Source organism: Clostridium tetanomorphum, from assembly GCF_017873215.1.
In the GTDB taxonomy this organism is placed as follows: Bacteria; Bacillota; Clostridia; order Clostridiales; family Clostridiaceae; genus Clostridium_AO; species Clostridium_AO tetanomorphum.
This window is the reverse complement of sequence record NZ_JAGGKA010000016.1, coordinates 57672-115342: the sequence shown is the minus strand read 5'-3', so window position 1 is coordinate 115342 and position 57671 is coordinate 57672. Positions and strand designations below refer to the sequence as shown.

Sequence of the window (57671 nt, the reverse complement as noted above, 5' to 3'; positions counted from 1 at the left end):
TATTTGAGGTTGCTTTAATATATCAATAGCACAGCGTGCCATAACTGTTGCTGCTGCTGTCATTCCACCATGAGCTATTTTAGATTTTCCCTGTGCAACTACAAGCCATGAATGTGCAGGTGTCCCTAGTGCAAAACAAGCACCACTGAACCACGTAGTTGGTACATTCCAGCTAACATCTCCTACATCGGTAGAACCCATTTTTTGTGGATTAGGAGGAAATACTGCATCTGCCATGGCACCTTTAAAAAGACCTTCTCCTCTTTCACCATAAAGTCTTTTAGCCATTTCTTGATACATAAGGCATTCTTCTTTATTGCCAATATCATGAAAAACTTTTGCATATTCAAGCTCTTCATCTGTATATTTTATAGGATAAATTTCATTTATATGTTTAAATGCAAGCTGGTCAAGAGTTCTATTTTGCACCACATCAGCATATGCACTGACGATTTGAATGTTAACCTTTGTTCCAGTCATCATTGCAGCCCCTTGTGCTACAGCGTTTACACGATCCAACAACTCATACACTTGTTCATTTTTTGGTGCTCTTATTGAATATAATACCTGTGCCTTTGCCTGCACAACATTTGGAGCATTACCTCCAGAGTTTGTCACAGCATAATGAATACGTGCTTCAGGAATAATATGTTCTCTTAAGTAGTTTACTCCCACATTCATAAGCTCCACAGCATCCAGTGCACTACGTCCCAAATGCGGAGATACCGCAGCATGTGAACTTATTCCTTGAAAATTGTAATATACACGTACATTTGCAAGACTAGAAATTGAACCTATTGTTACAGAATATGGATGCCATGCTAAACATACATCACAGTCATCAAAGCAGCCTTCTCGAACCATAAAGGCTTTTCCTGCCCCACCCTCTTCTGCTGGACATCCATAGTATATAACAGTTCCTGAAATGTAATTTTGTAAAAGATAATCCTTTATAGCTACACATGCCTGCATACATGCTGTACCTAAAATATGATGACCACAACCATGACCATATCCGCCTTCTAATAAAGGTTCTTTATATGTAACATCAGCTTTTTGTGACAATTCAGGCAATGCGTCAAACTCTCCTAAAAAAGCAATAACAGGTTTTCCACTGCCAAAACTGGCACGAAATGCAGTAGTTATACCTCCAATACCATTTTCAACAGTAAAGCCTTCATCACTCATTACTTGTCTTTGTAAGGCTGATGAATTTACTTCCTTATATCCAGACTCAGCATATTCCCAAATTTTATCGCTAATCTCTTCAAATTTTTTATGTTTTTGTTTAATCAATTCTTCTAATAATATATAATCCAAAATAGTTACCCCCTCTTATATAAATCATTTTAAATCTGATAACTATAGTATGTCTAATATGTTATATTTATACCGGCATAAATATAATAAATAGTTAGGCAAGAGCTTTCAAAAATCAAAAGCCTGTAATCACTTATAAATACAGGCTTTTAAATACTTCTCATAATTTCATTTAAAAATTAGCGAATAAAGTTTGTAAATACCTTATCTTCCATTTCCGGCTCTTTAACAGTTCCTTTTCCGTTTTCGACTAACTTCATAAGCCATGCCATATTTTTACCAAGAACTCTTATAATTTGTCTTCCCTCTTCATCTCCTATAACCTCTTCTGGTGCCGTTCCATGTATTACATTCCAATAGTTTGAAGTAGGCATAAGCATTTCACAATAATTGATATAATTGTTCAACTGTTCAAAAGTAGTCACTCCTCCTGAACGTCTAACAGCTACAACAGATGCTCCTACCTGTGTCTTAACATTCCACCTCCTGCAACATAAAATGCTCTATCCAAAAATGATTTCATAGTTCCAGCTATAGCTGAATAATGCATCGGAGAACCTAGTATTATCCCATCTGCCTCTTTCATTTTTTGTATCCATTCATTTACTTCATCATTATCAATTATACATTTCTCATTTCTATTTCTTGTACAAGCATTACATGCAAGACATCCTCTTATAGTCTTATTTCCTACATGTATAATTTCAACTTCTATACCTTTCCTCTCCAATTCCTCTGCCACCATTTTTATAGCATGATACGTGTTACCTTCTTTTTTAGGACTTCCATTAAATGCAACAACCTTCATATAATTTAACTCCTTCTTAAAATCTAAAATTAAATTTTTATCATCAATATATTATCTATTTAAAGTTTTACAATTATATTACCATCTGTCATAATGTATTCTTCCTTTTAAAGTTTTACAATTATATTACCATCTGTCATAATGTATTCTTCCTTTATTAAATCTATCTTCTGCTGCTTTCTTCTCATTTGGATAGCCCACAGGTATTATAGATAAAGGAATTACATTAGCTGGTAAATTTAAAACTTTTTTTATTTCATCAACCCTATCTGCTACTGGATAAACACCTAACCATACAGCACCTAATCCTTTATCTTCAGCAGCTATTAATATATTTTCTGTAGCAGCTGAACAATCCTGTACCCAAAAACCTTTAAACCTTTCCTTTGATTCATCTCCGCAAACTACAATTGCAACAGTTGTATCTAATAACATTTGTGAATATGGATGTACTTCAGTTATCTTTCTCATAACCTCCTTATCCCTCAAAACTATAAACTCCCAAGGCTGTTCATTTCCCGCAGAAGGTGCTGCCATAGCTGCTCTTAATAATTCTTCAACAATCTCATCACTTACATTTATGTCTTTATACTTTCTTATACTTTTTCTATTTAATATTGCATTCATTTATAAATTCCTCCTAATTGTTTTCTTTTATAATCTATGCTATTATTATAAGAATTAAGTTGCAAAATAACAAGTACACACTATTTTGTATGATAGTACCCAAAAGGATACCATTGAAAGGATGATAACTATGAGTTCCAGTTGTAATACTTTAGAATTTAAAAATAAAAATTATACATGCACTTTTGAAATTACCATAGATTTAATTGGTGGAAAGTGGAAACCTCTTATTATTTGGCACCTAGGCACAAAAGGAACGTTACGATTTAATGAATTAAAGAAACTAATTCCTAAAATAACTCAGAAAATGCTAACTCAACAACTAAGAGAGCTAGAATCAGATAATTTAGTTATTAGAAAAGTTTATCCTCAAGTTCCTCCAAAAGTTGAATACTCATTAAGTGATTTAAGTGAAAGTTTGATGCCTATACTTAGTATGATGTGCAAATGGGGAGATAACTATTATAAACTAAATCTTTAGATCAATGAAATAATTTGCTTTATGGGTTGTCATTTATATTTTTTATTTTATACAAAAAATAATATAATTACTAATTTCTTGTTAGCCTAAAAAGGATCTGTTCTTAACGATTTGAAAAATCACTATGAACAGATCCACTAATACTTTATTTATAGTTTCTAAAAGCTTTCCTTCTAGCCTATTTATCCTTCCTTATATTCCAATTTATTGCCTCTTCCTGCTCTCTTATCATCTCATAATAATGCCCCTTTTTATTTATTAATTCTTCGTGTGAACCCATTTCTTCTATTGTTCCTTCATCCATTACGATTATCTGATCAGAATTTTTTATAGTGTTTAATCTATGGGCAATTACAACTACGATTTTTCCCTCCATTAACTTGTCTAAAGCTTCATTTATTTTCATTTCATTATCTGATCAAGAGATGCGGTAGATTCATCCAAAATCAAAATTGGAGCATCTTTTAAAATGGCTCTAGCAATAGCTATTCTTTGTCTTTCTCCTCCAGATAGAGAACCGCCTCCTTCTGATATAAGTGTTTTATATCCCTTTTCCATTTCAATGATAAATTCATGAGCATGAGCAATCTTAGCTGCTTTAATTATTTCTTCCATGGTAGCTTCTGATTTTCCAATTCGTATGTTATTTTCTATAGTATCATTTAAAAGGGCATTATCTTGAAATACTTCACTCATATTTTCAAGAAGTGCTTCGGGCTTTATTTTCTTAATGTTTTCCCCTCCAAGAGTTATTTTTCCATTATGGGTATCCCAAAGTCTAGCAATTAAATTCATTACTGTGCTCTTTCCTGAACCTGATCTCCCTACAAGTGCTGTTTTCGTTCCATGCTTTATAGAAAAGGATATTCCATGTAAAACTTCTTTTCCCGTTTCATATTGGAATGTTACATTTTCAAATTTTATATCATTACTTTCAGGTTTGAATAACTCTTTTTCATAAGGTAATGGCTTTAATCTATAAACATGCTCAATATTATCAAGTGCAAGGCTCAAATCCATAAGCATCAAATAGTAATGCTCAAAAAAAATTAGGATGGCAGTAAGGGAAATACTCATAACTATTAAAATAATGTATCCATCAACTGAAAGAGTTTGTTTCTCTACAAATAACCCTCCTATAAACATAATCACAGGAGTTGAAATACTTACCATTACTGAATATAAAGAATTTGGAATAGTCAATGCTTTTTCCGCTGTTAACTGTATTTTTGTTTCACCTTTCAAGGATTCATACATCCTTTCAAATGATTGACCTATCATATTATGAGATTTAAACACTCTCATACCATCAATATATTCCATTACAATACTAATAACTCGATTCATAGATGTTCTTTTTTTATCTCCGTAAGTTCTGATAACCCTTTTATTGCGTTTTAAAAGTGGAATAGCCAAAAATACTATTAAAACTTGAATTAATCCTATTCTTATATCTTTTAGTAACATTGTAATAATTAATAAAACACCCACAACAAATGCTTTTATAGAAAAAGGAAGCGCATGAGATAAAATTCCTTCAAAGTTGGCCATATCCGTGGTCAATGTATTCAAAAGATATCCTGAATCTCTCTGATTGAAAAAACCCAAATTAAACATGGTTATATGATTGCCAAATTCTATTCTCACATCTTTAGCAATATCGAATCCAGTATCAAAACACAACAAATATCCATATCTATAAATAATAACTCTATAAACTACACAAGAAACTAATATACTAGTATATATCCACAATTTATCAGAAGTCAAATTTCCATGTATCACGTCTATTACAGAAAGAAACAAAACTATATAAATGCCTATAGAGCCTAAAGCATCCAAAGCTGTAAAAATCACTGGCTTAAATAAATCCTTCCATCGAGATCCCAATAAAGTTTTCAGTTGTCTAATCATCTAATCCACCCCTAATTTGCCTTTTTGTATATATTCCACATTCTTCTATATGATCCATGTGTTTGAATTAGCTCCTCATGTGTACCTGTTTCTAAAATTTTGCCATTCTCAAAAACAACAATGTTATCTGCATTTTTGATGGTATGAAGTCTGTGAGCTATCATTATAGTAATTTTGTCTTTTAAAAGAGACTCAAGAGCTTTTTGAATTTTTCTCTCATTCTCAATATCAGAAAATGAAGTTGCTTCATCCAGTACCACAATAGGAGCATCTTTTAAAATAGCACGTGCAATAGCAATTCTTTGCTTTTGACCACCAGATAATTTAACCCCTGAACTTCCTACTTTTGTATCATATTGTTTTGGAAGGCTCATAATAAAGTCATGAATATATGTAGCTTTAGCAGCTTTTTTTACTTCTTCCATGGTTGCACCACTTCCCATTGAAATATTCTCATATATACTGTCTTCAAGAAGAAAAACTTGTTGAAATACAAAAGCCGTTAAATCCTTTAGAGATTCTTCCTTTAAATTATTGATATTTACTCCATTGATTTTAATAGACCCTTTTGTTACTTTCCAAAATTTACCCAAAAGTTGGCCTGCCGTTGATTTTCCTGCACCACTTGTACCTACAAACGCTTTAATAGAATTGGGCTTTAATTGTATATTGATATTTTTCAACACCTCTTTTTTATCATAGGCAAAACTTACATTATTAAATCTTACTTCTTTTATATCATCTCTATAAATTATTTCATTTCCATCAATTAACGGTTTAATGTTTAATATCTCCTGCACATGAATCATTCCACTTGTAAGTTCCATAAAGCCCATTCGAATATTCATTAAACTGAAAAGTGCATTATAAAAGCAGATGGATAATAAGGCAAATAAAATAAATATTGAACTTGATATTTTACCATTTAATAACAGCAATCCGCCCACCGGAAGTATAAACAGAAATGAAGCATCCAACAAAACAACAGTAACGGCAATTGGTCCACAAGAAACTTTTGCCATACACTTTAAACAGTCATTATAGTTTTCTACTGAATCCGTATATCCTTTGAATTTTTTCGCTGTAATTTTAAACATTTTTAAAACCTTTATTGTAGATACCATTTCGGCTATAGAACTATTCAATTTTCCCAGAGTCATAGTAAATCGGTCAGTAAGTTCAGGAAATGCTTTCATTTTTCTCATTGGTAGTATAATGGCCAGCATTCCTGGAATTAAAAGTGCAATTGCCAAGATTGGTTGAATTATTAATAATAGTATAAAAAGCATAATGGGAACAAATATGGCATTAGTAAGCTCTAATATATTATGTGCCATAAAATTCTCAAGTCTTCCAATATCATCAAATAAAGCTGTTTTAATGTTCCCTTTGCCTTTATGATTGAAGAATCCCATATTCAATTTACTTATATGTGTAATTACTTTCATTCTAAGCTGCTGCATGGTTTTAAAAGCAGCCGTATGCATCATCAAGTTTGCAGCTGCTTCCAAAATCAGTTTAACAATAATTGCAACTATAGTTATAATTGAGATCCTTAAAATAACATTTGAATCAAGACCTCCTTCAATAATATGTTTAATTAAACTGTATATTGCCAAATAAGGAATAAATGACAAAAACGAACTTACTATTGTTAACATTATTCCTCCTATTACTTTTAGCTTATTCTTTTCCATAAGAGAAAATAATGATTTAAGTTTAAATTTATTATTCATATTTTTTCCTCCTTGTCTATGTCTATTTACATAGTTGCGGTTTAGATCAAGATAGATCAACCTTTTTAAACTTAATTTTATCTTCTTGCATATTCCCTTTATTTTCAAAGTTTTATAGCTAATTTAAAATTTTCATTTGCTTTTTTATGATTGTTTTTTGTTTTATTTTATCTTTTTTCTGTGATAATATATAAAATGTAAGGAGGGAGTTAGTTATGATCAGTAAAAGTATAATAGAATATTTCGCACAGGCTCCTACAGAGCTTAATTTTATCTATATTCCAGAATTCTCAACTGAATATGAAAAATATTATCGTATGAATCCTAACTATGGAGATGGTTTTTTTCGTATCATAAATTCAAATAATGAATTTATTGTGCTAATTGCAAGATATACTCCCAATTATGACTTTGAAAAAGTATCGGAAATTAAACAGGAATATATAGAAATAAGTAGATTTGATACAACTTCTAGCTCATATAAAGTAGGAAAACGAAATTTCAAGGAAGTAAATACAGGTATTTTATGTTATATAAATACAAATAAACTTGTTCATGTATTCTGCGAAAAAAATAATCCAATAGAATTTACAAAGGTAATCATTACCAGAGATTATTTTGATCGCTTTCTTAAAAATCGCTATGACGACAGTTATAAAAACTTCACAACTGCCTTTAAGTACCTTGCTAGAAATCCTGTATCACCGGAACTTAATTTTATTTTCAATCAAATCAAAATGTGTAAAGCTAAAGGAATATCACAAAAAATCTACTTAGAAAGTAAAGTTTTAGAAATATTGTCTCTTGTTACCCATGACAAGAATGAAAAGTGGGAAAAAGAACATATATCTGTAAGACTTACTAAAACTGATAAACGTCTTTTAAACAAAACAGAAAAATACCTGCAAAATAATATTGGAAGCTATCCAAGCCTCGGAGAACTTGCTAACATGTCCAAAATGAGTACATCTCGGTTTTTGTTGGCTTTTAAGGATTATTTCGGTACAACTCCATATCAATATCTTAAGGATTTGCGAATGAATGCAGCCCTATCACTTTTGTTAAATACAGAAGACAGCATTACCTCCATTGCGGAAGAATTAGGATACAAAAACAGCGGTCATTTCTCAGGACTTTTTAAAAGTTATTATGGTATAAGTCCAGGTGAATATAGGCGAGCTCATTATGTAAAATAGGAGTCCATTTTCTATAGACTCCTATTTTTTTATGATTTTATCTTGAGCATTGAATATCATAAATTGTAGGAATGCTATAAAATTTATATCCCTTCATTTTGTCTGATCTATACAAGGCTATCTGTTTTTTATAAGTAATAGGGATAAGACTTGCTGATTTCTCCACTGCTGTTAAAATCTTTTTATATTGATTTTGTATCTGTTTTTCATCAATCATATTATTAAGTTCTATTACCATTTTATCCCCGTTTTTAACTCCCACAAGCCCTTGTGCTACTAAATTATCCTTTATGATATGTCTATTTAGATTTGCAACTACTAAATAAGGATCATAGGGCATACCATAAGTGGTCTGAAGTGCAGCTCCATATTTCCCACTGCCTATAGTTTGATATAAGGTATTTCTTTCTAAGGCTTTTGGTAATAATTTCACTCATATTTTAGATAAATCCGATGAAATTTTTGAAGCCAATGTTTCTTCATCTGCAAGACCTGACATATAGAGCAAGTTCCCTTCTAACTTAATGCCATTCTTTTCTCTTATCCCATTAGAATTTTTTCTCCACCCTGCATTATCTAATATTTTTTCAGCTTCTTTCACATTATAATTGTAACCTTTCAAAGGAACATTACAATAAGGCAGATCTGGACTTAAAAAAGTGTTTGCAACATCCTCGAATCCATGAAAAATGTCTTTTGCTATAGAATTTTTATCAATTGCATGATTTATTGCCAAGCGCACTTCACAGTCATCAAATGGCTTAATAGATGCATTTAGTCCTAAAAATCTTGTAACGTCTTTCTTTTTGGAAATTACTCCATGAATTTTATCTTCCTTTTCAAATTTCTTATAGCTATCATAAGATATATTATTGGATCCTAAAATCATATGGATCTCTCCACTTTGTAGTGCTAACAGTTTTGGGTCATTATCAGGAATGGTCTTTACATTAAATGAAGAAAGTACTGGAACTTCTCCTGTATAATAAGGATTTAAAACAAAATAATAAGAATCCTTTTCTTTTTTACCTTTATACATATATGGTCCTGTACCAAAGGTTTTTGTTTTGGTTTCTTCACTCAAAGATCCATCTTCTTTATAGGCTGTAGGTGACATAATTCCAAAGGTATTAGTCATAATTAAATCATGAAGTGCTCCGTAATATGGAGACTTTAATATGATTTTCACTGTATCTTTATCTAATGCCTCTACTTTTTCTATTAACGTTGAAGTAATTCCATAGGCACCATTGTATTTTCCTAATAATTTTGGAGCATTCTCAATAGATTTTTTCACAGCTTCTGAATTTAACTCCCTTCCATCACTAAATTTTACTCCATTTTTTAGATGAAAGGTATATTCCCTACCATCCTTTGAAATTTCCCATTTTTGCGCCAATGAAGGAACTATTTTATTATCATCATACTTTACCAAAGTATCATAAAAATTAGATAGATAATTATAAGAACCATAATTAGCTGTTAAATTGGGAGATAACACTGTGAAAAAGCCTCCTTCAAAATCCCAGCTTTCACAAAACGTAGCAGTTTTCTCCTGTTGTTCTCCCGTTGTTCTAATTGCTCCATCACTTATATTTTCTGCCTCCATTTTTTCTTTACCACAAGCTGATAAAATACATATAATAATTAGACAATAAATAAGTAATAAACCCTTTTTCTTCATTCCACATTTCTCCATTCTTTTTTTATATATTCACTAAAAAGTGTTCTGCTATATTCTTCTTTTAAAGAATTCATATCTGTAATAAAATTCACTTCTTCAATTAATTTCCCTTCCTTCATAACTAATATGTGATCTGACATATAAAGAGCGACGTCAATGTCATGAGTTATCAATAACATAGTGCAGCTATTTTTACTTTGAATATTTTTAAGAACATCCATCAATTTCTTTCTGGTTATAGCATCTTGACCTGAAAGAGATTCATCAAATACAATTAGTTCTGGAGAAACCGTTAAAGCTCTAGCAATACAAACTCTCTGCTGTTCTCCTCCGCTTAGTTCATAGGGTCTCTTTTTTAAATATAATTTTGGTAATTCTAATTTATCCATTACATCATATAAGTGTTTCTTTATTAATTCACGAGAAAAATTCAAAATATTTTTCATAGGCTCCTCAATTAAATATTGAACACTTTTAGTAGGGTTAAGAGATGCTTTCCCATTTTGAAGCACAAGCTGAATATTTTTTCGCATATAAAGAATATCTTTGTATTTTAAATTGTTTAACACATTATCTTTAAATCGAACTTCACCTTTACTTGGCATCTCCATCATATTTATCATACGAGCAACAGTACTTTTACCGCTTCCACTTTCCCCTACCATAGAATAAATCTGTCCTTTCTTAAGCGTAAAGCTGACATTGTCAACTGCCATCACAGTTTCTTTGTTCTTTCTTTTATATTCCTTTGATACATTTACTAATTCTAATATATAAATCATCTCCTAATAAAATTTGCTTCGAGAAGTTGTTTGGTATATATTCCTTGTGGTTTTGAAAATATTTGGCCCGTTGTGTTGATTTCAACAATTTTTCCATTCTTCATTATGATAATCCTATCCGCAATTCTATAAAGTGTTTTGAAATCATGAGTAATGAATACAATTGTAGCTCCCAATTTTCTTAGCTCTTTTATGAGAGAAACCATATTGTTACGATTTTCTATATCAATGGAAGCTGTTATCTCATCCATAAAAACAACTTTACTTTTAATTATCATACATATGGCCATCATAATTCTCTGTAATTGCCCTCCGCTCAATTGAAAAGGAAGGGCATCAATATATCCTGTTCATTTTTCATATTCATCCTCTTTAAACTCTCTATGCTTATTTTCCTTGCTTCTGAAAAGTTTATATTCTTAACTGTTTTTATCGTTTCCACCATTTGTTTTCCAACAGATACTGTAGGATCAAAGGCTGTCATTGGATTTTGAAGAACTAAAGTCATTTCTTTCCCAAGAAGTTTTTCTCTGTTCTTCTTCGAAAAAGCTAAAATATCATTTCCCTTATAAAAAACATTTCCTGAAACTCGAAAAGTTTCACTATTCAGCAACCCCAAAATAGACAAGCTCAAAGTACTCTTTCCGCTTCCACTTTCACCAGCAATACCAATTATTTCATTATCAAAAACCTCAAAAGAAATATGATCTATAATCTTTTCTTCAGTTTTATTTAAAGACACTGTCAAATTTTTAACCAATAATATTTTCATTTCATACTCTCCTCGGTGCTATAATATCTCTTAATCCTTCTCCAAAAAGATTAAAAGCTGTTGCTGTAAAAAGAATGCAAATTCCTGGTAATATAATCATCTTTGGTGAAGAATAAAGATATGCTTTTCCATTACTAAGCATTGCTCCCCATTCAGGAATATTTGGGTCAAATCCTATACCTAAAAAAGCATACCCTGATATCATCAATATTAATGCTGCAATACTAGTGCTAAAATATACCAATAACATAGGTACAAGATTTGGTAGCAGATGGAATATAATAATTTTTAAATTACTGCAGCCCACAATCCTTGATGAAATAATATAATCCTTCTTCATCTCCACCTTTACATAGGATCTAATTACTCTTACAAACCATACCCACATAGATATTACTAGGGATAAAATAAGATTTTTAACACCTTGTCCTAGTACGTTGGATAAGGACAATACTACAGCAAATGGAGGAAATGCCATAAATACATTACATAATGCTGAAATTATAGAGTCATAAATTCCACCATAAAATACACTAGTTACTCCTATTAATATGCTTATTGCTACAAGTATTAAGAGAGTTACTAAAGAAATAGATATAGAATATGTTGCTCCTAACATCAACCTTGATAACACACACCTTCCAAGCTGATCCGTTCCAAGAGGATATTTGTTTCCATTAGATGCAAATTTATTTGTAATATCAACATCATAAGGATTATTAGGAATAATAAATGGAGCCAATACTGCTATAGTAACTATACAAAGAATCATTATGAATCCAATAACTATCTGTTTATTTTTAATAAATTTTCTCATTATTTCATTCCCTCCTAGCTATAATAGGATTAAGTTTTACACTTAAAGTATTACTTAACCAATTACAAAATAGAAATATTATAGCTATTGCCAAAACACATCCTGATATTGCAGGTAAATCTCTTTCTAAAATTGCTTTTACAAAGTATCCTCCAAATCCCGGCCATGAAAATACGCTTTCAATAATGGCACTACCTCCAATTAAAAATCCTACATTTTGAAAGAACATTGTGATTACAGGTGGTAAAGCATTCCTAATTACATGAGCAATAAGTTTTTTGCCTTTGATTCCTCTTGCTTTGGCATAAATATAATAGTCTTTACCAAATTCAGAAATAATATCACTTCTTAAAATTCTAATAAGTGATGATGCCACTGGTAACGCAAATGTAAAAGACGGTAAAATTAAACTCTTCATTGTTCCATAATCTACTACCTTAAAAATTGATAATTTAACTGACAGACATAAAAGCAATATATATCCAAACCAAAAATTAGGCACAGATATTCCTAGTATAGTAGGTTTCATTTTTGTTCCTATATCTTGTGAAACAAGGTTATTCGTTACTAAAGATGTTCCTAAATTTCCTTTCAAAACACCTTTGATGTACTTCCTATATTGTTTTATTAATTGAATATATTGTTTTATTATGGTACAATACATTCAATTATTTTGTATAAATGTTTTATAAAGGATATAACGGAAACTTTCATTGTTTTGAAATGAGATTCTTTTAATTTGGACAAACATCCTTGCGAAAAATGGGCAGAATAAGAATAAGTTATGAATTTACTTGTACTATATTATATAATTGTGTTATAAGCTAGCTAGAATGGCAGCATCTAAAATAAAATTATTGTAGCAACTGTAATAATTTAGATATATAAATTTGCGATTATCAATCATTGACAACTATTCTAGGATTAATAACTATCTATATTTAACTACTTACCTGCATATCTTTAATTACTTTACCATCAGTATGGCTTAATCTTTTTATATATACAATTAGTAGCAATGTTGTAATAAGATCAGCCATAGACTGAGCATATAAAATACCTCTAACATTAAAGAAATGCGAAGCTAAAAAAAGTACAGGAAGAAAAAATAGTCCTTGTCTACCAACACTAAATATAAATCCTGCTCTATTATGTTTTATACATAACAAGTATACTATTGCAATAGCTTGAAAACCATATGTAAAAAATAGAATGCTTCCAGCAAATAAAGCATGTATACCAATTGAAATTACTTTCTCATCAGCGGAAAATGCACAAACAATATATCTTGAAAATACAACTTGACATAACGAAACAACAATACCAAAAGAAATTCCCCATATATAAGATATTTTAGTTGCTTTCTTTACCCTGTCCATATTGTTAGCTCCATAATTAAAAGAAATAAATGTTTGGTATCCTCTTGAAAATCCTGTAATGGCAAAGGTTGTCATACCTACCACACGATTTACAATACCAATGGCTGCTATGGTATTATCTCCATATGAAGCCGCAGCTACATTAGTTGCACTTAAAGATATACTTTGAAAAAAATTTATAGCGAAAATAGGGAAGCCAACTTTAAAAATTGGACTAATAATCCATTTATTGAATCTTATATTTTTAAAAGATAACTTTAAGTAGCTTTTTTTACGAAGATAATATTGTATTAAAATAGCAAAAGCTATAAATTGAGAAATTGCAGTTGCAATAGCTGCACCTACAATACCCATATGAAATGTGAAAATTAACAACGGATCAAGAATAGTATTTATAATTGACCCTGCAAGTTGGGAAAATGTACTTAGCCATACTGCACCTTCTGCACGAACTAAGTTCATAAGACAAACAGAAGAAATATGAAATAAAAATGATATAATTAAAATCACCCCATACTGTCTTGCCATTGGAAGTACTATAGATGATGCACCCATTAAGATTAATAAAGGTTTTAGAAAAAGTAAAACAGTCTGTGAAAGAATACCTGTAAGAATGCAATAAAATAACGTTGATGATAGAACTATCTCAGCATTTTCCTTTTCACCTGATCCAAGCAGTTCAGATATATATGCTGCACCCCCATTACCAAAAAATAGACCAATTCCTGGAACAAGGGTAACTAATGGATAAACAATTGAAATTGCCCCCATAGCTTTAGTACCAAGTTGTGCAACAAAATAGCTATCTACAAAATTATAAAAGCCTGTCATTAATAATCCAACAATAGTTGGAAATCCCAGGACAATCAATGCTTTATTAATATTTCCTTCTCTCATAAGTTTAAGTTTTTCATTCATAACAACATCCTTTCTACAAACGTATACATACTATACGCTCGATTTAAAATAAACAGTACCTTCCGGTACTATTTTAAATTTTCCTCCATTTTTTTTAAAAATTGTTTAATAACCAGAACCTCTTGAGTACTGCAACCTTCTATTGCTGATATAACAAGTTTATCAATGTATTCATGGTATTCTTTATGTCCAAGATAAGCAATTTTCCCTTTTTCAGTTAAACGTACAAGAGTTCTTGACTTATTCTCTGAATCAAGAATCTTTTCTACATACCCCTTTTTTTCAAGTTTTTTAACCATTTGAGAAACTGCACCCTTAGTTATGCTTAAACCTCTTGCAATCTCAGAAACATATAGCCTTTCACTATCACCAATATACTGTATTAAGTGGATTTCTGAAAGATATAATACATTATCAGTCCCAAAATTTCTGGCTTTTTTATCACTAATATTAAATTGTTCAATAGTATCTAAAAACTGTCGTGGAAGTTCACTTATTACATCAATCTTATTCATATAACAATTGTATACCTGATAAACGCTTATGTCAATAAAAAATTCTTTTGCTATAAGGTACATTGTTTACCTAGAATAGGTTCTTTTAATTCAACTTGAACTTTATGCCTCATAGCAATATAACAATAATAACCTTTCGTAGCAGGGAGTAAAAAGTAGCTTCCTTTGCCATGCATAAAGCTACAATGTATTCTGCCCTGTTGAATGAAGTGCCATCAAAAAAAGCCAAAAAAGTATATTCGAATAGCAGCAATTCCTGCCTGCACTAATTCAGGCGTATTATTGGATAACTTTATAAACGTAACAGGGAAACAAATCACAAGCAGCCACACCTGTTAATGCTAAATCACCAATTTTTGGTATGTGACCGATATAAATACGGTCAACGATATTGTACAGTAAATTCAAAATTTGTACCAGAGTAATAGGAAGTGCAACATCTAAAATACTTTTTGTCACACTTCCAGAACCAAAATCAGTCTGATGTTCTTTCACTTTCAAGCCCTCCTTTTGAATGAAGAATCTTTTCAGGCAGTAAGTCCATCAAATGCTCAATCATATAATGATAGCTATCATCTGTGGATACTTCTGCTTGAAAATAATCAGCATACTCAAATGTAATAAGCACTTCTTAGCATACGGGCTAAATGGAAAGTTTCTTCATTGGATAAAGAATAATATTGCAATATCTGTTGGTAAATTACTCCAATAGATCGCTTCGTATCTTTTAATAGCTTTTCATTGGCAGGCGGTGATGTTAAAACAATTTGATACAACATAGGATTTGTTTTTGCGAAGTTTCGATAAGTGTCTGCAAACGCCATTAACGCATCTTTTCCACGTTTTTCGGTACTGGCTTTTTTCATAGCTACTTGCACAATTTTCTCCTTTGATAATCCTTGTCGTGGCATATATTTCATCCCCCTTTAATACTAAAATCCCAAAAGTTAATTTGATTAACTAACTCCCATTATAAGTTAATCAAATTAAGTTGTAAATATATGGTTTTTTAGTAGTTGTATATTGACTTTACATGAAAATTATAGAATAATGGAACTATAATATTTCCATCGGAAATTATAATGGTTAAGGGGGAAATCACGTGGAAATAAACAAAATGAGAAGTATGTCTACAAAAATTGCAAGTAAAATTTTATGCATCTCAATTATCCTAATATTGATAAGCGGCTTAGGAGCATCAGCATTACAAACCTCTTTTGGCAAAGTGGATATTATTAAATTTACTATTCCAACGGAAAATGGGCAATGGGTATCAGGGAATATTTTCAAACCAGTTAAAGCATCTTCAAAAAATAAAGTTCCTCTTGTCATAACCTGTCATGGGTATTTGAATAATAGCCAAATGCAAGACATAAATGCAATTGAACTTTCACGTAGAGGTATTGCTGTAATTGCTATGGATGCTTATTATCATGGAAAATCAAGTTCATCTAAAGAACCAGTTATGGATTCAGTTGTTAAAGAGGGAACAGGAATGATTCCTCTAGTTGAATTTGCTTATAATAATCTAGATTACGTAGATAATAGAAAAATTGGTGTTATGGGACATTCAATGGGAGGTATGAATGTCTGGATGACCTTGATGCACTATGGTTCTCAGTATTATTCGGTAATTAAAGAAGCTCAAAAGCCAGATTCAGAGGGTGGAACTATAATTACACCAAACGAACAAGCTAAAGCAGATATAGTAAATAAAGTACATTCTGCATTGGCAACTTCAAATGTGCGCTTGTCTACAGAGGATACTTTTAAATCAATACATGCCAATGTAGGAATAAACTACGCACAATATGATGAAGGTTGTTATGATCTTACTAATGGTAATGGAGATCTCTCAGGAAACTGCTATGAATCTCTTTCAGCAATAAATTCTATTTTACATGATGATAAAAAATAAAATCCGTAGAAATAAGTAAGTTCTATGGAGATGCAACTAATAAAACATTGAGAGTGGTGTATAATCCAAAGGAGATTCATATTTTACAACATTTTTCTTTCAAAAGTGCAGCATATACAGTAGACTTTTTTCAAAAAGCTTTTCAAATTGACAGCTCTATAAAGAGTGATAATCAAATTTGGTTCTTAAAAGAAATTCTTAATTTAATAGGCCTTATCGCCGCATTTATGGCCATAGTACCTATTGCTGTATTACTTATGGAAGTTCCAGTATTTAAAGGATTAAAAGGTACTGTTCCTAAACCAATAATAATTCTGAATACAAAAAAGAGTAAAGCTGTTTTTTTGTTTGGATGGATTATGAGCTGGGTTATTTCCTGGATATCATTTATGCCCATATCTAAGATGAATGTTTATTTTTTCCCAGGCCCAGCATCATTTAAATCATCTAAATGGTTCCCTCAACCTTCAACAAACTTTATTTTGCTTTGGGCTGTCTTCAATGGTATCGTAGGAATTATTCTTTTTTGGATTACCTATAATTCTGAAAAGAATAAAAGAGAAATTACTACTGATATGTTAGGAATAAAAATTACTTTATCGGAATTTTTAAAAACACTGGCTTTAGCAATTTGTGTATTTATTGGCTTTTATGGATTTGTTTTTGCTTCAGAATATTTTTTTAACACTGATTTTCGTATATGGATATTAGCTATATGTACATTTTCTTCAGATAAACTCAAACTAGCATTACAATACTGGCCTCTGTATTTTATTTTTTACTTCGCTATTTCTATTTCAAACAATATCATAAGCCGAGTAGAAAACCAAAAAGAATGGTTTAACTTACTAATTTGTGGTTTAGGAAATGCTTTAGGAATTATAATAATCAATGCTATTCAATACATTACAATTTTTACTACAGGGGTTTCACATTGGCAAGCAGATCGACTTTATCCAATAGTTATAATTCCACTTATTGTGTTACTTTTTGCATCCGCCTATATTGGGCGAAATCTATTTAAAGCAACCGGAAAGGTATGGCTAGGTGCTATGGTGAATTGTATGATTATAGTAATGATAGGCATTGCCAATACTGCTACTCTTTCATTATTTTAGATGATAAATTCCTAACTTACAGCTATATTGAATTTAAAATATCAATATGATATACTAACATAAGCAAACTTTTGGGGGAATTTACAAATGAAACTTGAATGGATAAGAAAGTATCGCAACTTTGTTGAAAAGATGATTAAATTTGGTAATTCTTATGCACAATCATATAAAACTGAATATAATTACAACACTCCAATAAAATTTTCAGCATCACAACTTCAGGTAATGGAATATATTTTAGAAAATGAAGAAAGATGCGAAAACATGGCAGAAATTGCTTGTCGGCTAGGTATTTCTTCCAGTGCTTTTTCAAAAAACGTCAACAAGATGGTAAAAAAAGGGTTGTTAGAAAAATTTCATGCAAGTGACAACCGTAAAGATGTAATTATAAAAGTATCTGATTTTGGAAAAGAGATATATAAATTATATTCAGAATATGCATATGAAACAGCCTTAAAAAAAATGTTTGAAATTCTAGACCAAATACCTAATGAATATATTACTAAATTTACTGAAATCTTAGAGTTGTCAGCTGAAATGACCCATTTAGACAAAGATCAATCTGAAGAAATTAAATTAATAAAGATAGAATAGTTACAATTACATTTCACCTTGTCTTTTTCATATAAAAAAGGCAAGGTGATTTTTATACAAAATTATAAATCCAATTTTATGCCATTGTCTCTATCCAGCTATTACTACATTGAAAAGTGAATGTTGCGAAATCAATGCCTTACCTTTTTCTCCACAATCTGCAATATCTAATTTCTTTTCAATATTATATCTTACCTTTACAGCTGTTCTAATATAAGATAATCATTTTGTATATCTACAGATACATGTGCTAGCATCAATACTTCAACAACTCCTGCAAACTTCTTATATGCTACTTCAAACTCTGCTCTTTTATCTTCTCGCTCTATTACTTTAGCTAATTCATCTATATTATTCTTATCCATAGTTATACTATAATAGTGCAAAAATAATTAAATAATTTTACAGTAAAAAAGTAAAAGAGCTGTGATCTCACAACCCTTCATATTATTGGTCTGGGTAACAAGACTTGAACTTGCGACCTCATGCACCCCATACATGCGCGCTACCATCTGCGCCATACCCAGATAATAAATTTATTATATCATAATTTTCTATAAAATCAATATAGTTAAATTACATTTTTTGTAAAACTTTATAAGGTACTTAAATAGACTCTGAGGTGATATCAGAGTCTATTATTATATAGTTTGAAATCATTAATAAACTCTTTATCAAATCACAAAATAATACAAATAAGTCCACCATTCCCCTCATTTATGATCTTTTGAAGAGTTTTTTGTATTTTATTTTGTACATCTTCTGGCATTCTATATAATTTATTTTGTAGACCTTCTTTTACTAATATTTCAAGAGATTTACCAAACATATTGCTCTGCCATATTTGTGATGGATCATTTTCAAATTGTTCTAAAAGAGATGTTACCATTTCTTCACTTTCTTTTTCTGTTCCCATTATTGGTGATATTTCTGTTTCTATATCTGCTTTTATAAAGTGCAGTGATGGAGCACTAGCTTTTAGTTTAACACCACATCTATTACCCTGTCTTACAATTTCAGGTTCCTCTAATCTCATTTCTGTTAGTTGAGGTGGTACTAATCCATAACCAGTTTCTTTAACATCCTTTAATGCTTGTGCTACTCTATCATATTCTATCTTTGCTGTATACATTTCTTCCATTATAGAAAGCAGCTCATTCTCTCCTTTAATCTCTCTGTTGCATACTTCCCCTAATATTTTATAGAATAATCCTTGCTTAGGCATAAAGGTTACCCTAGCAGTTCCTTCACCCATATTTACTTCATTTAAATCTGAGGCACCTAAAAATTCAAATTCTTTAAAGCCTTCTAATGTCTTTGTTATATCTCTTACTTTATATATATTTTTACACATTTCTCTTACTAAATTCATGAAGTTTATCTTTAGCCAATGGTCTCCATTTAATTTTTCTATCCATTCAGGCATATCAATATTTATTTCTTTTATTGGAAATTCTTTAAGTACTCTATTAAACACATGGGTTATGTCGTCTTCTTTCATATTAAGTACATCTATAGCCTGTACTGGTACATCATATTTTTCTTCTAATTCTTTTCTTAATTCAATGGTTTTTGGATCATAGGCATTTCTTGAGTTTAAAACCATTATAAAAGGTTTATTTATGGCCTTTAATTCATTTACTACTCTTTCTTCTGTTTCTAAATAGTCCTCTCTTGAAATGTCCGTAATAGAACCATCTGTAGTTATTAAAAGTCCTATGGTTGAGTGTTCATTTATAACTTTTTTAGTGCCAATTTCTGCTGCCTCTTCAAAGGGAATTTCATAATCATACCATGGAGTTGTAACCATTTTAGCTTTTTCTCCATCCATATATCCTGATGCACCTTTTACTATATATCCTACGCAATCTACCATCCTAACTTTAAATTTTGCACCTTCTTTTAAACTTATTTCTATAGCTTCATTAGGTACAAATTTAGGCTCTGTAGTATGAATAGATTTTCCTGAGGAACTCTGTGGTAATTCATCCTGCGCTCTTTTTTTCTTATAATCATTATCAATATTGGGAATTACCATAAGCTCCATAAATTTTTTAATAAATGTGGATTTACCTGTTCTAACCGGCCCAACAACTCCTACATAGATATCTCCCTGGGTTCTTTCTGCTATATCATTGTATATATCAAAATTTTCCAAGATATCATACCCTCCCGTAATCTAATATTAACACTATATATATATTTTTGAGTACTTTGAAATATTACTAATAAAAAAAATTAGCCAGGATGAATTATTAATATAATTTATCCTGGCTAATTTTTTAATATATCTCACTTTTTTTATCCCTAGTCATTAATTCATATACTCCATATTTAGGATCTTTTCCTTTAAAAAGTACATTATATAATACATCTGTTATAGGCATAGATACATTAAGTTTTTCCTTTAATTCATAAAATGCTTTACAAGCTTTTATTCCTTCTACCACCATACCAATTTCATTTATAGCTTCTTCTGTAGTCATTCCCTTACCTATTAAAATTCCAGCTCTTCTATTTCTACTATGCATACTGGTACAAGTAACTATTAAATCTCCCATTCCTGTAAGACCTGAGAAAGTTTCTTTTTTCCCACCTAAAGCTTCTCCAATTCTTATGATTTCACTCATGCCTCTAGTCATTAAAGCAGCCTTTGTATTATCTCCATATCCTATACCATCAGATATACCTGCTGCTAAGGCTATTATATTTTTAACAGCTCCTCCAATTTCAACACCAACTATATCTTCATTGGTATAAACCCTAAACTTATTTGTCATAAATAGTTCCTGTATAACTTCTGCATACCCCATTTCTTCTGAGGTTACCACTACCGTTGTAGGTATATCTTGTGCAACCTCTTCTGCATGGCTAGGACCTGATAATATTACTACTGGATTGTTAGGCAACTCTTCACTTATAACCTGAGATAGTCTTTTGCCACTTTCTCCTTCTATTCCCTTTGCAATACTTATTATAACAGTATCTTTGCTTACAAAGTTCTTGATATCCCTACTTATAGTTCTTACTGCATGAGATGGCACTGCAATAACTACATATTTATTATCTCCTATGGCTTCTTTATAATCATTAAATGCCATTACATTAGATGGAATAACTATATTAGGCAAATATTTTATATTTTCTTTTTTAATATTAAAATCATGAATTATTTCAGGCTTTCTATCCCATATTTTAACCTGTAATCCTTTTTTAGCTAACATTATCCCTAAAGCTGTTCCAAAACTTCCTCCACCAATAAAGGTAATGTTATTATCCATATTACTCCTTCCTTTCTCTAAATTCCATCTTGATACCTGTACCTGAGAAATCAAAGCTTTGTCTCAATTGGTTTTCCAAATATCTTTGATATGAAAAGTGTAGAGCCTGAGGATTATTTACAAAAAATACGAAAGTTGGTGGTTTAGTTCCTATTTGAGTTACATAATATATCTTAAGTCTTGTAATTCCTACTACTGGTGGTTCTTTCATCATTACAGCCTTACTTATAACATCATTTAATACCCCAGTTTTTATACGTTTATTGTAGTTGTCATAACACTCTTTAGCCATTTCTAATACTTTATGTACCCTTTGACCAGTTTTAGCTGATATAAATAAATATGGTGCATAGGACATAAATCCTAATTCCACCTGTAAATTCTTTTTAAATTGATTCATAGTGTTAGTTTCTTTTTCTATTAAATCCCACTTATTAACTATTACCATTATGGCCTTACTCATTTCGTGAGCATATCCTATAATCTTTTTATCTTGTTCTGAAATTCCTGATTCTGCATCTATAAGCAATATACATAAATCTGCTCTTTCTATAGCCGCATAAGTTCTAACAACACTGTATCTTTCTATTTCATCTTTTATCTTAGTTCTTCTTCTTATACCAGCTGTATCAACTAAAATAAACTTTCCCTCTTCTGTTTCTAAATAACTGTCTACTGCGTCTCTTGTAGTTCCTGGAATATCACTTACTATATTTCTATCTTCCCCTAATAATTTATTTACTAAAGAAGATTTTCCTACATTTGGCTTACCTACAAAAGCTATTCTAACATATTCATCATCTTCTTCACCTAACATAGCTTCATCAAAATGTTCCACAACTCTATCAAGCATATCTCCAAGTCCTAATCCTTGAGATGCTGATATAGTTATAGGTTCTCCTATGCCTAAATTATAGAATTCATATGCATTGTCTTCTTCTGATACTCTATCTACTTTATTAACTACTAAAACCACAGGTTTTTTACTCTTTCTAAGCATTAAAGCTACTTCATTATCTGCTGGTGTTATACCATCTTTACCATCAACTAAGAATATAATAACATCTGCAGTTTCTATAGCAATCTGTGCTTGCCTTCTCATTTGTGATACTATTATATCTTCACTTTCAGGCTCAATACCACCTGTATCTATCATAGTAAAATTATATTTTAGCCATTCTGCTTCTGCATATATTCTGTCTCTAGTTACTCCTGGTGTATCTTCTACTATAGAAATTCTTCTTCCTGCTAGTTTATTGAATAATGTAGATTTTCCTACATTTGGTCTTCCTACTATTGCTACTATGGGTTTTCCCATTTTTATTCCTCCTTACAATAATCATTTATTTTATCTATAAAATCTTCTCCTGTATATTCACAGACTATTACCTTTTTATTATAATACTTTTCTATATCCTGTACAGTTACATCATCTAAAAATATATCCTCTCCTGCCCTTAACATGTTTCTAGATATCATAATGTAATCCCCTACTACTTCTTCTTTAAGTCCAGCCATTATATCTTTTCCAGTTATTAAACCAGCTACAGTAATGGTATCTCCAAAAAAGTTATTTATAATTTTAACTACATCTATCTTTATTTTATTATTTACCATATGAATTTTTTTACACCCATTTGAAATTTCATTAAAAGCACTTTTACCAGTAACCACAGTAAAACTTCCTTTTTTATCTCTATTAACATTCTTTAAATTATCTTCTATATAATCTCTAAATATTCTTATCATTCCCACTCCATCTTCTAATTGATGAAAATTTTCATAAAATCCTTTTTCTGGCACGTCTTTTTCTGCTATTATATAGAATTCATCAGAAAGTCTTACAAAAGGTGTTCCTATTTCTTTCATGTATTTTTGCTGAAGTTTATTTATATTTTCTAATTCTCTTAGTGCACTTTCTTTATTAAATAATTTAAGATTATGAAGTCCTTCTCTATAGCGAGTAATTCCCACAGGAACTACAGCTACATTTTCCACGCTAGGATAAAGTTTATATAAGTCTTCTACAGTTCTTACAAGTTCTTCTTTATCATTTATATCTGGACATAAAACAATTTGACAATTGATTTTTATATCTGCTTTGCTTAATTTAACTAGTCTTTCATATATGTTGCCCGCAAATCTATTGTTTAGCATTTGCTTCCTTAATTCTGGATTAGTTGTGTGAACAGATACGTTAATAGGACTTATTCTATATTTAATTATTCTATCTATGTCTTCATCTTTCATATTAGTTAATGTAACAAAATTTCCTTGTAGAAAGGATAATCTAGAATCGTCATCTTTAAAATATAATGTCTCTCTCATTCCTTTAGGCAATTGATCTATGAAACAAAATATACATTTATTGTGACAACTTCTTGCTTCATCCATTATAGATTTTTTAAACTCTACTCCTAAATCTTCATCATAATCCTTCTCAATTTCAAGCTCCCAAATCTCTCCGTCTTTTTTCTCTATTTCTATATTTATATACTCATCCGCCATTAAAAATTTATAGTCTAAAATATCTTTGATTTCTTCTCCATTAACAGTAAGAAGTATATCCCCTACTTCTATTCCTACCTCTTCAGCTATGCCATCTGGTAGCACCTTGGATATTATATTTTTCATATGTTCAACTCCCGCCTTACATGGTTCAAAATTCACTAACAAATTCAATATCTGCCTTTAGTTATATTACATTAATCTTTTTATTTAGTCAAACAAAAAACACTCCTTTAATTAAGGAGATGTTTTTTAAAATAACTTTTCTATTGCAAAAATTATTATTGAAGCAATAAATGCACAAACTGGAATAGTTATAACCCAAGCTTGTACTATATTTTTTGCAACTATCCATCTTACCGAAGACATTCTCTTAGATGCAGCAACACCCATAATGGAAGTAGAAATAATATGAGTAGTACTAACAGGCGCATTAAACATAGTAGCCGTAAAAATAACCCCCGCTGCACCAGTTTCAGCAGCAAATCCATTTACTGGAGCAAGCTTAGCCATATTATGTCCCATAGTTTTTATTATTTTCTTTCCTCCTGACATAGTTCCTAATGCCATGGCTGCTGCACAGCTAATTTTTACCCAAGTAGGAATATAAAATTGAGAAATAAGACCACCACTTATTAAAGCCATTGATATAACTCCCATAGATTTTTGTGCATCATTTCCACCATGGTTCAATGCCATTAACATAGCTGAAAATATCTGAGCCTTTGCAAAAAACTTTGTAACAAAAGATGGTTTTGCATCCTTAAGTAAAAAATTTAGTATCTTCATAAATATGTATCCTGCCAAAAAACCTATTACTGGAGATAAAAATAACCATAATACCACTTTCCAAAAAAAATTAATCCAATTTATTATAGAAAAAGAGTGAGCCGAAACTACTGCAGCTCCTATTAATCCTCCAATAAGAGAATGAGATGAACTACTTGGAATTCCAAGGTACCAAGTTACCAAATTCCAAATTATAGCTCCTAAAAGCCCAGCAATAACTACATTTTGTGATATACTTCCTGGATCTATTAGTCCTTTACCAATAGTTTGAGCAACTTTTACATTCATAAAAGCTCCTATAAAATTTAATGTAGCAGACATAATTACTGCTTCTTTCATAGTAAGTACTCTTGTGGATACAGATGTAGCTATAGCATTGGCACTATCATGGAATCCATTAATAAAATCAAATATAAGAGCTAATAAGACTATTGTAACTGTCAATCCAATACTACCACTAAGCATTTTTCATAACTACTCCTTCAATAACATTTGCTACATCTTCACAAGCATCCAAAGTATCCTCTAAAAATTGATATATTTCTTTCCATTTAATTATTTCCAATACTTCCATTTCTCCAGAGAAAATCTGCCTTATAGCATTTCTAAATATTTTATCTCCTTCTTGTTCAATTCTATTTACTTCAATTATACTTTGAGAAAGCTTCTTATTTTCTTTCATATTTTTAAGTTCTTCCATTATCACAATAAGCTCTTCACAACATTTAACTATCATTTCAGTTAGCTTTAATGAATCTTCTGTGGAATAGTTTACATTTAACATAACAAACCTACTTGCCGTAGATTCTATGTAATCAATTATATCATCCATATATTTTGCTATCATATATATGTCTTCTCTATCAAAAGGTGTTAAAAATGTTTTGTTTAATTCTTCCAGTATCTCATGTTGAAGTTTATCTCCTTCATGCTCCAATTCCTTAATCTTTTCCAGCCTCTCTTGGCTACTTTCTAAATTGTGCAATAATTCTTCCAGCATTTTAGCTCCTTTTAATGCAGTATGAGCCACCTGATCAAATAAGATAAAAAATTTATCTTCTTTTTTAGCAGATAATTTAAACATTATTTAGCCTCCCACAATGCTATTTTTATAAATTCCTTTTCCAGTATATCATATTTAATGACAATTTTAAACATAGAATTATAGAGTAATTTGTCTAAAATTTTACTATTTTATTTCATTACATTTAAAAAATCAAAAAATCCCCATTACTTCTTAAATTGGGGATTCCTTTTCTCATTCTATAAATTTTCTTATTAAAACATTAATTTAAATATTAGTCTATTCGTTTAAATCTTTTAATTCTCCTGTAACTAAATATATTGTCCATTCACATATATTTGTTACATGATCCGCTACTCTTTCTAAGTATTTGCATACAAATAAAAATTGAGTAGCTTGCTTAATAGTGTTATTATCCTTTGCCATAATAGGAAGCATTTCTTTAAATACTCCTTTATATATAGCATCTATTTTATCATCTTTCTTACATACTAAATAGGCTTTATCAACATCGCCATCTACATAAGCATCTAATCCTTCTTTTATCATTTCTTCTACTATTTCACTCATTTTAGGAATATCTATTAGAGGTTTTATAAAGTTTTCATCCTTTAAATTTATAGCAATTTTAGCAATATCTACAGCATGGTCTGCCATTCTTTCTAAATCTGTTACAATTTTTGTTGCAGTAAATATCATTCTTAAATCCTTTGCCAAGGGTTGCTCCGTAGCAATAAGCTTTATACATTTATCTTCTATTTCTTTTTCTAAATTATCTACTAAATCATCATCTTTTATTACCTTTTGTCCTAATTCCACATCATGATTTATAAGAGCTATAATACAATTATGAATTTGTTTTTCTACAATGCTTCCCATTCTAAGTATATAATTATGCAAATTTTCTAAATGTATATCAAAAGTACCTCTTGTCAAATGAACCACCTCTTTTTTGTTTAATTTGTGAATATTTTTATTATACCTAATTCTAACCGAATCTACCAGTAATATAATCTTCTGTTCGTTTATCTATTGGTTTATAAAATATATCTTCTGTTCTTCCAAATTCCACTACCTCACCACTTAGGAAAAATGCAGTATAATCTGAAATTCTTCCTGCCTGTTGCATATTATGAGTAACTATGATAACTGTATATTTTTCTTTTAAAATATCCATAAGTTCTTCAACTTTAGAAGTAGAAATAGGGTCCAATGCGGAAGTTGGTTCATCCATTAAAAGCACCTCTGGCTCAACTGCTAAAGTTCTAGCAATACATAATCTTTGTTGTTGTCCTCCAGAAAGCCCTAATGCATTTTTCTTTAATCTATCCTTTACTTCATCCCAAAGAGCTGCTCCCTTAAGACTATTTTCTACTATCTCATCCAATGTAGATTTATTAGCTATGCCATGAATTCTTGGTCCATAAGCAATATTATCATATATAGACATTGGAAAAGGATTTGGTCTTTGAAACACCATGCCTATTCTCTTTCTTAATTCTATTTCATCAAAATCTTTATATATCTCTTTTCCTTCAAAGACTACACTACCTTCTATTTTTACACCGCTTATAAAATCATTCATTCTATTTATAGTTCTTAAAAAAGTTGATTTACCACAACCTGATGGTCCAATTAATGCTGTTACAGCATTTTTCTCCATATTAATATTTATTTTTTTTAAAGCTTGAGTACTACCATAATATAAATCTAAATCTTTAACTTCAACTACTCCCATCCACATATCCTCCTAATATTACATTTTACCTGTATATCTTTCATATATAGCATTTCCTATTATTCTTGCTAAAATATTAAATAATAAAACCATTATTATAAGTACTGCCGCTGATCCATTTCCTACTCTTACAGCATCAGGTATCATGCCTTCAGAATTTACTTGCCAAATATACACTGCTAAAGTTTCTGCAGGTCTCATCAAACTAAAAGGTGATGATTTTGAAGTCAGATTATCTAAAGCAAAATTTAAATGAGGTGCACTCATACCTGATGTATAAAGTAAAGCTGCTGCTTCTCCAAATATTCTTCCTCCAGCTAGTATTATTCCTGTAAGTATTTGAGGCATAGCAGAAGGCAACATGACATTTTTTATAGTTTGCCATTTTGTAGCTCCTAATCCTAAACTTCCTTCTTTTACTCCTTTAGATACTGATCTAATTGCATTTTCACTAACTCTTGTAAGAGATGGTAAGTTTAATATTCCTATTGCTAAAGCACCAGAAAGCAATGTAAACCCCCATCCTGTAAGTTTTACAAATACCAATAATCCAAAAAGTCCTACTACTATAGAAGGTAATGATGCCATGGTTTCTATACTTAATCTTATTGCATTTAACACTTTTCCTTCTTTTGCATATTCCGCAAGATATATTCCTGCTCCTATGCCAAATGGTGCAGTTATAAGTAATGATACAATTAACATATAAAAAGAATTAAATAATTGCGGTCCTATTCCTCCACCGGCTTCTCCTACTTTTGGTTCTCCAAATAAAAAAGAAGGTGATAATGTGCTTACTCCTCTAACTAATATATATCCTATTAAAGCCACCAAAAGGAGCACTACAAAACTAGATATTCCATATAAAATACCAGTCCATATTTTATCTTTTAATTTTGCATTCATTATTTTATTTCACTCCTTTTACCTATAGCTCTTATTACTAAAATAAACATAAATGAAACTACTAAAAGTATTGTGGCTAGTGTCCATAGAGCATCATTCCATGCAGTACCTGATACAGTATTAGCCATATCCATAGTTAATACTGATGTTAAAGTTGTAGTTGGACTTAAAATATTTTTAGGAACCTTAACTGTATTTCCTATAACCATTTGAACTGCTAAAGCTTCTCCAAAAGCTCTTGCAACTCCTAATACTATAGCTGTAAGTATTCCATTTTTGGCAGCAGGTACTATAACTTTACTTATAGTTTGCCATCTAGTAGCTCCTAATCCATAGGAAGCTTCTACAAAGTCTTTAGGCACAACTTTAATAGCATCTGAAGATATACTTGCTATAGTTGGAAGTATCATTATACTTAATACTAGTATTCCAGCAAGTAAACTAAATCCTAATCCTCCAAAACCACTTTTAAGAAATGGTAATAATACTGTAATTCCTAACCAACCATATACAACAGAAGGTATTCCTACAAATAACTCTAAGGCTGGCTGTAATACTTTTTTCCCTAATTTAGGAGATATATAGTTCATGAAAATTGCTAAGGCAACGCTTATAGGAGCACTAATTAAAACAGCTCCAAGAGATACCAAAGTTGAACCTATAATAAATATTCTTGATCCAAACTGTGGCTTATCAGCATCTGGTGCCCATTTGGAGGAAAATAAAATTTCACTTAAAGAATATCCATGTTTCACAAAAATATTTATTCCCTTTGAAGCTATAAAAAATATGATTGCTATAGTTAATGCTACAATAGCTATACCACAAAATGTAGCATAAATTCTACCTGCATATTCATTTTTAATTTTTTTTAGTTTGTTGCTTTTATTCATATTTATCATCTTCCCTATTATACTATTCTCCATCTACAAAACCTCAATATTTAATTTTTACTTAAACTTAATAAAATACATTTGCCTTTTTACATATAATAATGTGTATACTAAAATAGCTTTATGGCAGCTATGGTATAAAAAAGGCTGGCCATACTTGTAACCAGCCACTGACTAAAAATATTTATATTATTTCAAATCTGCCATTGGAATGTATCCTAATTTCTCTACTAATGTTTTATTTTCATCACTTACCATATAATCTAAAAATGCTTTAGTAAGTCCTGTAGCTTCTCCTTTAGTGTACATATGTTCATATGACCAGAATGGATATTTTTTAGCTATTATATTTTCTTTTGTAGCATCTACACCATCTATCTTTAACACTTTAAGATTTTGTCTTTTTTCTTCTGTTAAATAGGATAGAGCAAGGTAGCTAATTGAACCCGGAGTTGATTCTATTGTCTTTTCTACTGATCCACTAGAGTCTTGAATTGTTCCTAATCCTTCTTTTTCATCCTTATTCTCCATTAAAGTATCTTTGAAAGTTGATCTTGTTCCTGAAGATTTTGGTCTATTAATCACATTTATAGGTAAATTTTCTTTTGATCCAACCTGATTCCAATTAGTATATTTTCCGGAGAAAATCCCTTGAATTTGTTCTTTAGTTAAAGAATCAACTTTTACATCTTTATGTGTAACTATTGCAAATCCTATACCACAAACTTTATGGTCTGCTAATTGTTTTACTATTTCTGCGTCTTTTAATTTTGATTCAGCTGTAACATCTGAATTTCCTATTTGAACTGTGCCTTCTGCTACTTGATTTAATCCTGCTCCACTTCCTCCCCCTTGCACATTTATAGTTGCATCTGGATATTTTGCCTTAAAATTTTTAGCAGATTGTTCAACTAAAGGTTGTAACGCAGTAGAACCTACTGAAGTTATAGTTCCTGAAATTTTATTTTCTCCTTTTCCTTCTCCTGTATCTTTATTGTTTCCACCACACCCTACAAAAACTCCCGCTGTAATTGTTATTGCAAGTGCAGCTATCATTACTCTTAAACTTCTCTTTTTCACTTAAAAAACCTCCATTCAATTTATATTCTCTTGCTAATCTCTCTTTAAAATAATATTACTATGTTAAAGTTAAGCACTGATTATGGCTCTGTTAAATAAAATTAACAGTTTAACTTGTTTTAATATTATCTTTCCATAAACAGCGTTTAAATATCCAACTTTTTTACTTTTATTTATATTTTTGCATAAAAAACACACTCCTAATTTAGGAATGTGTTCTCCTTTCTGGTATAGAAATTATAAATTTACTTCCCTTTCCAACTTCACTTTCTACACTAATATTTCCATTAAAACCAACTAAAATATGTTTTACTATAGCAAGCCCTAATCCTGTTCCTCCTTGTGCTCTACTTCTTGCCTTATCTACTCTATAGAATCTTTCAAATAGTCTATCTAAATGTTCTTTTGGTATGCCAACTCCAGTATCTTCTACCCATATTAAATATTCATTATCCTTCTTTTTTGTTCCTATAACTATACTTCCACCGTTTTCTGTATATTTAATGGCATTATCTACTATATTAATCAACATTTGTTTAAACCTATCTTTGTCTCCTAATATTTTGGGTAATTTTTCTCCTTTTATGGATATCTTTATATCTTTTTTATCTGCTGAACTTTTTACTAAATAGCAAATGGATTCAATAACAGTATTAATATCCACATATTCTTCTTTTTGCCCTTTAATATTTTCAATATCTGAAAGAGTAAGTATATCATTAATAAGTCTAGTTAATCTTTCTGCTTCCTCATTTATTATATCTAAAAACTTTTCCTTATTTTTGGAGTCCTCTACATATCTTAATGTTTCTGCAAATCCTTTAATAGAGGTTAAAGGAGTTTTTAATTCATGAGATACATTAGCCACAAACTGAGATCTTATATTTTCAAGTCTTTTTATATCCGTTACATCCTGAACCACAGCTACAGTACCAATTAACTGCTTACCATTATTTATATCTGCGGTTTTTATTCTTAAGTCTCTCTCCTTTGGCCATATTATCTTTATCTCTCTATAATCATTTAATTTATTTTTGAATATATCTTCTAACTCAAAATTTCTTATATGATCTAAAAGATTTTTTCCTATAATGTCTTTATCTATACCAAAAATTTTTTTTGCATAGGGATTTATCATAATTACTTTAAAGTTTTTATCTATGGCTATAACCCCACTATCCATACTCTTTAATATAGCCTCTAGTTTATTTTGCTTATCTAAAGCATCATTTAATGTAAATTGTAATTTTTCTGCCATGTTATTAAAGGTTTCACTGAGATGACCTATTTCATCTTGCGCATATATATTAACTCTTCTGTCTAATTCTCCTGCAGTTATTCTAGAAGTTATAAACTCTAAATCCTTAATTGGTTTTACAAGTCCTCTAGAAAGTTTTGAAGAAAAAAGAAATGACATAGATATTGCAATAAAGATTACAAACATATAATATTTTATATATTTACCTTCAAAACCAGTTACCATATTCATCTTTACAGAACTTCTTATTATATATCCATTTTCCAAAGAAGTTGTAAAATACATAGTATCACTATTTGTAGAAGCACTATGTCTTATTTTATATCCATATCCCTCTCTTCTAGCTTGAATTACTTCTTCTCTATTATTATGATTATCCATTTTATCTATTTCTAATAGTGAATCACTTATTACTTTTCCATTATTATCAATATAAGTTACACGTATTTCATTATTTTTAAAACTATTCTTTATAAACCTATCTATATTTTTTATTTCCTTTTCTTTTAGCATATTTATAATTAATTCATTATTTGCCGCTAATAATTTTTTAGTATTTTTAGTATACTGGTAATTTACAATAATTATAAAGAATGTCATTACTAAAGCTAAACTAATCATGAGAGTAGTTAGCATATAAATCATTAATTTCTTTTTCATTATATCCCCCTGTATACTATTCAGAAAAATTAAATCTATATCCTACACCTCGTATTGTTTCTATATATTTAGGACTTTTATCATCTTCCTCAATTTTTTTTCTTATATGTCTTATATGTACATCCACCGTTCTAGTTTCCCCTATATATTCATATCCCCAAATTTTGTCTAATAAAAAATCTCTAGTTAAAACTCTTCCTTTATTTTTTATAAGCATCTCTAATAGTTCAAATTCTTTTAAAGTTAATTCTATCTTAATATTGTCTTTTAATACTTCATGCTTTTCAAAATCAATTAATATATTTCCAAAGTTAAAGCGTTTATCTATAGCACTAACTGAAGTTCTTCTAAGCACTGCTTTTACTCTTGCTAATAATTCTCTAACTGAAAAAGGTTTAGTAATATAATCATCTGCTCCTAATTCTAAGCCTAATACTTTATCTAACTCTTCTCCTTTAGCAGTTAACATTATTATAGGTGTAGTAGAAACATTATTACTTTTTCTTATTTCCTTACACACATCATATCCATCCATTCCAGGTAGCATTAAATCCAATAGTATTAATGCTGGTCTTTCTTCATTTACAATTTTTAAAGCTTTAATTCCATCTTCTGCACAAAGGATATTATATCCAATACTTTCCAGATTGAATTTTAATAATTCTCTAATGTGTTCTTCATCATCTACTATTAAGATTTTTTCTTGTGCCATATTTACCCTCCATTTTCTAATATAAAATAATAGCTTTATGACTATTGTATCATAAAGCTAACTTACTCACTATGTAATATTACTTGTTTGATATAAGCCTTTTTATCTCCTCCATAAAAGTATTTACATCTTTAAATTGTCTGTATACAGATGCAAATCTTACATAAGACACTTCATCAATACTTTTCAAGTTCTTCATTATCATTTCACCTATATATTCAGAATTTACTTCTGTAAGCATTTGATTATTTATATTCTTTTCAACTTCATCTGCTATACTTTCTATTTGGCTCCTTGATACAGGCCTTTTTTGACATGCTTTAATAAGTCCGTTTACTATCTTAGACCTTTCAAAATACTCCCTACTCATATTCTTTTTTATAACAAGTATAGGTACATTTTCAACCTTTTCATAAGTAGTATATCTTTTACTACATTTAAGACATTCTCTTCTTCTTCTAATGGACATATTATCCTCTGTTGATCTAGAATCTACAACCTTACTCTCATTATATCCACAATATGGACATTTCATATATTCTCTCCCGCCTTTTTACTTAAGCTTTTAATATGCTATATACTATATATTATACACATTTTTTTCTTTATTTCTACTAGGATTTGTCCATCATATAGTCACTACCATCCACCAATATAACATCTATTCCTATTTTTTTAACCTTTTCCCATGGTATTTCTAAATCATCATTCTTTCCAAACCAAGCCATTTTTTGAGAAGGTATAATAATTGAAAGTACTTTATACGCATTTGTATCTACTTTAAGATCCTTTATATATCCTAATTTTGTACCTGAATTAATATCTATAATTTCCATAGTTCTTAAATTGTTAATTGAATAATAAGACATTTCCATATATAAATCCCCCTTATAACATCCATATATAATATATTTATGTAGTGGAATATTTAATATAACAACTTTAAAAAATTATAAACTAACTTTTTAGATTGCAGAACAAAGAGTAAAGAATACAAATAATAAAGATTTTTCCCATTACATTACAAAAATTTAAAATTAAAACTTTTCTGTAATATTAACAAAAGAAAATCTTTTTAACCTGCATTCTTTACTCTATAATCTGTAATTTAAAAAAGTTATATAGTAACTTTTTTATTAAACGTATTTTCTCATATGTTTTAAAGCAGTTTTTTCAAGCCTAGATACTTGAGCCTGTGATATTCCTATTTCATCTGCCACTTCCATTTGAGTTCTTCCATCAAAAAATCTTAGTGTCAATATAAGTTTTTCTCTATCATTTAGTTTTTTCATTGCTTCTTTTATAGCTATATTTTCTAACCAACTATCATCTACATTTTTATTATCACTAATCTGGTCCATCACATAAATAGCATCTCCCCCGTCGTGATAAATAGGTTCAAATAATGATACTGGATCTTGTATGGCATCTAAAGCAAATACAACTTCTTCTCTAGGTACCTCTAATTCTTTGGCTATTTCTGATACAGTAGGTTCTTTATTATTTGCAGCTATAAGTCTATCCCTCACTTGAAGTGCTCTATAAGCTATATCTCTTAAAGATCTACTTACTCTTATAGAATTATTATCTCTTAAATATCTTCTTATTTCACCAATTATCATTGGCACTGCATAAGTGGAAAATTTTACATTTTGGCTTAAATCAAAATTATCTATAGCTTTAATTAGTCCAATACAACCTACTTGGAATAAGTCATCTACATTTTCACCTCTGTTATTAAATCTTTGTATTACACTCAATACAAGTCTTAAATTACTTTTTATAAACCTTTCTCTACATTCATTATCCCCGTCCTTCATTTTAATTAAAAGTTCTCGCATTTCTTTTTCCTTAAGTACAGGTAATTTAGAAGTATTGACACCGCAAATTTCAACTTTGTTTATCATCACTAATATCAGCCCCTTTAGTGTAATTGCATTTTAATTATTTCCTTAGAGGCCTTTTTTTATACAGGGACAAACTTTATAACATTTTATTAATTTCCTTCTTTAATCTCTTTATGATTCGTTTTTCTAATCTAGATATGTAAGATTGCGATATTCCTAGCATGTCCGCTACTTCCTTTTGTGTTTTTTCTGTTTTTCCTCCCAAACCAAACCTTAAATTTACTATTTCTTTTTCTCTATTACTTAACTTATCCATAGCAATTAGGAGTAACTGCTTATCTACTTCATCCTCAATTAAGTTATATACTACATCATTATCTGTGCCTAAAATATCTGATAATAATAATTCATTTCCATCCCAATCTACATTTAAAGGTTCATAAAAGGAGATTTCTGCTTTAACTTTACTATTTCTTCTTAAATACATTAATATTTCATTTTCTATACATCTTGAAGCATAAGTGGCTAACTTAATCTTCTTCTCTGGATCAAAAGTATTTACTGCTTTTATTAATCCTATAGTTCCCACAGATACCAAATCCTCCACATTTACTCCTGTATTTTCAAATTTTCTTGCTATATAAACTACTAATCTTAGATTTCTTTCTATTAATATAGATCTAACACTTTCATCTCCACATACTAATTTATATACTAAGTTCTCTTCTTCTTCTTTTGTTAAAGGAGGAGGTAGTGCATCATTTCCACCTATATAGTATATTTTTCTAGCCAAAAATTTTAATTTTGTTAGTACATTATTTAATAATAGTTTCAAGTTTAGCATAATTTTTCCCCCTATTTTTATATTATTCCTCTGGATAATAAAGCTTCATAATCTCCAGTACTACTCAATTTATTATCACAAAAAGCTATCAATACATCTCTTTCTTCTAAATGATTTTCCTTATGTAGTTTTATACATTCTGGTTTAATTCCTTTCATTCTTCCAATTTTACCATTTATTACACAATAAGGTATATAGTATGTATCATATCCCTTTAATTCATCTTCATCAAATAAATCTTTTTCTACAACTATAACAGGCAAACTTGTAATAGGTTCTATAAGTTCGTTTCCCGTATCTAAAAAAGCTTTCACACTTTTCTTTGAATCTTTAAGCACAATATCTACTTCATATATAAAATTACATATTTCTTTTCTGTCTTTGATAAATAGTATAATTTTATTTATTAGTATATATATAATCATTATAGAAAGCATAAGTCTTTTATAAGAAAAATTGTAAATAACTCCTCCATTTAAAGAATCACTTTTACTAAATTCTATGAAAACACAGATTCCCGCAAGAAGCATAGAATAAAATACAAATATAATTGATGCTTTAATATTAAATAATAAATTTTTCTGCCTAAAAGAAATTAATATCATAAATATTGCAACAACTAATTTCATAAAAATATTATTAAAACATTTCAATCTATCAATTATTATAGTTAATACATAAAAACTACCAATAAAAGCTGCTAAAGAAGTATAAATTCCCTTTGTCTTTGAATTTCTTCTTACTGTTTGAGAAGTTATGATTAAAAGAAATTTATTTACAATAAAATTTTCTATTAATAATAAATCTATGTAAACAATCACACAATCTCACCTCTAGATACTATTATATACCCATTGTTTTCAAAAATTTGTCATTTTTTAATATTGATTTCCAATTTTATTTTTTATAATATGCCAATAAAAATAAAAAAACTGACCTTTTTTTCAAAGGTCAGCTTTTTTCCTATTAAATATTCATTATCTTCTTTGTCTTCTTAAAAATGTTGGAATTTCCAAGTCATTTTCATTATAATTTTCAAAATCACTACTTTGTGAAGCAGCTACTTCAGAATTCGCATTAGAATTTACAGAAGTTTTTTCATTAGAAATATTATTTATATTTCCAATACTAAATCCTTCTTTTTCATTTCTTCTTTCCTTTTCAGTTTCAAAACCAGTAGCTATAACAGTTATTCTTATTTCATCTTTTAAGTTTTCATCAATAACTGCACCAAATATAATATTAGCATCTGGGTCTGCAGCCTGTTGTACAATTTCAGCAGCTTCATTTATTTCAAGTAGTCCAAGATCTCCTCCACCAGTTATATTTAATAATACTCCTGTTGCACCAACTATAGAAGTTTCAAGCATTGGACTGGATATAGCTTGTTTAGCTGCTTCTTGTGCCCTATTATCACCAGTACCGTTACCTACTCCCATATGAGCAAGTCCTCTATCAGTCATAATAGTTCTCACATCTGCAAAGTCCAAATTTACAAGACCAGGTATTGTTATTAAGTCAGATATACCTTGAACACCTTGTCTTAAAACATCATCTGCTAATTTAAAAGAATCCATTAAAGTTGTCTTTTTATCAACAACACTTAATAATCTTTCATTAGGTATTGTAACCAGTGTATCTACTCTATCTTTTAAATTCTTCACTCCCATTTCAGCGTGAAGCATTCTTTTTCTTCCTTCAAAAGGGAATGGCTTTGTAACAACACCTACAGTAAGTATTCCCATAGATTTTGCTATTTCTGCTATTACAGGAGCTGCTCCAGTTCCTGTGCCACCTCCCATTCCCGCAGTAATAAATACCATATCTGCACCCTTTATAGCTTGAGAAATCTCTTCTTTACTTTCTTCTGCAGCTTTTTGTCCTATTTCAGGATTAGCACCTGCTCCAAGTCCTTTAGTTAATTTATCTCCTATTTGTATTTTTTGTGAAGCTTGTGATAACATAAGAGCTTGTTTATCTGTATTTATAGCTATAAATTCAACATTTTTTAATCCTTCTTTAATCATTCTGTTAACAGCGTTATTTCCACCGCCACCACAACCAATTACCTTTATTTGAGCAAATTGCTTTACATCTACATCAAAATCTAGCACAATAATACCTCCTTATTAGAAAAAATCTGTGAAAAATTCTTTTATCTTTGATAATATTCCATTACTTTTTCCATCAGAATATAAGTCATCCTCTTCTTCCCATACAGATTTACTATCATTTTTTTTATGATAGCTTTCTGATTGATTATTTGAAGTTAACTTTACCTTACCTGATAATATTACATCCTTTACTACACCTACTGCAGAAGTATATATCGGACTTGCTGCCCCAACATACTCTGGAACTCCCATTCTTACAGGTTTTTCCATGATTTCTCTGCAAAGTTCACTACTCCCTTTTATTAAAGCTATACCTCCTCCTACTACTACAATTCCTGATACCTTATCAAGATATCCATTCATATTTAATTTTTTCTTAACTAAATATAAAACTTCCTCAGCTCTTGCACTTATTATTTGAATAAGTAAGTTATAGTCTACCTCCACTACATTATCATAATTTGCATTTATCTTTATTTTAAAATCTTCATCAGAAGCTTCATTACTAATTTTTCCATATTTCATTTTTAGCTTTTCTGCCTCAGATAAAGGTAATTTTAAACACACAGAAATATCATTGGTAATAACATTTCCACCTAAAGGCAATGTATCAGTATAAACTAATTTATTATCTTTAAAGATTGTAATATTAGTTGACTCTCCTCCTATATCTAAAAGAAGAGTTCCTATTTTCATCTCTTCATTATTTAATACTGACATAGCATTGGCCAAAGGCTGAAATACCATTCCAACTATATTAATTCCCGTTTTTTTTATACTTTTAAAGAGATTGCTTATTATAGTGGACTGACATAAAACTATTTGTGCATCTACTTCTAGCCTCAATCCACACATTCCTACCGGATCAGTTATATTATCATAACCATCAACTATAAACTGCTCTGGTATAACACCTATAATTTCTTTATCGGATGGTATTGTAATAATTTTAGCTGCTTTTAGTGCTCTTTCCACATCATTTTTTCTAATTTCTCTGTCTTCTGATGATACAGCCACAACTCCTCTATTCAAAGCCAATTCACAAATTTCTAACGGAATTGATATATAAGCTTCTGTAATTTTAGAGTCTACCATTCTTTCTAGCTGTTCTATACAGTTTTTAATGCCTTCTGCTGTATTGTCGATATCTACTACAATACCTCTTTTTAATCCACTACAAGGTACAGATGTAATACCTGTTATTTGAATCTTACCATATTTGTCTAGTCTACCTGCTGCTGCGCACACTTTTGAAGATCCTATATCGATTCCTACTACATATTCATTCATCAACACTTTCCCCCCCTAAAGAGAACCATTACAATTATATATTCAACAAAAATAGCTTTTTTCCTCCAAGGCATTAAAAAAAAATTTAAATTTAATAAAATTACTTTAAATACTATTACATATATTTGTAATTAATATTCATACCTTACACAAAAAAAGAAAGATTAAAAATCTTTCTTTTATCATACCCTAATTAGCTTTTTCAAGTTCACTTATATCTACATTTCTTGTATGCAAAGTATGACTCCATTCTTTATCGTTCTTATGTATTATGCCTTGAATTGATATTGGAAGCCAAGTTATAGCATAAATAGGATAAATAATATAGTACCAAAAAATCTTTAAATCTAATTTTTTTTCTAATATTAGTATAAATGGTGTATAAATAAACTGCAATATTGAAATTAAAATTCCTGCGAAAGTAATCATATTAAAATTCATAGAATATAAAGATATATAGTTACCTAAGTTTGATACAGTATCATATGCTTTAATTACATAATTAGAAGCTCCTATAATCATAGAAATCCCAAATAGAATTATCACAATTGGTTGTATACTATATAAAGCACAATCCAAAGCTGTAAAGCTAAAAGATTTTATTGATTTTTTTATAAGTTTAAAGAAATATCTATGTGCTACATCTGCAAATCCTTGCATCCATCTTCTTCTTTGAAACCAAGATTGATTTAAGGTTAGCGGCTTTTCATCATATATTATAGCATCATGGGCCCATCCAACTTTATGTCCATTTAAAACCAACTTACAAGTAAATTCTAAATCCTCAGTAAGACAGGTTGCACCCCATCCTATTTCCTTCAATATCTTGGTATCTATACAGAATCCTGTTCCACCTAGTTGATTTGATAATCCCAAATTACTTCTAGATAATTGAAACATTCTATTAGACGTCCAAAAAGATATAGAATAGCTTCCAGTTATCCAAGTATCTTGAGGATTTTTACTATCTAGATATCCTTGAACAACTTTGTATCCTTCGCACATTTTTTTATTCATCTCTTTTAAAAAATTCTTATGTACTAAATTATCTGCATCAAAAACAGCTACTGCATCATATTTTTTTTCCATATTGAAGATTTTGTCAAACATCCATTCTAATGCATAACCTTTACCTCTCTTCTCTTTATTAAATCTTTCATATACTATTGCACCTTTTTGTTCAGCCTTTAGAGCTGTCTTATCAGTGCAGTTATCTGCAATAACATAAATATCATATAATTCTTCCGGGTAATCTAATCCCTTTAAACTTTGAACTATATTTGCAATTACAATTTCTTCATTATGAGCTGCTACAATTAATGCAAAACTTTTTTTTGGCTCTACGACATTATTATCTTGTTTCTTCCATATACCAAAAAATGAAATACATAAATAATACATTGAAACAATAAATACTACTATGGTAACGACACGGGAAATTTCATGTATTATATTACCCAATATTTCCACTTTAACTCCCCCCTAATTCACAGTTATTTTAGCATAAATAATTCATAATTACTATAGACTTAATGTAAATATTTTAAATATTTTATGTGTAATTATAATAAAGCATAAAATTAAGATTGTCATAGAAAAACTACAATATATAAATTTATTTATGTATATACTAATATACATCTTTATAATTATAAATTTTGAATTTTTATTGTCTTTGTATTTATTCTGCACACATGATATAATATAGATATTAATACTTATTAAAATCTAAAGCAGCTCAAAGGGGGTAGAGCCTTATGAGGCGCTACGAGCGAATCTATTATATTGATCTAAGAAGGCTTCATAAAAAAGACGAATCTTTCTGGTAAATCCTTTTTAATTTTAACCAAAATTAAAGGAGGATTTATTATGAAATCTAACGAATCAAAAAATAATTCAAAAATTTCTTCTGTGGATAGTAAGAATAAAACTGAAAAAAAGGATACAAAATTAAATATACCTTTACTATCAAATCAATTTTGTATGAAAATGTTTGACTATATGATATTCTAAATAACTATGTAAAAAGGGATCTCTTTGATCCCTTTTTACCTTTTACCTGCAAAATTATAATGAAATTATCCTAGTTAACATCTCTTTATCTACTGAATAAGTCATAGCATCTTCATAAGAAATTAGTTCCTTTTTATATAATTCTGCTAAGCACATGTCCATAGTCTTCATACCATGTTTTGCTCCTGTTTGTATGGAAGATTCTATCTGATGAGTTTTTCCTTCTCTAATCATATTCTGAATAGCTGGAGTAGACACCATTACCTCAAGGGCTGCTACTCTTCCATTACCATCTATTTTAGGAATTAACTGCTGTGATATCACTCCCTTTAACACAGCTGCTAATTGAACTTTTATTTGTTGCTGTTGATATGGAGGAAATACATCTATGATCCTATCAACAGTCTTTGCTGCACCTATAGTATGTAATGTAGAAAATACTAAATGCCCTGTTTCTGCAGCTGTTATAGCTACAGAAATTGTCTCCAAATCCCTCATCTCTCCAACCAAAATAACATCTGGATCTTCTCTTAAAACGGATTTTAATGCATTAGCATAACTTTTCGTATCCTTTCCTATTTCTCTTTGATTTATTATAGATTTATTGTGCTTATGCAAATATTCTATAGGATCTTCTAAAGTTACTATATGAGCAGCCCTATTAGCATTTATTTCATTTATCATTGCAGCTAAAGTTGTACTTTTACCACTGCCAGTAGGACCTGTAACGATTACTAATCCTCTTTGCTTAGATGTTAATTCTTTTATTATTGGTGGAAAATTTAAATCACTCAAAGTTGGAACCTTTAATCCTACCACTCTAATTGCTACAGCATCGCTTCCTCTTTGTTTAAATATATTTACTCTAAATCTCCCAAGTCCCGATACAGAAAAAGAAGTATCCATTTCACCTTTAGAACAATATTCTTCATACAAATCCCCTAATATTTTTCTCGCATATTTTTCTGTATCAATAGGAGTTAATTTTTCACTACTTATATTAGTTAATTGTCCATTTACTCTTATAGTAGGTGATATTCCAACTGTAAGATGTAAATCTGATGCCTTTTCTTTTATTGTAGTTTCTAGTAACGTATTTAATTCTATCAATTTCTTTCTCCTCTCTCTTTTGTAAATAATTTAAACCTTACTTCCTCTAATCATTTGTCTCTCTCATATTTAATACTGTTCCTTATAAAATAAAATTAGATTATATCTATCTAAACTATAAAACATACTTTAACTCACTATATTATTAATTCGTGAATTATTTATAAAATTTAATAGTTTTTCCTTAATATTAAAGAGTTTCTAAAAAAGAGGATTAAATGTACTATTATAAGCTTATTTTACTATAAAATTCCTACGATTTCAAAATATATATTAAATTTTACCATTCATTTCTTTATATAATTTTTTTAATGCCCTTTTTTCTATCCTAGATACATATGATCTAGAGATGCCGAGTAATGATGCTATTTCTCTTTGAGTTTTCGCCTTTCCATCGACTAATCCATATCTCATCTCTATAACCGCTCTTTCTCTTTCTTGAAGAGAATTGCCGATTTTTTTGTATAATTTTTTTACTTGTATTTTATTTTCTACTATTTCTATTATTGAGTCTTCATCACTGCTTAACACATCCATTAGAGATATTTCATTGCCCTCCTTATCCACTCCGATTGGATCTTGAAGGTATACTTCTCCCTTTGTCTTTTTATTATTTCTTATAAGCATTAATATTTCATTTTCTATACATTTTGCTGCATAAGTAGCAAGCCTAGTTCCTTTATCTATGTTAAAAGAATCTATAGCTTTGATCAATCCAACAGTGCCAATTGATATTAAATCATCCACATCTTTTCCTGGATAGGAATATTTCTTTACTATATGAGCTACTAATCTTAAATTTCTTTCAACCAGTATATTTTTTGCTAATGCATCTCCTTCCTTTAATTTTGTTAAATAATATTTTTCTTCTTCTTCATCTAAAGGTTGTGGAAAAGAATTGCTTCCCGTCACATAGGCAGTTAAAAATATACTATCTCCAAATATATTTAATAAGCAATTAACTAAGAACACATTTGTCCCTCCAAATAGTGCTTATTAATATACTATGAAAATAGCTTGTATTTGTTTCCTATAAAAATAACATTTTTTTAATACATCCTAAATTAAAATAATTATATGATTTCACTATTATTAATACATTTTACTCTCCCTTGTATTTTATAACTTTTTCTACTACATCTTTAAATATAGGAGCTGCAGTATTTCCTCCCCCTTCAGTATTTTTGTCTATATTTTTTACAAAAACAATAGCAGAATAATATTTATCCTTTGCTTTAAAATATCCAATAAACCAACCATCTGAATATTCCTTTTTTTCTTCATTATTGTCCTTACTCTTTATAACCTCAATACGCTCTGTAGAACCAGTCTTACCTCCCATCTCTAATCCCTTTACCTTAGCTAATCTTCCTGTACCTCTTTCTACAACTTCTTTCATTATATCTTTTATTGTATTAACAGTATAAGGAGAAATTACTTTACTTTCTTCTACTCCTATGGTTTGTAATTCTTTGTTATCTTTATCAACATAAGCATCAATAATCTGAGGTTTTACATAATTACCATTATTAATTACTGTATTCACAATACCTATAGCTTCTATTGGCGTTATTCTTATATTTTGCCCTATAGAAGTTATTCCTAAGCTTCCATCCTCTGCTTTAGGATTTTTTATTCCTAATTCTCCACTTTGTTCTCTATCAAAACCTATTGCTTTTTTAAAAAGTCCTTGCTTTTCACATAATTCATAAATTTTAGGAAATCCGGCCTTTATGCCTAATTGAGAATATATATCATTGCAAGATACAACAAAAGCTTCTTTTACACTTAATTCTCCATGTCCTTTTTCCCTTTTATTCTTTTTGTTCTCATGAGTTCCATTGCATTTAAATTTGGTAGAAGTAGAAATATTGCCCTGTTCCAAGACTCCTTCTAATACTATAGTCTTAAATATAGACCCTGGAAAAAATCCATTGAGTGTTTCCGCTCCAATATTTATATTAGGAAGGGTATCATCTTTTTGAACCATAGCTTTTATTTTACCACTATTGCTATCCATAACTATTACTCCAACTTGTTCATATTTATTATATTTATTTTGTAATATATCTTTTATATCATCTTGAAGTTGCTTATCTATGGTTAGACGAAGATTTTTATTGTTATTTGGAACCTGGTCTTCATTTCTTTTAATATTTCCATCTATATCTACATTAAAATCTACTGAAGGTGCCTTATTGTCTTTGAATTTATTATATATGTACATCTCTATGGAATCCTTATGTTTATATGAGTTATCATTAGAACTTTTAGGATTTGTGATTAAATTTTCTATTCCCCAGGCTTCCTCTCTATTTACTTTTGAACATTCAAAAGTATAAAATCCTTTTATTCCTTTTAAATCTTTTAATTTTTCAAAAGTTTGTTTATCTATATCAAAATATAATTTTTCACTACTATTTAAGTATTTTTTATCTGTAAGGTCATATTTACTATTATAACTTTTTAGTATATATAATAATTTTAGAAACTCTTCATAATCTGTATCCATGTTATTTTTAATAAAAACATTAGGTACAATTACAGCTTTATACTCTTTATCATATTTAAGAAGATTATCTCCATTACAATCTAATAATTTATAGTTTAAATCTTCTGTACTTTCTTTATACATATACTGTGAATCAGCAATAACACTTAATTCGTCAGCCTGATTATACTGAATATTTATAATCCTTAAATATATGACAAAAAAGCAAAATATAAAAACAAGTAATAATATATTACATCTTACTCTTTTCATAAAAACACCTCACTTTCAACTTTAAGTTTAGCCAAAGTGAGGTATTTTATTCCTATTCTTCTGTATATTGAATCATTTGTTTTATATTTCCTACTATTACATCAATAGCCACTTTGTTGTGACCACCTTCTGGTATTATGATATCTGCATATCTTTTACTTGGTTCTATAAATTGCATATGCATAGGTCTTACTACATTTAAATACTGATTAATAACAGACTCTACAGTTCTTCCTCTTTCATTTATATCTCTTACTAATCTTCTTATTATTCTTACATCTGCATCTGTATCTACATATATCTTTATGTCTAATAAATCTCTTAAATTTTTCTCTTCCAATACTAGTATTCCTTCAACAATTATTATATCCCTTGATTGTACTTTAACAGTTTCTTTCTTTCTATTATGTTCTTCAAAATCATATATTGGCTTTTCTATATTTTCACCTTTTAAAAGCATTTTTAAATGTTCTACTAAAAGTTCAGTATCAAAAGCATCTGGATGATCATAATTTGTCTTAATTCTATCTTGAAAGGCTAAATGGCTTTGATCCTTATAATAAGAATCTTGCTCTATCATAGCTAAACAATCTTCATTAAATCTTTTATATATTTCTTTAGCTATAGTACTTTTCCCGGAGCCTGTTCCACCTGTTATACCTATTAGAATTGGACGCCTCATATTTTTTGTTTTTTCCCCCTTAAACTTGTAGATTATTTACCTTTACTCTTAATTAACATATCGTTTTCTTTAAGTTCTTCCTCTACATAAGCTGTATAAATCATCTGAGCTACAGGAGTGGCTTCTATTTTGTTACCACCTTTATCCTTTATGTTGTTAAGCTTAACTTCAAAGTTCTTTCCTACAGGTCGTAAAATTTCTACAGTGTCACCTTCAAAAATCTTGTTCCTCTGCTCTATAGTAGCTTCTTTTAAGTCTTTATTATAGCTTCTAACTATACCTACTATATCATAATCCCTAATATAAGATGAGTTTTCATATATTTGACTTTCCCTGTCCTTAAAATAAAATCCTGTGTAATAAGCTCTATGACTTGTTTTTAGTAAATTATCCATCCATTCACTTTTAAAAATATATTTTTGGGGATTTTCAAAATAGCTATCTAATGCTTCTCTATAAGACTTTACAACTGAAGCTACATAATAAGCACTTTTCATTCTTCCCTCTATTTTAAAAGAATTTATTCCACTCTCAACCAATTGTGGTATATGATTTATCATACATAAATCCTTTGAGTTAAATATATAAGTACCCTTTTCATCTTCTATCACTGGAAAATATTGATCTGGTCTTTTTTCTTCCATTAAATAATATTTATATCTACAAGGTTGAGCACATTCACCCCTATTAGAATCTCTTCCTGTCATATAATTAGATAACAAACATCTTCCGGAGTATGACATACACATTGAACCATGAACAAACGCTTCTATATCACAATCCTCTGGAATATTTTCCCTCATTTCTTTAATCTCTTCTAAAGACATTTCTCTGGCAAGAACTATTCTCTTTACGCCTTGCTTATACCAAAATAAGGCTGATTTCCAGTTTACATTATTGGCTTGAGTACTTAAATGCAACTCTAAATTTGGTACAACTTCTCTTGCAGTCATAATTATACCTGGATCTGATACTATTATGGCATCAACTTTTAAATTATATAGCTTAATTAAATAATCTTCCAATCCTTCTAAATCTTCATTGTGAGGAAAAACATTTAAAGTAACATATACCTTTTTTCCTCTATTATGAGCAAATTCTATACCTTCCTTTAATTCTTCATCTGTAAAGTTATCTGCAAAAGCTCTTAGGTTTAGCTTACTTCCTCCAAGATATACTGCGTCTGCTCCAAAAATTATAGCTGTTTTCAATTTTTCCAAATTCCCTGCTGGTGCTAATATTTCTGGCTTATTCATCCCTATTCCTCCTTGTAGTAACTGCTATTCCATCCCCCATTGGAATTACTGAAGTAATAAATTCCTCATCTGATACCATCTCTAAAAATTTTCTCATTCTTTTTACAATGGTTATCTTTCTCCTCTTAACTAATTCATCTGACGCTATCATTCCTCTAAAAAGTACATTGTCTGATATAATAATACCATCTTCTTCTAATAACCTTAAACAATGTGGAAGAAAGTGGTTGTAATGTCCTTTCCCTGCATCCATAAAGATAAGATCAAATTTTTCCTGTAAATTCTCCAGCACTTCTAAACAATCGCCTTCTACTATTTTTATTTTTTCTTCAAATTTGTATTTACTGATATTTTCTTTTGCTATAGAAATCATTTGCTTATCTCTTTCCACAGTTACAATTTCACATTTTTCTCTAGAAGCCGTTTCCATTAAAATAGCTGAATATCCTATGGCTGTTCCTAATTCTAATATCTTCTTTGGCTTCTTTATATTTATCATAAGCTCCAGAAATTTTCCAACTTCTTTATGTATTATTGGAACATTATTCTTATGAGCATACTCTTCTAATTCCATTAATATCGGATCATTTTCCTTTATAAGCCCTCTAATATACTCCTCCATATAATCATAAGTAATACCGCTCATTACAACCTCCTGGTTTGTTTAAAATAAAACTCAGCTAACATTCTAATAAAACTAATTACCTTGAGTTTTTTCCTTTACTTTTAAAAACTCATTATAATTATTAGTAAAAAAATGAGTTCCATTATTATAAGATACAAAGTACAAATAATCTGTTTTATCCGGTTTTATAGCTGCTTCAATAGAAGGTAACCCAGGACTACATATTGGTCCTGGGGGAAAGCCCTTAACAATATAAGTATTATATGGAGAATTCACTTCTAAATCTCTATAATATAACTTATCTTTGTGTTTTCCTAAAGCATAAAGTACTGTAGCACAAGATTCCATCTTCATATTCTTATTTATCCTATTATAGAAAACAGAAGCTACTTTTCCTCTCTCTTCATCTCTTTCAGCTTCTCTTTCAACCATTGAAGCTAATGTTATTATTGAATCAAGATCATTATCATCTATATTGTACTTACTTCTCAATTCATTTATTCCTCTGTTAAATCTGTTGTACATTACATTTATTATATCTTTTCCCTTCATACCCTTTATAAATTCATAAGTATCAGGAAAAAGATATCCCTCTAATACGTACTTTCTATTATGAATACTTTTATGAATACTTTTTATATATTTTGGTTTAGGATATTGTCTACAGCTTTGTAAAAATTCTTCTTTGCTTATAATACCATTTTTTTGAAGAATAATTGCAATTTTATCTATATCATATCCTTCTGGAATAGTAACCTTAACTAAATTTTTATTAAAAATACCCTTATTTAAAGCATTAACAAGTTCACTTAAATTTATATCAGAACTTAATTGATACCTTCCCGGTTTTATAGTAGTTTCTAGTCCATTTCTTTTTATATATAACTTTGCTATATATAAATTCTTTATTTCATTATTGCTTTTAAGGGAATTCAATACTTTATATAAACTATCTCCATTTTTCACATCAAATTCTATTTCTTTTTCTTTTGCCTTAAATGGATGATTTACAATATTTCTATAATAAAAGGTTACAGATACACTTACAAGTACAATTACAATAAAAAATCTTACAAGAATTCCTTTTCCCTTTTTCATAGCCCCTCCGTAAATTTAAAATTTACTTTTTTCTATTTGCTTTTTTTCTTAACTCTGAATTTAATATTCTCTTTCTCATTCTAATATTTTTAGGAGTAACCTCTACTAACTCATCTGACGCAATAAACTCAAGACATTGTTCTAATGACATTGGAGTTATTGGAGTTAATTTTAAGGCATCATCTGAACCTGAAGCTCTTGTATTTGATAGATGTTTTTTCTTACATACATTAACTTCTATATCGTCTGCTCTTGAACATTCTCCTGCTAACATTCCTTCATAAACTTCAGTTCCCGGTCCTATAAATAAAGTTCCTCTTTCTTGAGCATTAAATAATCCATAAGTTACTGCTGTACCTGATTCAAATACTACTAGAGATCCTCTACTTCTTTCTGGAATATCGCCTTTATATGCTTCATAACCTTCAAATATATGGTTCATTATACCATTTCCCTTTGTGTCAGTCATAAATTCATTTCTAAAGCCTATAAGTCCTCTTGCTGGAACTGTAAATTCTAATCTAGTATAACCATTTACTGCTGAAGTCATATTAACCATTTCAGCCTTTCTTGGTCCTAACTTTTCCATTACAACCCCCATAAATTCTTCTGGTACATCAATTGTCAAATATTCCATAGGTTCCAACTTTTTGCCATCCACTTCCTTAAATATTACACTAGGCTTTGATACTTGAAATTCATATCCTTCTCTTCTCATAGTTTCTATAAGAATTGATAAATGTAATTCTCCTCTACCACTTACCTTAAAGCAATCTGCTGAATCTGTTTCTTCTACTTTTAAACTTACATTAGTTTCAAGTTCTTTTTGAAGTCTATCTCTTAAGTGTCTTGAAGTTACAAAATCTCCTTCTTTTCCTGCAAAAGGTGAATCATTTACCATAAAGTACATACTTAATGTAGGTTCATCTATGTCTACAAATGGAAGCGCTTCTGGATTACTGCTGTCTGCTAAAGTTTCTCCTATATTTATGTCTGAAATACCTGCTACAGCTACTATGTCTCCAAGCTTTGCTTCTTCTGTTTCTTCTCTTTTTAGTCCGTTATAAATGTATAAGCTACTTACTTTAACATTTTCTACTTTTCCATCTTTTCTTATAAGAGCTACTTGCTGATTCTTTTTAATAGTTCCTCTTTCTATTTTACCTATAGCTATTCTTCCTACATATTCATTAGAATCTATAGTTGTAACTAACATTTGAAGAGGTTGATCAATATATCCTTCCGGTGCTTTTACATTTTTTATTATAACATCAAATAAAGGATCCATGTTAGTACTTTCTTCTTCAATTTCTCTTTTAGCTATACCCTGTTTTGCTGAACAATAAGCAATTGGGAAATCTAGCTGTTCATCTGAAGCACCTAATTCTACAAATAAATCAAATACTTCATCTAAAACTTCTTCTGCTCTAGCATCAGGTTTATCTATCTTATTTATAACTACTATTGGTTTTAAATCTAATTCTAAAGCCTTCTTCAAAACAAATTTTGTCTGTGGCATTGGTCCTTCATAGGAGTCTACTACAAGTAAAACACTATCTACCATTTTTAAAACACGTTCTACTTCTCCACCAAAATCAGCATGACCTGGAGTATCAACTATATTAATTCTTACTCCATTATGCATAACTGAAGTATTTTTAGAAAGAATAGTTATTCCTCTTTCTTTTTCTAAATCATTTGAATCCATAACTCTTTCCTGTACTCTTTCATTTTCTCTAAATACATGGCTTTGTTTAAGCATAGCATCTACTAATGTTGTCTTACCATGGTCAACGTGAGCTATTATTGCTATATTTCTTATATCATTTCTTGTAAATAAATTCATTTTATTTCCCCCAATATTGAAATTTTTCTCAAAAAAATTGGATACCTAGCAGTACCCAATTCAAGCTATTATATTCATTCTAATATTACCATCGTAAAAAGTCAACTTATGTAAAATTATTTACCTATTCCGAAAGTTAAATCAATATCTATAGCTTCATTCAAAATCTTAATTATATCTTCCCAAATCACTCGAAATCTCATTTCCACTTGAAAATAAGCATTTATCTCAGGATTCATAGAAATAATTGAACTTAAATTCTTCAATTTTCCTTCCATTTTCTTGGATAATTTACCATTAGTAACTTGTTCAGAATAAGCTTCATACTGCAATTTTCTGAAATCATTCAACATTTTTTTATTTAAATCATTTTTATTAATTTTTTTGCTAACATTATTTAATTGAATAACCTCTTCTGATTCCTTTAAAGCTTTACCTAATTCATGTGCTTTATCATATAGATTCATGAAAAAACTTCTTTATTTCAATGAAGAATTAAGAATGAATATTTATTTACTCTTAATTCTTCACTAATATTCTAAATCTCCATAATAATAGGAAGTATCATAGGCTTTCTCTTTGTTCTTTCATATAAGAACATTCTTAAACAATCTTTAATATTTGACTTTATGGCCGCCCATTCAGTTATATGTTTTTCTTCACATTCTTTAAGAGCGTCTCTTACTATGTTTCTTGCTTCTTCCATTAAATCCTCTGATTCTCTTACATATACAAAACCTCTAGAAATTATATCTGGTCCTGCTATAACAGTACCAGATTCTTTTTCAATAGTAACAACTACTGTTAGTATTCCATCTTGAGAAAGATGCTTTCTATCTCTTAATACAATATTACCAACATCTCCTACACCCAAACCATCTACAAATACTTGACCTGATGTAACTACTCCATTTTTTCTAATGAAATCTCTGTTTACTTCTATTACATCTCCATTGTCAGCAATTATTACATTCTTAGAAGGCAATCCTAGTTTTACAGCCAATTCTCCATGTTGTTTCAAATGTCTATATTCCCCATGTACTGGAATAAAAAATCTTGGTTTAACAAGAGTGTGCATTAATTTAAGCTCTTCCTTACAAGCATGACCGGATACATGAATGTCAGCTAGAGCCTCATAAATAACTTCAGCACCCTTTTTAAACAATTGATTTATAACTCTTGATATTAATTTTTCATTTCCTGGAATTGGAGTAGCTGAAATTATAACCGTATCTCCTGGCACAATACTTACTTTTTTATGTTCAGAAGTAGCCATTCTAGATAAAGCTGACATAGGTTCCCCCTGGCTTCCTGTTGTTATTATAACTATTTTATTCTCAGGGTATTTATTTATTAGGTCAATATCTATAAACATTTCATTTTTGGCATCGATATATCCCAATTCCTTTGCAACTTCTACAATATTCTCCATACTTCTTCCTGAGAAAGCAACTTTTCTCCCATACTTTTCTGCTGCACTTATTATCTGCTGTATTCTATGTATGTGGGATGCAAAAGTGGCTACAATTATTCTTCCTGTTGCTATAGCAAAAATTTCCTCAAAAGCTTCTCCCACAGTACTTTCTGACATAGTGTATCCTTCTCTTTCTACATTTGTACTATCAGCCAGCATTAGTATGACGCCTCTCTTGCCAAGTTCTGCAAATCTAGCTAAATCCGCTACACAACCATCTATTGGAGTATAATCGATTTTAAAATCGCCGGTATGAAGCACTACTCCCATTGGAGTGTGTATTGCGATAGCTACTGAGTCTGCTATACTGTGGCTAGTTCTTATGAATTCTACTGATGTATTATCTAGTTTTATAATGTCTCTAGATTTTATACAATTTAATTCTACAGAACTCAGTAAATTATGCTCTTTCAACTTAGTTTGAAGAATACCTAAGGTAAGTTTAGTACCGTAAACTGGTACATTCAATTCTTTTAACACATACGGAAGCGCTCCTATATGGTCCTCATGACCATGTGTTAGAAATATTCCTTTTACTCTTTCTCTATTTTTTATTAAATAATTAATATCTGGTATTACTACATCAATTCCCAGCATTTCTTCATCAGGAAATTTTAGCCCACAATCAATGACTATAATATCATTTTTATATTCAATAACTGTTAGGTTCTTTCCGATTTCGTTTATTCCACCTAGTGGAATAACTTTTATTTTGTCCCTTTCTTTTCTCAATTTCTCCCCTCCTTTTTTATTCTTTTACTTTAGGCATCTATTATTTTAACTCGTTAGAGCATTCACTGCATATTCCATAAAACTTTACACTATGATCTTTAATTTTAAATTTATATTTTGTTTCTATATTATTTTCTAATACATCAAGTAAGTCCCCTTCTACTTCTATAACCTTGCCGCATTCAGTACATATAAGATGATGATGCTGATGATTTTCATCTTGATGAACTAATTCATATCTACTACATCCATCGTTTAAATCTAATTTTGTTATTATGCCCATCTCTTCCAGTAAAAGCACTGTTCTATAAACTGTTGCTAACCCTATTTCCGGGCATTCCTTTTTTACCAAATTATATAGTTCTTCTGTAGTTAAATGACTTCCTTGATTCTTAATGATTATATCTACAATTGCTCTTCTTTGAGGAGTAAGTTTATATCCTTTTTCTTTTAAAGAATCTTTTAATTTTTCTATTTCTTCATAAGAAAGCTTTCCCATACGGATACCTCATTTCATATAATATTAAAATTGATACACCTAATTATAACTGTAACATCAAAATATTGTCAATTGATAATCATTAATAATAAAAATAATAAAAGCTATGTATAGGTAACATAGCTTTTACATTATATACTTAGTTTAATTCGCTATCTTCTTCAGCAAATAAAGTTTCATATGCCTCAGTAACAATGGCAAACTCCTGATCATCATCTACTGTAACCAATACATCATTTCCATCTTCATCTTTATCTATTCTTAAGGCTATTGCCTCATCTGTGTCTTCATGTTTTGGTGTTACTATTACATATTCTTTATCTTCTATATCCATCTTAGTAACCACATTAAATTCTATTTCTTCACCATCTTCATCTGTTAATACAATGGACGTAATATCATTTTCCATATTTTATCACCTCTTTAATAAATACTATCTAAATACCCTTGCAATATATATGTAGCTGCAATTTTATCTACTATCTTTTTACGCTTCGAACGAGATAAATCTGCTTCAAGCATAGCTTTATGTGCAGCCACAGTAGTAAGTCTTTCATCCCACATTATTATTTCTAAGGGAATTCTCTCTTTTAAAATATCACAAAACTCCAAAACTTTTTCGCTTTGTGGTCCCATAGTACCATTCATATTTTTAGGTAATCCTGCAACTATTTTTTCCACTCCATATTGAGCACATATATTTTTTAATTCTTCTAAATCATTTTCTATACCTTTTCTTCTTATAGTAGTTATTCCTTGAGCTGTTAATCCCAACGGGTCACTTAAAGCAACCCCAATAGTCCTATCTCCTATATCTAGTCCTAATATTCTCATTATCTTCTCCTTTTATTATGCTCAATTTAAAAGTAAAAATGCCCTTAAGGGCATTTTTTTACTTTATCCCTAAATAGTTTTTTATTACTTCTTCTAAAATCTCATCTCTCTCTAATTTTCTAACTAAAGCTCTTGCTCCATTAAAATTTGTAATATATGTAGGATCTCCTGAAATTAAATATCCTACCATTTGATTAACAGGATTATATCCTTTTTCTTTTAAGGAGTCATAAACTTGAGTAAGAATTTCCTTAGTTAAATCCTTTTTACTCTTCAATACATCAAATTGTATAGTATTATCATTCCCCATTATTTCTTCACCCCACTGTTCCATATTATATAGATTACAGTTGAGAGTTAAGGGACCACTATAACTCTCATACTTTTCCTTTTTTTAAACTTTCTAGTTAAATTTATATATAATATTAATAATTTTTCTTAAAATTTAAATGCTATATAAATGTTACCTTTAGTTATATTATAAAACATATTTTATGAATTGTACACTACTTTACTAAAGTTGCCATTATAGACTCAACTTTTCCCATAGCTTCTTCTAATTTTTCTGGAAGTTTTCCTCCTGCTTGAGCCATATCTGGTCTTCCACCGCCGCCACCTCCAGCGATTGTTGCAACTTCTTTTATAATTTTACCACAATGTGCTCCTTTTGATACTGCTTCCTTTGAAGCCATAGCCACAAATTGAACTTTTCCTTCATTAACACTTCCAAGTACAACTAAGCCTTCTCCTATTTTATCGCGAAGTTTATCTGCTAAATCTCTTAATGCATTTCCATCTATATCTTTTAATGCTCCTGTTACCAATTTAACCCCATTTACTTCTTTTATATTGTTTAGCAGCTCATCTTCTGCACCACTAGCAAGTTTAGCTTTTAACTCATTTATTTCTTTATCTTTATTTTTCATCTCAACTATTTGTGAGTTTACTTTATTTATTATATCCTTTTCTCCACATCTTAAAACATCTGCTACATTATTTAATATATTTTCTTTTTCTTCTATATAATTTATAGCATTTACTCCAGTTACTGCCTCAATTCTTCTTATTCCTGCTGCTACCCCAGATTCTGATATTATTTTAAATAATCCTATTTCTCCAGAATTTTTAACATGAGTTCCTCCACAAAGTTCCTTACTAAAGTCACCTATACATACAACTCTAACTTCTTCTGTATACTTATCATCAAATAATGCTGTAGCTCCACTTTTCTTTGCTTCTTCTATATCCATTACTTTTGTCTCTACATTACATACTTCCATTATTTTTTCATTTACTAATCTTTCAACTTCTTTTAATTCTTCTTTAGTCAATCCTTGGAAATGACTAAAATCAAATCTTAGTCTTTCATCATCTACAAAAGATCCTGATTGTGCCACATGTTCTCCTAAAACTGTTTTTAATGCTGTATGTAACATATGAGTTGCAGTATGATTTTTTCTTATTTTATTTCTTCTTAATGCTTCTACTTCTAGAGTAACAGTTTCATCTTTTAATATCTTTCCTTCTATAACTTTTACAAAATGAAGCACTTTTCCAGCTATATTCTTTTTACATCCAGTAACCTGAGCTTTTCCATCTTTGCCAACTATTATCCCAGTATCTCCTATTTGTCCTCCCATTTCTGCATAAAATGGAGTTTTCTCTACTACAACTACGCCTTCTTCTCCTGAATTTAAATAATCAACAAATTCTTCACCATTTACTATTAAACTAACCTTTGAATCTTCTTTTAATGAATCATATCCTACAAATATAGTTTCTAGTTCCTTTGGAAGCTTATTTAATACAGTATCTTCTGCTCCCATATAGTTTGATTCTCCACGAGCTGCTCTAGCTCTTCGTCTCTGCTCTTCCATTTCTTTATTAAAAGCTTTTATATCTACTTCTATATTTTTTTCTTCTAATATTTCTTGAGTTAACTCTAATGGAAAACCATAAGTATCATATAATTTAAAAGCTTTATCTCCCTGAAGAACCTTTTTTCCTTCTTTTTCTAAATCATGTATATATTCATTTAAAATTTGAATTCCACCATCTATAGTTTCAGCAAATCTTTCTTCTTCTAGTTTTATAACTTTCTTTATATACTCTTCTTTTTCTTTTAATTCTGGGTAAGCTTCAGAAGAATTCTTAATTACTACGTCACAAATATTATAAAGGAAAGTATTTTTTATACCCAATAATCTTCCATGTCTTGCCGCTCTTCTAAGCAATCTTCTTAGAACATATCCTCTTCCTTCATTTGAAGGTAATATTCCATCAGAAATCATAAAAGTTACACTTCTTACATGATCAGTTATTACTCTTAAAGATATATCGCTTATTTTATTCTTACCATATTCTACACCTGATACCTTGCTTATTTCATCTAAAATAGCTCTTATAGTATCTACTTCAAATATACTTTGTTTTCCTTGCATTATAGTAGCCATTCTTTCAAGTCCCATTCCTGTATCTATATTAGGATGGGCAAGTCTATTATAATTTCCATCTTCATCTTTATCAAATTGTGTAAATACAAGATTCCAAAATTCAACTACTTTATCTTCATCGCCTGCTTTTACAAATTCCTCTAAAGTAGTTATTTTTCCTGCTCCTCTATCAAAATGTATTTCAGAACATGGTCCACAAGGTCCCTGTCCTATTTCCCAAAAATTATCTTCTTTTCCTAATCTAAATATTCTAGCTGGATCAATGTCTGTAGATTTAGTCCATATTTCATAAGCTTCATCATCATCTAAATAAATAGTTACATATAATTTATCCTTTGGAAGCTTTAATATATCTGTTACAAATTCCCAAGCCCATGGAATAATTTCATTTTTAAAATAATCTCCAAAAGAAAAGTTCCCCAACATTTCAAAAAAGGTACCATGTCTTGAGGTCTTACCTACATTTTCAATATCACCAGTTCTTATACATTTTTGACAAGTAGTAATTCTTTTTTTTGGTGGAGTTTGAACTCCAGTAAAATAAGGTTTAAGTGGTGCCATACCTGCATTTATTAGTAGCAAACTGTTATCATTCTTAGGCACTAGTGGAAAACTTCCTAATCTTAGATGTTCCTTGCTTTCGAAAAATTTTAAATAAGCTTCTCTAATTTCATTTAAGCCCATTTCTTTCATATGTATCTCCTCCATTTTTTAGTCTATTATTTTAAATTGATAGTTTGGGAAATTTTCCCGATATAACTA

60 protein-coding genes, 1 tRNA gene and 1 pseudogene (1 of these 62 only partly in view) are annotated in these 57671 nt (G+C 29.8%); 6 read left to right on the top strand and 56 right to left on the bottom strand.

The window, feature by feature from the left end; translation table 11 throughout:
- From J2Z24_RS15235 to J2Z24_RS15225, 3 genes and pseudogenes are all read right to left on the bottom strand, one after another.
- A protein-coding gene (locus tag J2Z24_RS15235) for an amidohydrolase (protein WP_111947492.1) crosses the window boundary here: on the bottom strand, positions 1–1320 show its 5' portion. 96 nt of this gene lie to the left of the window's left edge; only the first 1320 of its 1416 coding nucleotides appear in the window; it begins with the start codon at positions 1318–1320; its stop codon lies beyond the left edge, outside the window.
- Between the two features lie 179 nt (positions 1321–1499).
- Positions 1500–2128, bottom strand: a pseudogene (locus J2Z24_RS15230) (flavodoxin family protein).
- 126 nt (positions 2129–2254) lie between these two features.
- Positions 2255–2755 (bottom strand): nitroreductase family protein, encoded by a 501-nt coding sequence (locus J2Z24_RS15225; protein ID WP_035146096.1) that lies wholly within the window; start codon positions 2753–2755, stop codon positions 2255–2257.
- Positions 2756–2885: 130 nt separating this feature from the next.
- Here J2Z24_RS15225 and J2Z24_RS15220 point away from each other — a divergent pair, with 130 nt between their 5' ends.
- A complete protein-coding gene (locus tag J2Z24_RS15220; protein WP_035146094.1) occupies positions 2886–3236 on the top strand; it encodes a winged helix-turn-helix transcriptional regulator in 351 nt (116 codons plus the stop codon).
- A gap of 178 nt (positions 3237–3414) precedes the next feature.
- On the opposite strand, the gene J2Z24_RS15215 is transcribed toward J2Z24_RS15220, so the two are convergent.
- From J2Z24_RS15215 to J2Z24_RS15205, 3 genes are read right to left on the bottom strand one after another with little or no spacing between them, the layout of a single operon-like run.
- Complete coding sequence (locus tag J2Z24_RS15215) at positions 3415–3642, bottom strand: hypothetical protein (RefSeq protein WP_051593170.1); 228 nt, start codon at positions 3640–3642, stop codon at positions 3415–3417.
- On the bottom strand, positions 3639–5150 hold the full coding sequence (locus tag J2Z24_RS15210) for an ABC transporter ATP-binding protein (protein ID WP_051593169.1): 1512 nt from the start codon (positions 5148–5150) through the stop codon (positions 3639–3641). The genes J2Z24_RS15215 and J2Z24_RS15210 overlap by 4 nt, the downstream gene beginning before the upstream one ends.
- 11 nt (positions 5151–5161) lie before the next feature.
- Positions 5162–6886 (bottom strand): ABC transporter ATP-binding protein, encoded by a 1725-nt coding sequence (locus tag J2Z24_RS15205; protein ID WP_035146091.1) that lies wholly within the window; start codon positions 6884–6886, stop codon positions 5162–5164.
- Between the two features lie 215 nt (positions 6887–7101).
- Between J2Z24_RS15205 and J2Z24_RS15200 the strand changes: the two genes are divergently transcribed.
- A complete protein-coding gene (locus J2Z24_RS15200; protein WP_051593168.1) occupies positions 7102–8082 on the top strand; it encodes a helix-turn-helix domain-containing protein in 981 nt (326 codons plus the stop codon).
- A 37-nt stretch (positions 8083–8119) separates the two neighbouring features.
- Here J2Z24_RS15200 and J2Z24_RS15195 read toward each other — a convergent pair whose 3' ends face one another.
- The 12 genes from J2Z24_RS15195 to J2Z24_RS15140 form a co-directional block, all read right to left on the bottom strand.
- The gene (locus tag J2Z24_RS15195) at positions 8120–8515 is read right to left on the bottom strand and encodes a periplasmic substrate-binding domain-containing protein (RefSeq protein WP_051593167.1); all 396 of its coding nucleotides are present in this window, start codon (positions 8513–8515) and stop codon (positions 8120–8122) included.
- On the bottom strand, positions 8516–9766 hold the full coding sequence (locus J2Z24_RS15190) for an ABC transporter substrate-binding protein (RefSeq protein WP_051593166.1): 1251 nt from the start codon (positions 9764–9766) through the stop codon (positions 8516–8518). It lies immediately after the preceding gene.
- Positions 9763–10548 (bottom strand): ABC transporter ATP-binding protein, encoded by a 786-nt coding sequence (locus J2Z24_RS15185; protein WP_051593165.1) that lies wholly within the window; start codon positions 10546–10548, stop codon positions 9763–9765. The genes J2Z24_RS15190 and J2Z24_RS15185 overlap by 4 nt, the downstream gene beginning before the upstream one ends.
- Positions 10545–10826, bottom strand: coding sequence for a hypothetical protein (locus J2Z24_RS15180; RefSeq protein ID WP_162175676.1), 282 nt, complete (start codon positions 10824–10826; stop codon positions 10545–10547). Before J2Z24_RS15180 ends, J2Z24_RS15185 begins: the two co-directional genes overlap by 4 nt.
- 38 nt (positions 10827–10864) lie before the next feature.
- Positions 10865–11320 (bottom strand): ATP-binding cassette domain-containing protein, encoded by a 456-nt coding sequence (locus J2Z24_RS15175; protein WP_051593163.1) that lies wholly within the window; start codon positions 11318–11320, stop codon positions 10865–10867.
- Position 11321: 1 nt separating this feature from the next.
- A complete protein-coding gene (locus J2Z24_RS15170) occupies positions 11322–12137 on the bottom strand; it encodes an ABC transporter permease (protein WP_173680291.1) in 816 nt (271 codons plus the stop codon).
- Positions 12138–12141: 4 nt separating this feature from the next.
- Positions 12142–12732: an ABC transporter permease gene (locus J2Z24_RS15165; RefSeq protein ID WP_051593162.1), complete on the bottom strand. Its 591-nt coding sequence runs from the start codon at positions 12730–12732 to the stop codon at positions 12142–12144.
- 346 nt (positions 12733–13078) lie between these two features.
- Positions 13079–14434, bottom strand: a complete 1356-nt coding sequence (locus J2Z24_RS15160) for an MATE family efflux transporter (protein ID WP_035146086.1) — start codon at positions 14432–14434, stop codon at positions 13079–13081.
- A 68-nt stretch (positions 14435–14502) separates the two neighbouring features.
- On the bottom strand, positions 14503–14949 hold the full coding sequence (locus tag J2Z24_RS15155) for a MarR family winged helix-turn-helix transcriptional regulator (RefSeq protein ID WP_035146084.1): 447 nt from the start codon (positions 14947–14949) through the stop codon (positions 14503–14505).
- Between the two features lie 279 nt (positions 14950–15228).
- Entirely contained in the window at positions 15229–15444 is a 216-nt protein-coding gene (locus J2Z24_RS15150; protein WP_035146081.1) for a hypothetical protein, read from the bottom strand.
- Positions 15425–15577 (bottom strand): hypothetical protein, encoded by a 153-nt coding sequence (locus tag J2Z24_RS15145; protein ID WP_156950196.1) that lies wholly within the window; start codon positions 15575–15577, stop codon positions 15425–15427. The genes J2Z24_RS15150 and J2Z24_RS15145 overlap by 20 nt, the downstream gene beginning before the upstream one ends.
- The gene (locus tag J2Z24_RS15140) at positions 15561–15860 is read right to left on the bottom strand and encodes a TetR-like C-terminal domain-containing protein (protein ID WP_035146078.1); all 300 of its coding nucleotides are present in this window, start codon (positions 15858–15860) and stop codon (positions 15561–15563) included. The genes J2Z24_RS15145 and J2Z24_RS15140 overlap by 17 nt, the downstream gene beginning before the upstream one ends.
- 191 nt (positions 15861–16051) lie before the next feature.
- Here J2Z24_RS15140 and J2Z24_RS15135 point away from each other — a divergent pair, with 191 nt between their 5' ends.
- The 3 genes from J2Z24_RS15135 to J2Z24_RS15125 all read left to right on the top strand — a co-directional run bounded on the left by J2Z24_RS15135 (position 16052) and on the right by J2Z24_RS15125 (position 18579).
- Positions 16052–16867, top strand: a complete 816-nt coding sequence (locus J2Z24_RS15135; RefSeq protein ID WP_035146076.1) for an alpha/beta fold hydrolase — start codon at positions 16052–16054, stop codon at positions 16865–16867.
- Between the two features lie 56 nt (positions 16868–16923).
- On the top strand, positions 16924–17985 hold the full coding sequence (locus tag J2Z24_RS15130) for a hypothetical protein (protein ID WP_156950194.1): 1062 nt from the start codon (positions 16924–16926) through the stop codon (positions 17983–17985).
- Between the two features lie 87 nt (positions 17986–18072).
- Positions 18073–18579 carry a MarR family winged helix-turn-helix transcriptional regulator gene (locus J2Z24_RS15125; RefSeq protein WP_035146072.1) on the top strand — a complete coding sequence of 169 codons (507 nt, stop codon included), beginning with the start codon at positions 18073–18075 and terminating at the stop codon, positions 18577–18579.
- Positions 18580–18776: 197 nt separating this feature from the next.
- On the opposite strand, the gene J2Z24_RS15120 is transcribed toward J2Z24_RS15125, so the two are convergent.
- The 23 genes from J2Z24_RS15120 to J2Z24_RS15010 all read right to left on the bottom strand — a co-directional run bounded on the left by J2Z24_RS15120 (position 18777) and on the right by J2Z24_RS15010 (position 40993).
- The gene (locus tag J2Z24_RS15120) at positions 18777–18944 is read right to left on the bottom strand and encodes a hypothetical protein (RefSeq protein ID WP_156950192.1); all 168 of its coding nucleotides are present in this window, start codon (positions 18942–18944) and stop codon (positions 18777–18779) included.
- An 86-nt stretch (positions 18945–19030) separates the two neighbouring features.
- A tRNA-Pro gene (locus tag J2Z24_RS15115) sits at positions 19031–19106 on the bottom strand.
- Positions 19107–19258: 152 nt separating this feature from the next.
- Entirely contained in the window at positions 19259–20737 is a 1479-nt protein-coding gene (gene spoIVA, locus J2Z24_RS15110; RefSeq protein WP_035146069.1) for a stage IV sporulation protein A, read from the bottom strand.
- A 124-nt stretch (positions 20738–20861) separates the two neighbouring features.
- Entirely contained in the window at positions 20862–21860 is a 999-nt protein-coding gene (locus J2Z24_RS15105) for an NAD(P)H-dependent glycerol-3-phosphate dehydrogenase (protein ID WP_035146066.1), read from the bottom strand.
- A gap of 1 nt (position 21861) precedes the next feature.
- Positions 21862–23178 carry a ribosome biogenesis GTPase Der gene (gene der / locus J2Z24_RS15100; RefSeq protein ID WP_035146063.1) on the bottom strand — a complete coding sequence of 439 codons (1317 nt, stop codon included), beginning with the start codon at positions 23176–23178 and terminating at the stop codon, positions 21862–21864.
- 2 nt (positions 23179–23180) lie between these two features.
- Complete coding sequence (locus J2Z24_RS15095) at positions 23181–24494, bottom strand: radical SAM protein (RefSeq protein WP_035146060.1); 1314 nt, start codon at positions 24492–24494, stop codon at positions 23181–23183.
- 126 nt (positions 24495–24620) lie between these two features.
- Positions 24621–25622 carry an inorganic phosphate transporter gene (locus tag J2Z24_RS15090; protein ID WP_035146058.1) on the bottom strand — a complete coding sequence of 334 codons (1002 nt, stop codon included), beginning with the start codon at positions 25620–25622 and terminating at the stop codon, positions 24621–24623.
- Positions 25615–26241, bottom strand: a complete 627-nt coding sequence (locus J2Z24_RS15085) for a DUF47 domain-containing protein (protein ID WP_035146057.1) — start codon at positions 26239–26241, stop codon at positions 25615–25617. The genes J2Z24_RS15090 and J2Z24_RS15085 overlap by 8 nt, the downstream gene beginning before the upstream one ends.
- Before the next feature lie 219 nt (positions 26242–26460).
- A complete protein-coding gene (gene phoU, locus J2Z24_RS15080) occupies positions 26461–27117 on the bottom strand; it encodes a phosphate signaling complex protein PhoU (RefSeq protein ID WP_035146055.1) in 657 nt (218 codons plus the stop codon).
- Positions 27118–27169: 52 nt separating this feature from the next.
- On the bottom strand, positions 27170–27919 hold the full coding sequence (pstB, locus tag J2Z24_RS15075) for a phosphate ABC transporter ATP-binding protein PstB (RefSeq protein WP_035146053.1): 750 nt from the start codon (positions 27917–27919) through the stop codon (positions 27170–27172).
- 18 nt (positions 27920–27937) lie between these two features.
- Positions 27938–28825, bottom strand: a complete 888-nt coding sequence (gene pstA, locus J2Z24_RS15070) for a phosphate ABC transporter permease PstA (RefSeq protein ID WP_035146050.1) — start codon at positions 28823–28825, stop codon at positions 27938–27940.
- Entirely contained in the window at positions 28825–29751 is a 927-nt protein-coding gene (gene pstC, locus J2Z24_RS15065) for a phosphate ABC transporter permease subunit PstC (protein WP_443652020.1), read from the bottom strand. The genes pstA and pstC overlap by 1 nt, the downstream gene beginning before the upstream one ends.
- Before the next feature lie 156 nt (positions 29752–29907).
- Entirely contained in the window at positions 29908–30798 is an 891-nt protein-coding gene (locus J2Z24_RS15060; RefSeq protein WP_035146048.1) for a phosphate ABC transporter substrate-binding protein, read from the bottom strand.
- A 205-nt stretch (positions 30799–31003) separates the two neighbouring features.
- Positions 31004–32716, bottom strand: coding sequence for a two-component system histidine kinase PnpS (pnpS, locus tag J2Z24_RS15055; protein WP_035146045.1), 1713 nt, complete (start codon positions 32714–32716; stop codon positions 31004–31006).
- Positions 32717–32732: 16 nt separating this feature from the next.
- Positions 32733–33428: a response regulator transcription factor gene (locus tag J2Z24_RS15050; protein ID WP_035146042.1), complete on the bottom strand. Its 696-nt coding sequence runs from the start codon at positions 33426–33428 to the stop codon at positions 32733–32735.
- 79 nt (positions 33429–33507) lie between these two features.
- Positions 33508–33963, bottom strand: a complete 456-nt coding sequence (gene nrdR, locus J2Z24_RS15045) for a transcriptional regulator NrdR (RefSeq protein WP_035146039.1) — start codon at positions 33961–33963, stop codon at positions 33508–33510.
- 79 nt (positions 33964–34042) lie between these two features.
- Positions 34043–34303 (bottom strand): YlmC/YmxH family sporulation protein, encoded by a 261-nt coding sequence (locus J2Z24_RS15040; protein WP_035146037.1) that lies wholly within the window; start codon positions 34301–34303, stop codon positions 34043–34045.
- A gap of 261 nt (positions 34304–34564) precedes the next feature.
- Positions 34565–35338, bottom strand: a complete 774-nt coding sequence (sigG, locus tag J2Z24_RS15035; protein ID WP_035146036.1) for an RNA polymerase sporulation sigma factor SigG — start codon at positions 35336–35338, stop codon at positions 34565–34567.
- Between the two features lie 73 nt (positions 35339–35411).
- Positions 35412–36119, bottom strand: coding sequence for an RNA polymerase sporulation sigma factor SigE (gene sigE / locus J2Z24_RS15030; protein WP_035146034.1), 708 nt, complete (start codon positions 36117–36119; stop codon positions 35412–35414).
- A gap of 17 nt (positions 36120–36136) precedes the next feature.
- Positions 36137–36940: a sigma-E processing peptidase SpoIIGA gene (gene spoIIGA, locus J2Z24_RS15025; RefSeq protein WP_035146031.1), complete on the bottom strand. Its 804-nt coding sequence runs from the start codon at positions 36938–36940 to the stop codon at positions 36137–36139.
- A 156-nt stretch (positions 36941–37096) separates the two neighbouring features.
- Complete coding sequence (ftsZ, locus tag J2Z24_RS15020) at positions 37097–38233, bottom strand: cell division protein FtsZ (RefSeq protein ID WP_035146028.1); 1137 nt, start codon at positions 38231–38233, stop codon at positions 37097–37099.
- Between the two features lie 15 nt (positions 38234–38248).
- Entirely contained in the window at positions 38249–39523 is a 1275-nt protein-coding gene (ftsA, locus tag J2Z24_RS15015; protein ID WP_035146025.1) for a cell division protein FtsA, read from the bottom strand.
- A gap of 189 nt (positions 39524–39712) precedes the next feature.
- Positions 39713–40993, bottom strand: coding sequence for a glycosyltransferase family 2 protein (locus tag J2Z24_RS15010; RefSeq protein ID WP_035146023.1), 1281 nt, complete (start codon positions 40991–40993; stop codon positions 39713–39715).
- Between the two features lie 399 nt (positions 40994–41392).
- Between J2Z24_RS15010 and J2Z24_RS15005 the strand changes: the two genes are divergently transcribed.
- Positions 41393–41536, top strand: a complete 144-nt coding sequence (locus tag J2Z24_RS15005) for a hypothetical protein (RefSeq protein ID WP_156950190.1) — start codon at positions 41393–41395, stop codon at positions 41534–41536.
- 54 nt (positions 41537–41590) lie between these two features.
- Here J2Z24_RS15005 and J2Z24_RS15000 read toward each other — a convergent pair whose 3' ends face one another.
- From J2Z24_RS15000 to alaS, 15 genes are all read right to left on the bottom strand, one after another.
- Positions 41591–42646: a type IV pilus twitching motility protein PilT gene (locus J2Z24_RS15000; RefSeq protein WP_035146021.1), complete on the bottom strand. Its 1056-nt coding sequence runs from the start codon at positions 42644–42646 to the stop codon at positions 41591–41593.
- 273 nt (positions 42647–42919) lie between these two features.
- Positions 42920–43618, bottom strand: a complete 699-nt coding sequence (sigK, locus tag J2Z24_RS14995; RefSeq protein ID WP_035146020.1) for an RNA polymerase sporulation sigma factor SigK — start codon at positions 43616–43618, stop codon at positions 42920–42922.
- A 130-nt stretch (positions 43619–43748) separates the two neighbouring features.
- Complete coding sequence (locus J2Z24_RS14990) at positions 43749–45410, bottom strand: peptidoglycan D,D-transpeptidase FtsI family protein (RefSeq protein WP_035146018.1); 1662 nt, start codon at positions 45408–45410, stop codon at positions 43749–43751.
- 52 nt (positions 45411–45462) lie between these two features.
- Positions 45463–46092: a uridine kinase gene (gene udk, locus J2Z24_RS14985; protein ID WP_035146015.1), complete on the bottom strand. Its 630-nt coding sequence runs from the start codon at positions 46090–46092 to the stop codon at positions 45463–45465.
- A gap of 32 nt (positions 46093–46124) precedes the next feature.
- A complete protein-coding gene (locus J2Z24_RS14980) occupies positions 46125–47348 on the bottom strand; it encodes a peptidase U32 family protein (protein WP_035146013.1) in 1224 nt (407 codons plus the stop codon).
- Positions 47341–47994: an O-methyltransferase gene (locus J2Z24_RS14975; protein ID WP_035146010.1), complete on the bottom strand. Its 654-nt coding sequence runs from the start codon at positions 47992–47994 to the stop codon at positions 47341–47343. The genes J2Z24_RS14980 and J2Z24_RS14975 overlap by 8 nt, the downstream gene beginning before the upstream one ends.
- A gap of 51 nt (positions 47995–48045) precedes the next feature.
- The gene (gene mltG, locus J2Z24_RS14970) at positions 48046–49071 is read right to left on the bottom strand and encodes an endolytic transglycosylase MltG (RefSeq protein ID WP_035146007.1); all 1026 of its coding nucleotides are present in this window, start codon (positions 49069–49071) and stop codon (positions 48046–48048) included.
- Positions 49072–49093: 22 nt separating this feature from the next.
- Positions 49094–50917 carry a translational GTPase TypA gene (typA, locus tag J2Z24_RS14965; RefSeq protein WP_035146005.1) on the bottom strand — a complete coding sequence of 608 codons (1824 nt, stop codon included), beginning with the start codon at positions 50915–50917 and terminating at the stop codon, positions 49094–49096.
- 116 nt (positions 50918–51033) lie between these two features.
- Positions 51034–51384 carry a YlbF family regulator gene (locus tag J2Z24_RS14960; RefSeq protein ID WP_035146001.1) on the bottom strand — a complete coding sequence of 117 codons (351 nt, stop codon included), beginning with the start codon at positions 51382–51384 and terminating at the stop codon, positions 51034–51036.
- A 71-nt stretch (positions 51385–51455) separates the two neighbouring features.
- The gene (locus J2Z24_RS14955) at positions 51456–53123 is read right to left on the bottom strand and encodes a ribonuclease J (protein WP_035145999.1); all 1668 of its coding nucleotides are present in this window, start codon (positions 53121–53123) and stop codon (positions 51456–51458) included.
- 40 nt (positions 53124–53163) lie between these two features.
- Positions 53164–53622 (bottom strand): Fur family transcriptional regulator, encoded by a 459-nt coding sequence (locus J2Z24_RS14950; protein ID WP_035145996.1) that lies wholly within the window; start codon positions 53620–53622, stop codon positions 53164–53166.
- 139 nt (positions 53623–53761) lie between these two features.
- Positions 53762–54031 carry a DUF1292 domain-containing protein gene (locus tag J2Z24_RS14945; RefSeq protein ID WP_035145995.1) on the bottom strand — a complete coding sequence of 90 codons (270 nt, stop codon included), beginning with the start codon at positions 54029–54031 and terminating at the stop codon, positions 53762–53764.
- Positions 54032–54045: 14 nt separating this feature from the next.
- Entirely contained in the window at positions 54046–54456 is a 411-nt protein-coding gene (gene ruvX / locus J2Z24_RS14940) for a Holliday junction resolvase RuvX (protein ID WP_035145993.1), read from the bottom strand.
- A 58-nt stretch (positions 54457–54514) separates the two neighbouring features.
- A complete protein-coding gene (locus J2Z24_RS14935) occupies positions 54515–54766 on the bottom strand; it encodes an IreB family regulatory phosphoprotein (protein ID WP_035145990.1) in 252 nt (83 codons plus the stop codon).
- Between the two features lie 196 nt (positions 54767–54962).
- Positions 54963–57602, bottom strand: a complete 2640-nt coding sequence (gene alaS, locus J2Z24_RS14930) for an alanine--tRNA ligase (protein ID WP_035145988.1) — start codon at positions 57600–57602, stop codon at positions 54963–54965.
- Between the last annotated feature and the right edge of the window lie 69 nt (positions 57603–57671).

Excerpts from the sequence above, each read along its gene's own strand:
- mltG (WP_035146007.1), bottom strand. The coding sequence starts at position 49,071 with ATGAAAAAGGGAAAAGGAATTCTTGTAAGATTTTTTATTGTAATTGTA.
- J2Z24_RS15170 (WP_173680291.1), bottom strand. The coding sequence starts at position 12,137 with ATGAGAAAATTTATTAAAAATAAACAGATAGTTATTGGATTCATAATG.
- J2Z24_RS15050 (WP_035146042.1), bottom strand. The coding sequence starts at position 33,428 with ATGGCACAAGAAAAAATCTTAATAGTAGATGATGAAGAACACATTAGA.
- J2Z24_RS15185 (WP_051593165.1), bottom strand. The coding sequence starts at position 10,548 with ATGATTTATATATTAGAATTAGTAAATGTATCAAAGGAATATAAAAGA.
- J2Z24_RS15160 (WP_035146086.1), bottom strand. The coding sequence starts at position 14,434 with ATGAATGAAAAACTTAAACTTATGAGAGAAGGAAATATTAATAAAGCA.
- sigE (WP_035146034.1), bottom strand. The coding sequence starts at position 36,119 with ATGCTAAACTTGAAACTATTATTAAATAATGTACTAACAAAATTAAAA.
- J2Z24_RS15210 (WP_051593169.1), bottom strand. The coding sequence starts at position 5,150 with ATGATTAGACAACTGAAAACTTTATTGGGATCTCGATGGAAGGATTTA.
- J2Z24_RS14975 (WP_035146010.1), bottom strand. The coding sequence starts at position 47,994 with ATGAGCGGTATTACTTATGATTATATGGAGGAGTATATTAGAGGGCTT.
- J2Z24_RS15125 (WP_035146072.1), top strand. The coding sequence starts at position 18,073 with ATGAAACTTGAATGGATAAGAAAGTATCGCAACTTTGTTGAAAAGATG.
- J2Z24_RS15190 (WP_051593166.1), bottom strand. The coding sequence starts at position 9,766 with ATGAAGAAAAAGGGTTTATTACTTATTTATTGTCTAATTATTATATGT.
- J2Z24_RS15120 (WP_156950192.1), bottom strand. The coding sequence starts at position 18,944 with ATGGATAAGAATAATATAGATGAATTAGCTAAAGTAATAGAGCGAGAA.
- ruvX (WP_035145993.1), bottom strand. The coding sequence starts at position 54,456 with ATGAGAATATTAGGACTAGATATAGGAGATAGGACTATTGGGGTTGCT.
- J2Z24_RS15200 (WP_051593168.1), top strand. The coding sequence starts at position 7,102 with ATGATCAGTAAAAGTATAATAGAATATTTCGCACAGGCTCCTACAGAG.
- J2Z24_RS15095 (WP_035146060.1), bottom strand. The coding sequence starts at position 24,494 with ATGAAAAATATAATATCCAAGGTGCTACCAGATGGCATAGCTGAAGAG.
- J2Z24_RS14945 (WP_035145995.1), bottom strand. The coding sequence starts at position 54,031 with ATGGAAAATGATATTACGTCCATTGTATTAACAGATGAAGATGGTGAA.
- J2Z24_RS15040 (WP_035146037.1), bottom strand. The coding sequence starts at position 34,303 with ATGGAAATGTCTTATTATTCAATTAACAATTTAAGAACTATGGAAATT.
- nrdR (WP_035146039.1), bottom strand. The coding sequence starts at position 33,963 with ATGAAATGTCCATATTGTGGATATAATGAGAGTAAGGTTGTAGATTCT.
- ftsA (WP_035146025.1), bottom strand. The coding sequence starts at position 39,523 with ATGAATGAATATGTAGTAGGAATCGATATAGGATCTTCAAAAGTGTGC.
- J2Z24_RS15005 (WP_156950190.1), top strand. The coding sequence starts at position 41,393 with ATGAAATCTAACGAATCAAAAAATAATTCAAAAATTTCTTCTGTGGAT.
- J2Z24_RS15180 (WP_162175676.1), bottom strand. The coding sequence starts at position 10,826 with ATGATAATTAAAAGTAAAGTTGTTTTTATGGATGAGATAACAGCTTCC.
- pnpS (WP_035146045.1), bottom strand. The coding sequence starts at position 32,716 with ATGAAAAAGAAATTAATGATTTATATGCTAACTACTCTCATGATTAGT.
- typA (WP_035146005.1), bottom strand. The coding sequence starts at position 50,917 with ATGAATTTATTTACAAGAAATGATATAAGAAATATAGCAATAATAGCT.
- J2Z24_RS14990 (WP_035146018.1), bottom strand. The coding sequence starts at position 45,410 with ATGAAAAGAGTAAGATGTAATATATTATTACTTGTTTTTATATTTTGC.
- J2Z24_RS14960 (WP_035146001.1), bottom strand. The coding sequence starts at position 51,384 with ATGAATCTATATGATAAAGCACATGAATTAGGTAAAGCTTTAAAGGAA.
- J2Z24_RS15105 (WP_035146066.1), bottom strand. The coding sequence starts at position 21,860 with ATGGATAATAACATTACCTTTATTGGTGGAGGAAGTTTTGGAACAGCT.
- pstB (WP_035146053.1), bottom strand. The coding sequence starts at position 27,919 with ATGGGAGTAGTTGAAGTTAAAGATTTAGATTTATATTATGGTAGTACT.
- J2Z24_RS15090 (WP_035146058.1), bottom strand. The coding sequence starts at position 25,622 with ATGCTTAGTGGTAGTATTGGATTGACAGTTACAATAGTCTTATTAGCT.
- J2Z24_RS15175 (WP_051593163.1), bottom strand. The coding sequence starts at position 11,320 with ATGAAAATATTATTGGTTAAAAATTTGACAGTGTCTTTAAATAAAACT.
- J2Z24_RS15205 (WP_035146091.1), bottom strand. The coding sequence starts at position 6,886 with ATGAATAATAAATTTAAACTTAAATCATTATTTTCTCTTATGGAAAAG.
- J2Z24_RS15155 (WP_035146084.1), bottom strand. The coding sequence starts at position 14,949 with ATGAATAAGATTGATGTAATAAGTGAACTTCCACGACAGTTTTTAGAT.
- J2Z24_RS15215 (WP_051593170.1), bottom strand. The coding sequence starts at position 3,642 with ATGAAAATAAATGAAGCTTTAGACAAGTTAATGGAGGGAAAAATCGTA.
- J2Z24_RS15140 (WP_035146078.1), bottom strand. The coding sequence starts at position 15,860 with ATGCCACGACAAGGATTATCAAAGGAGAAAATTGTGCAAGTAGCTATG.
- J2Z24_RS14980 (WP_035146013.1), bottom strand. The coding sequence starts at position 47,348 with ATGAATAAGCCAGAAATATTAGCACCAGCAGGGAATTTGGAAAAATTG.
- J2Z24_RS15220 (WP_035146094.1), top strand. The coding sequence starts at position 2,886 with ATGAGTTCCAGTTGTAATACTTTAGAATTTAAAAATAAAAATTATACA.
- pstA (WP_035146050.1), bottom strand. The coding sequence starts at position 28,825 with ATGAATGCAAAATTAAAAGATAAAATATGGACTGGTATTTTATATGGA.
- pstC (WP_443652020.1), bottom strand. The coding sequence starts at position 29,751 with ATGGAGAATAGTATAATAGGGAAGATGATAAATATGAATAAAAGCAAC.
- alaS (WP_035145988.1), bottom strand. The coding sequence starts at position 57,602 with ATGAAAGAAATGGGCTTAAATGAAATTAGAGAAGCTTATTTAAAATTT.
- J2Z24_RS15225 (WP_035146096.1), bottom strand. The coding sequence starts at position 2,755 with ATGAATGCAATATTAAATAGAAAAAGTATAAGAAAGTATAAAGACATA.
- J2Z24_RS14950 (WP_035145996.1), bottom strand. The coding sequence starts at position 53,622 with ATGGGAAAGCTTTCTTATGAAGAAATAGAAAAATTAAAAGATTCTTTA.
- J2Z24_RS15085 (WP_035146057.1), bottom strand. The coding sequence starts at position 26,241 with ATGTTTAAATTATCTGCTAAAAAAGAAGATAAATTTTTTATCTTATTT.
- J2Z24_RS14935 (WP_035145990.1), bottom strand. The coding sequence starts at position 54,766 with ATGGGGAATGATAATACTATACAATTTGATGTATTGAAGAGTAAAAAG.
- udk (WP_035146015.1), bottom strand. The coding sequence starts at position 46,092 with ATGAGGCGTCCAATTCTAATAGGTATAACAGGTGGAACAGGCTCCGGG.
- der (WP_035146063.1), bottom strand. The coding sequence starts at position 23,178 with ATGGGAAAACCCATAGTAGCAATAGTAGGAAGACCAAATGTAGGAAAA.